This window comes from Mycobacterium gallinarum, from assembly GCF_010726765.1.
Lineage (GTDB): Bacteria > Actinomycetota > Actinomycetes > Mycobacteriales > Mycobacteriaceae > Mycobacterium > Mycobacterium gallinarum.
In genome coordinates this window covers 1192339-1248961 of record NZ_AP022601.1, presented here as the reverse complement: position 1 = coordinate 1248961, position 56623 = coordinate 1192339, and the positions used below count along the sequence as shown (strand labels likewise).

General features: G+C 65.8%; 56 protein-coding genes (2 of these 56 running past the window's edge). 20 read left to right on the top strand and 36 right to left on the bottom strand.

What is annotated here, in order from left to right; genetic code table 11:
• The 5 genes from G6N42_RS06245 to G6N42_RS06225 all read right to left on the bottom strand — a co-directional run.
• Window positions 1-571: the 5' portion of a DUF58 domain-containing protein gene (locus tag G6N42_RS06245; RefSeq protein ID WP_163727500.1), read on the bottom strand. It extends 374 nt beyond the left edge of the window; 571 of the gene's 945 nt are visible here — the first part of the coding sequence; it begins with the start codon at window positions 569-571; its stop codon lies off the left edge, out of view.
• A complete protein-coding gene (gene moxR1, locus G6N42_RS06240; RefSeq protein WP_163727497.1) occupies window positions 568-1731 on the bottom strand; it encodes a chaperone MoxR1 in 1164 nt (387 codons plus the stop codon). The genes G6N42_RS06245 and moxR1 overlap by 4 nt, the downstream gene beginning before the upstream one ends.
• A 175-nt stretch (window positions 1732-1906) precedes the next feature.
• Entirely contained in the window at window positions 1907-2569 is a 663-nt protein-coding gene (ripB, locus tag G6N42_RS06235; RefSeq protein ID WP_174262219.1) for an NlpC/P60 family peptidoglycan endopeptidase RipB, read from the bottom strand.
• Window positions 2570-2622: 53 nt separating this feature from the next.
• A complete protein-coding gene (gene ripA, locus G6N42_RS06230) occupies window positions 2623-4047 on the bottom strand; it encodes an NlpC/P60 family peptidoglycan endopeptidase RipA (RefSeq protein WP_163727495.1) in 1425 nt (474 codons plus the stop codon).
• A 242-nt stretch (window positions 4048-4289) separates the two neighbouring features.
• The gene (locus G6N42_RS06225; RefSeq protein WP_232076092.1) at window positions 4290-4841 is read right to left on the bottom strand and encodes an Rv1476 family membrane protein; all 552 of its coding nucleotides are present in this window, start codon (window positions 4839-4841) and stop codon (window positions 4290-4292) included.
• 173 nt (window positions 4842-5014) lie between these two features.
• On the opposite strand from G6N42_RS06225, the gene G6N42_RS06220 reads away from it, so the two are divergent.
• Window positions 5015-7828 (top strand): aconitate hydratase, encoded by a 2814-nt coding sequence (locus G6N42_RS06220; RefSeq protein ID WP_163727491.1) that lies wholly within the window; start codon window positions 5015-5017, stop codon window positions 7826-7828.
• Between the two features lie 2 nt (window positions 7829-7830).
• Window positions 7831-8412 (top strand): TetR/AcrR family transcriptional regulator, encoded by a 582-nt coding sequence (locus tag G6N42_RS06215; protein ID WP_163727487.1) that lies wholly within the window; start codon window positions 7831-7833, stop codon window positions 8410-8412.
• On the opposite strand, the gene G6N42_RS06210 is transcribed toward G6N42_RS06215, so the two are convergent.
• From G6N42_RS06210 to G6N42_RS06175, 8 genes are all read right to left on the bottom strand, one after another.
• A complete protein-coding gene (locus tag G6N42_RS06210; protein WP_163727484.1) occupies window positions 8403-8600 on the bottom strand; it encodes a helix-turn-helix domain-containing protein in 198 nt (65 codons plus the stop codon). The two genes, G6N42_RS06215 and G6N42_RS06210, sit on opposite strands and share 10 nt — an antisense overlap.
• Before the next feature lie 97 nt (window positions 8601-8697).
• Window positions 8698-10326, bottom strand: coding sequence for an ABC-F family ATP-binding cassette domain-containing protein (locus G6N42_RS06205; RefSeq protein ID WP_163727481.1), 1629 nt, complete (start codon window positions 10324-10326; stop codon window positions 8698-8700).
• Between the two features lie 19 nt (window positions 10327-10345).
• The gene (locus G6N42_RS06200) at window positions 10346-11197 is read right to left on the bottom strand and encodes an enoyl-CoA hydratase (protein WP_174262218.1); all 852 of its coding nucleotides are present in this window, start codon (window positions 11195-11197) and stop codon (window positions 10346-10348) included.
• Between the two features lie 2 nt (window positions 11198-11199).
• Window positions 11200-11565, bottom strand: a complete 366-nt coding sequence (trxA, locus tag G6N42_RS06195) for a thioredoxin (protein WP_083123399.1) — start codon at window positions 11563-11565, stop codon at window positions 11200-11202.
• 45 nt (window positions 11566-11610) lie between these two features.
• Window positions 11611-12252: a hypothetical protein gene (locus G6N42_RS06190; RefSeq protein ID WP_163727476.1), complete on the bottom strand. Its 642-nt coding sequence runs from the start codon at window positions 12250-12252 to the stop codon at window positions 11611-11613.
• A gap of 30 nt (window positions 12253-12282) precedes the next feature.
• Window positions 12283-12828 (bottom strand): hypothetical protein, encoded by a 546-nt coding sequence (locus G6N42_RS06185; protein ID WP_163727473.1) that lies wholly within the window; start codon window positions 12826-12828, stop codon window positions 12283-12285.
• 30 nt (window positions 12829-12858) lie between these two features.
• Window positions 12859-14559: an MOSC and FAD-binding oxidoreductase domain-containing protein gene (locus tag G6N42_RS06180; RefSeq protein ID WP_163737061.1), complete on the bottom strand. Its 1701-nt coding sequence runs from the start codon at window positions 14557-14559 to the stop codon at window positions 12859-12861.
• Between the two features lie 11 nt (window positions 14560-14570).
• Complete coding sequence (locus G6N42_RS06175) at window positions 14571-15083, bottom strand: CGNR zinc finger domain-containing protein (RefSeq protein WP_163727470.1); 513 nt, start codon at window positions 15081-15083, stop codon at window positions 14571-14573.
• Window positions 15084-15169: 86 nt separating this feature from the next.
• Here G6N42_RS06175 and G6N42_RS06170 point away from each other — a divergent pair, with 86 nt between their 5' ends.
• Window positions 15170-16039: an alpha/beta fold hydrolase gene (locus G6N42_RS06170; RefSeq protein WP_163727467.1), complete on the top strand. Its 870-nt coding sequence runs from the start codon at window positions 15170-15172 to the stop codon at window positions 16037-16039.
• 31 nt (window positions 16040-16070) lie between these two features.
• Window positions 16071-16772, top strand: coding sequence for a haloacid dehalogenase type II (locus G6N42_RS06165; protein WP_163737058.1), 702 nt, complete (start codon window positions 16071-16073; stop codon window positions 16770-16772).
• Between the two features lie 6 nt (window positions 16773-16778).
• On the opposite strand, the gene G6N42_RS06160 is transcribed toward G6N42_RS06165, so the two are convergent.
• The 7 genes from G6N42_RS06160 to G6N42_RS06130 are packed head-to-tail and all read right to left on the bottom strand — an operon-like array spanning window position 16779 to window position 22960.
• Entirely contained in the window at window positions 16779-17126 is a 348-nt protein-coding gene (locus G6N42_RS06160; RefSeq protein WP_083123407.1) for a metal-sulfur cluster assembly factor, read from the bottom strand.
• The gene (gene sufU, locus G6N42_RS06155; protein ID WP_163727464.1) at window positions 17104-17604 is read right to left on the bottom strand and encodes a Fe-S cluster assembly sulfur transfer protein SufU; all 501 of its coding nucleotides are present in this window, start codon (window positions 17602-17604) and stop codon (window positions 17104-17106) included. The genes G6N42_RS06160 and sufU overlap by 23 nt, the downstream gene beginning before the upstream one ends.
• Entirely contained in the window at window positions 17601-18872 is a 1272-nt protein-coding gene (locus tag G6N42_RS06150) for a cysteine desulfurase (protein WP_163727461.1), read from the bottom strand. Before G6N42_RS06150 ends, sufU begins: the two co-directional genes overlap by 4 nt.
• A 1-nt stretch (window position 18873) precedes the next feature.
• A complete protein-coding gene (sufC, locus tag G6N42_RS06145; RefSeq protein ID WP_163727458.1) occupies window positions 18874-19641 on the bottom strand; it encodes a Fe-S cluster assembly ATPase SufC in 768 nt (255 codons plus the stop codon).
• A complete protein-coding gene (sufD, locus tag G6N42_RS06140) occupies window positions 19638-20816 on the bottom strand; it encodes a Fe-S cluster assembly protein SufD (RefSeq protein ID WP_163727456.1) in 1179 nt (392 codons plus the stop codon). The genes sufC and sufD overlap by 4 nt, the downstream gene beginning before the upstream one ends.
• Window positions 20817-22244: a Fe-S cluster assembly protein SufB gene (sufB, locus tag G6N42_RS06135; protein ID WP_163727453.1), complete on the bottom strand. Its 1428-nt coding sequence runs from the start codon at window positions 22242-22244 to the stop codon at window positions 20817-20819.
• On the bottom strand, window positions 22241-22960 hold the full coding sequence (locus G6N42_RS06130) for a helix-turn-helix transcriptional regulator (protein ID WP_286201637.1): 720 nt from the start codon (window positions 22958-22960) through the stop codon (window positions 22241-22243). Before G6N42_RS06130 ends, sufB begins: the two co-directional genes overlap by 4 nt.
• 76 nt (window positions 22961-23036) lie before the next feature.
• Between G6N42_RS06130 and G6N42_RS06125 the strand changes: the two genes are divergently transcribed.
• Genes G6N42_RS06125 through G6N42_RS06110 form a run of 4 tightly spaced genes read left to right on the top strand, consistent with a single transcriptional unit; the run spans window position 23037 to window position 27481 of the window.
• Entirely contained in the window at window positions 23037-24044 is a 1008-nt protein-coding gene (locus tag G6N42_RS06125) for an NADP-dependent oxidoreductase (protein WP_163727450.1), read from the top strand.
• Between the two features lie 16 nt (window positions 24045-24060).
• A complete protein-coding gene (gene mptB / locus G6N42_RS06120; RefSeq protein ID WP_163727447.1) occupies window positions 24061-25773 on the top strand; it encodes a polyprenol phosphomannose-dependent alpha 1,6 mannosyltransferase MptB in 1713 nt (570 codons plus the stop codon).
• Window positions 25770-26711, top strand: a complete 942-nt coding sequence (locus G6N42_RS06115) for an ABC transporter ATP-binding protein (protein WP_410506764.1) — start codon at window positions 25770-25772, stop codon at window positions 26709-26711. Before mptB ends, G6N42_RS06115 begins: the two co-directional genes overlap by 4 nt.
• Window positions 26708-27481, top strand: a complete 774-nt coding sequence (locus G6N42_RS06110) for an ABC transporter permease (RefSeq protein WP_163727443.1) — start codon at window positions 26708-26710, stop codon at window positions 27479-27481. The genes G6N42_RS06115 and G6N42_RS06110 overlap by 4 nt, the downstream gene beginning before the upstream one ends.
• On the opposite strand, the gene G6N42_RS06105 is transcribed toward G6N42_RS06110, so the two are convergent.
• Entirely contained in the window at window positions 27395-28081 is a 687-nt protein-coding gene (locus tag G6N42_RS06105) for a hypothetical protein (RefSeq protein ID WP_163727441.1), read from the bottom strand. The genes G6N42_RS06110 and G6N42_RS06105 overlap by 87 nt on opposite strands.
• 85 nt (window positions 28082-28166) lie before the next feature.
• Between G6N42_RS06105 and G6N42_RS06100 the strand changes: the two genes are divergently transcribed.
• A complete protein-coding gene (locus G6N42_RS06100; protein WP_163727438.1) occupies window positions 28167-28739 on the top strand; it encodes a TetR/AcrR family transcriptional regulator in 573 nt (190 codons plus the stop codon).
• Between the two features lie 74 nt (window positions 28740-28813).
• Window positions 28814-29797: a COX15/CtaA family protein gene (locus tag G6N42_RS06095; protein WP_232076489.1), complete on the top strand. Its 984-nt coding sequence runs from the start codon at window positions 28814-28816 to the stop codon at window positions 29795-29797.
• Here the strand turns inward: G6N42_RS06095 and G6N42_RS06090 are convergent.
• Window positions 29693-30631, bottom strand: a complete 939-nt coding sequence (locus G6N42_RS06090) for an ATP-grasp domain-containing protein (RefSeq protein WP_163727432.1) — start codon at window positions 30629-30631, stop codon at window positions 29693-29695. The genes G6N42_RS06095 and G6N42_RS06090 overlap by 105 nt on opposite strands.
• 19 nt (window positions 30632-30650) lie before the next feature.
• Between G6N42_RS06090 and G6N42_RS06085 the strand changes: the two genes are divergently transcribed.
• Window positions 30651-31622: a quinone oxidoreductase family protein gene (locus tag G6N42_RS06085; RefSeq protein ID WP_163727429.1), complete on the top strand. Its 972-nt coding sequence runs from the start codon at window positions 30651-30653 to the stop codon at window positions 31620-31622.
• Here G6N42_RS06085 and G6N42_RS06080 read toward each other — a convergent pair.
• Window positions 31619-32566, bottom strand: coding sequence for a DUF1214 domain-containing protein (locus G6N42_RS06080; protein WP_163727426.1), 948 nt, complete (start codon window positions 32564-32566; stop codon window positions 31619-31621). The two genes, G6N42_RS06085 and G6N42_RS06080, sit on opposite strands and share 4 nt — an antisense overlap.
• A gap of 2 nt (window positions 32567-32568) precedes the next feature.
• Window positions 32569-33501, bottom strand: coding sequence for a heme o synthase (locus G6N42_RS06075; protein ID WP_163727424.1), 933 nt, complete (start codon window positions 33499-33501; stop codon window positions 32569-32571).
• A 178-nt stretch (window positions 33502-33679) separates the two neighbouring features.
• Here G6N42_RS06075 and tkt point away from each other — a divergent pair, with 178 nt between their 5' ends.
• From tkt to pgl, 5 genes are all read left to right on the top strand, one after another.
• The gene (gene tkt, locus G6N42_RS06070; protein WP_163727421.1) at window positions 33680-35773 is read left to right on the top strand and encodes a transketolase; all 2094 of its coding nucleotides are present in this window, start codon (window positions 33680-33682) and stop codon (window positions 35771-35773) included.
• Window positions 35774-35872: 99 nt separating this feature from the next.
• The gene (gene tal / locus G6N42_RS06065) at window positions 35873-37003 is read left to right on the top strand and encodes a transaldolase (RefSeq protein ID WP_163727418.1); all 1131 of its coding nucleotides are present in this window, start codon (window positions 35873-35875) and stop codon (window positions 37001-37003) included.
• A complete protein-coding gene (gene zwf, locus G6N42_RS06060) occupies window positions 37000-38526 on the top strand; it encodes a glucose-6-phosphate dehydrogenase (RefSeq protein ID WP_163727417.1) in 1527 nt (508 codons plus the stop codon). Before tal ends, zwf begins: the two co-directional genes overlap by 4 nt.
• On the top strand, window positions 38526-39437 hold the full coding sequence (gene opcA / locus G6N42_RS06055; protein WP_163737050.1) for a glucose-6-phosphate dehydrogenase assembly protein OpcA: 912 nt from the start codon (window positions 38526-38528) through the stop codon (window positions 39435-39437). Before zwf ends, opcA begins: the two co-directional genes overlap by 1 nt.
• Window positions 39434-40171, top strand: a complete 738-nt coding sequence (gene pgl / locus G6N42_RS06050) for a 6-phosphogluconolactonase (RefSeq protein ID WP_163727414.1) — start codon at window positions 39434-39436, stop codon at window positions 40169-40171. Before opcA ends, pgl begins: the two co-directional genes overlap by 4 nt.
• A 28-nt stretch (window positions 40172-40199) precedes the next feature.
• Here the strand turns inward: pgl and G6N42_RS06045 are convergent, their stop codons facing one another.
• Entirely contained in the window at window positions 40200-40421 is a 222-nt protein-coding gene (locus G6N42_RS06045) for a hypothetical protein (protein ID WP_163727411.1), read from the bottom strand.
• A 493-nt stretch (window positions 40422-40914) separates the two neighbouring features.
• Between G6N42_RS06045 and G6N42_RS06040 the strand changes: the two genes are divergently transcribed.
• Both G6N42_RS06040 and G6N42_RS06035 read left to right on the top strand, forming a co-directional pair.
• A complete protein-coding gene (locus G6N42_RS06040; RefSeq protein WP_163727408.1) occupies window positions 40915-41292 on the top strand; it encodes an ATPase in 378 nt (125 codons plus the stop codon).
• Window positions 41292-42575: a cytochrome P450 family protein gene (locus tag G6N42_RS06035; RefSeq protein WP_163727405.1), complete on the top strand. Its 1284-nt coding sequence runs from the start codon at window positions 41292-41294 to the stop codon at window positions 42573-42575. Before G6N42_RS06040 ends, G6N42_RS06035 begins: the two co-directional genes overlap by 1 nt.
• On the opposite strand, the gene G6N42_RS06030 is transcribed toward G6N42_RS06035, so the two are convergent.
• From G6N42_RS06030 to G6N42_RS06015, 4 genes are read right to left on the bottom strand one after another with little or no spacing between them, the layout of a single operon-like run.
• Window positions 42576-43379, bottom strand: a complete 804-nt coding sequence (locus G6N42_RS06030) for an SDR family NAD(P)-dependent oxidoreductase (protein WP_163727403.1) — start codon at window positions 43377-43379, stop codon at window positions 42576-42578.
• A 13-nt stretch (window positions 43380-43392) separates the two neighbouring features.
• Window positions 43393-44013 carry a TetR/AcrR family transcriptional regulator gene (locus G6N42_RS06025; protein WP_163727400.1) on the bottom strand — a complete coding sequence of 207 codons (621 nt, stop codon included), beginning with the start codon at window positions 44011-44013 and terminating at the stop codon, window positions 43393-43395.
• Entirely contained in the window at window positions 44013-45158 is a 1146-nt protein-coding gene (locus tag G6N42_RS06020; protein WP_163727397.1) for a sulfotransferase family protein, read from the bottom strand. Before G6N42_RS06020 ends, G6N42_RS06025 begins: the two co-directional genes overlap by 1 nt.
• Window positions 45155-46378, bottom strand: coding sequence for a DUF1214 domain-containing protein (locus G6N42_RS06015; RefSeq protein WP_232076091.1), 1224 nt, complete (start codon window positions 46376-46378; stop codon window positions 45155-45157). The genes G6N42_RS06020 and G6N42_RS06015 overlap by 4 nt, the downstream gene beginning before the upstream one ends.
• A gap of 98 nt (window positions 46379-46476) precedes the next feature.
• On the opposite strand from G6N42_RS06015, the gene G6N42_RS06010 reads away from it, so the two are divergent.
• Window positions 46477-46770 (top strand): hypothetical protein, encoded by a 294-nt coding sequence (locus G6N42_RS06010; RefSeq protein ID WP_163727394.1) that lies wholly within the window; start codon window positions 46477-46479, stop codon window positions 46768-46770.
• A gap of 7 nt (window positions 46771-46777) precedes the next feature.
• Here the strand turns inward: G6N42_RS06010 and ppc are convergent, their stop codons facing one another.
• Genes ppc through gap form a run of 5 tightly spaced genes read right to left on the bottom strand, consistent with a single transcriptional unit; the run spans window position 46778 to window position 52946 of the window.
• On the bottom strand, window positions 46778-49567 hold the full coding sequence (gene ppc / locus G6N42_RS06005) for a phosphoenolpyruvate carboxylase (protein WP_163727391.1): 2790 nt from the start codon (window positions 49565-49567) through the stop codon (window positions 46778-46780).
• Window positions 49568-49621: 54 nt separating this feature from the next.
• Window positions 49622-49855, bottom strand: coding sequence for a preprotein translocase subunit SecG (gene secG, locus G6N42_RS06000; RefSeq protein ID WP_083123435.1), 234 nt, complete (start codon window positions 49853-49855; stop codon window positions 49622-49624).
• Window positions 49856-49885: 30 nt separating this feature from the next.
• Window positions 49886-50671, bottom strand: coding sequence for a triose-phosphate isomerase (tpiA, locus tag G6N42_RS05995; RefSeq protein WP_163727388.1), 786 nt, complete (start codon window positions 50669-50671; stop codon window positions 49886-49888).
• Between the two features lie 12 nt (window positions 50672-50683).
• Window positions 50684-51919: a phosphoglycerate kinase gene (locus G6N42_RS05990; protein WP_163727384.1), complete on the bottom strand. Its 1236-nt coding sequence runs from the start codon at window positions 51917-51919 to the stop codon at window positions 50684-50686.
• A 4-nt stretch (window positions 51920-51923) separates the two neighbouring features.
• On the bottom strand, window positions 51924-52946 hold the full coding sequence (gene gap, locus G6N42_RS05985; protein ID WP_163727381.1) for a type I glyceraldehyde-3-phosphate dehydrogenase: 1023 nt from the start codon (window positions 52944-52946) through the stop codon (window positions 51924-51926).
• A 196-nt stretch (window positions 52947-53142) separates the two neighbouring features.
• Between gap and G6N42_RS05980 the strand changes: the two genes are divergently transcribed.
• Complete coding sequence (locus tag G6N42_RS05980) at window positions 53143-53424, top strand: hypothetical protein (RefSeq protein WP_163727378.1); 282 nt, start codon at window positions 53143-53145, stop codon at window positions 53422-53424.
• A gap of 16 nt (window positions 53425-53440) precedes the next feature.
• Here the strand turns inward: G6N42_RS05980 and G6N42_RS05975 are convergent, their stop codons facing one another.
• Together G6N42_RS05975 and G6N42_RS05970 are read right to left on the bottom strand one after the other, a co-directional pair.
• Window positions 53441-54151: an ABC transporter substrate-binding protein gene (locus tag G6N42_RS05975; protein ID WP_163727375.1), complete on the bottom strand. Its 711-nt coding sequence runs from the start codon at window positions 54149-54151 to the stop codon at window positions 53441-53443.
• 88 nt (window positions 54152-54239) lie between these two features.
• Window positions 54240-56623 carry the 3' portion of an adenylate/guanylate cyclase domain-containing protein gene (locus tag G6N42_RS05970; RefSeq protein WP_434059567.1) on the bottom strand. Its footprint extends 262 nt past the window's final position, so the window shows 2384 of its 2646 coding nt (coding positions 263-2646); its start codon lies beyond the right edge, outside the window; its stop codon occupies window positions 54240-54242.

The following is a 56623-nucleotide window of genomic DNA, read 5'->3' as shown; positions in this document are numbered from 1 at the left end:
CGGGCCTGCGCAGCGCGTCGATGGCGGCGGCCAGATCACCGCGGACCCCCGCGGGCGCCTTCGGCATCGTGGCGATCGCGCGCAGCATCTCCTGCTCATGCATGCGGCCCGACAGCGCGGGCACGCGCCGCACGGTGTCGCCGTTGGCGATGATGGCCCCGATCCGGTTGCCGCCACCGCTGTTCAGGAACGTGATCGCGGCGGCCGCGGCGACCGCCAGGTCACGCTTCTCACATCCGACGGTGCCGAAGTCCAGGCTCGCCGAGACGTCGACCACCAGCCAGGTCTCCAACTCGCGGTCGGCGATCATCTGGCGCACGTGCGGATGCGTGGTCCGAGCCGTGACCGACCAGTCCATCCGGCGCACATCGTCACCGGGTTGGTACAGCCGCGACTCGCCGGGTTCCGAACCCGGCCCGGGCAGCAGGCCGAGGTGATCGCCGTGCAACACGCCGTCGAGCTTGCGGCGCACGGTCAATTCGAGCTTACGCAGCGCCGCCGTCAGCGCGGGATCACGGATCTCCCCCCGCTTGAGCGACGGCAGATCGACCCCACGTCGCGAGCTGGTCACCGACCGCTGGCCGCAGCCGCAGCGGCGGGCATGACGGGCGGCACCGAATGACCTTGCTGTGGAATGGCATTCACCTGCGGCAGGCCGACAGTCTGCAGGATCCGGTTGATCACCGTCTCGGAGGAAATCTCGTCGGCCAGTGCGTCGTACGTCAGCACGAGGCGGTGCCGCAGCACATCCGGGATGACCTCGACGACATCCTGTGGAACGACGTAGTCACGTCCGCGCACCAGCGCGAGCGCCCGGGAGGCAGCGATGATGCCGAGCGAGGCACGCGGTGACGCGCCGTAGGCGATCCAGGCCTTCGCGTCGGGCATGCCGAACTTCTCCGGCTCGCGGGTCGCGGTGACGACGCGCACCACATAGTCCACGAGCGCGTGATGCACGAAGTTGTTCGCCGCGACATCCTGCAGACGCAGCAGGTCGCCGGGTCCGAGCACCTGCTTGGGCTCCGGCGGCTTCACGCCCATCCGGTAGATGATCTCGCGCTCTTCCTCAGGCGTCGGGTAGTCGATGTTGAGCTTGAACAGGAACCGGTCGCGCTGCGCCTCGGGGAGCGCATACACGCCCTCCTGCTCGATCGGGTTCTGCGTGGCCATCACCAGGAACGGTGCGGGCAGCGGGAACGTCTTGCCGCCGATCGAGATCTTGCGCTCGGCCATGACCTCGAGCAGCGCGGACTGCACCTTGGCGGGTGCGCGGTTGATCTCGTCGGCGAGCAGGAAGTTGACGACCACCGGGCCGAGCTCGATGTCGAACTCCTCCTTGCCCTGGCGGTAGATGCGGGTACCGACGATGTCGGTCGGCACCAGGTCAGGGGTGAACTGGATGCGTGCGAAGGTGCCGCCCACGACCTTGGCGAAGGTCTCGACCGCCAGCGTCTTCGCGACACCCGGGACACCTTCGAGCAGGACGTGCCCCTTGGCGAGCAGACCGACCAGCATGCGCTCGACGAGCTGGTCCTGGCCGACGATGATCCGCTTGACCTCGAAGATGGCCCGCTCGAGGGTGTGTACCTCTTGTTGGAGGCCCCCGTTGTTTGTCGGCGCCGCGTGCGATCCAGCCTGACCTGGGGGGTAACCCTGCGCAGGGCCCTGCCCGGTCGGGGCCTGTCCAGGGAACCCTCCAGCGCCCTGCGGCGACCCACTCGGTGACGTCATCAACGGTCCTCCCACATCTGTATTCGCCGGTCTTCCGGCCTCTGCGACACCTTGTCCGCCGCACGCTCGTCGTCAACTATTCCAGGCACTCCGGGATCCGTCGACGTTGCCCGGCCCCGTTCGGCCGACATGACCAGCATTGCTAGCAGGAGCTCAGGGTTTGCTCAGCCCCAGCTCAGCTTTCGATAATCCGCGCGACGTACGGCTGCAGACCCGCGGTCCGCACTTGGCTCACCCCAACCCCGCCCGCGGTGCCCCCGGACTCCAGCATCTTGCCGCCGCCGAGATAGATCGCGACGTGCTGGCTGCCGCCGGGCCCCCAGAACAGCAGATCGCCGCGCTTGGCCTGGCTCGTGGGAACCTTGCGACCGGTGTTGTACTGATCGCCCGAATACTTCGGGATGAGCACACCGACGCCGGCGAATGAGAACTGGGTGAAACCCGAGCAGTCGTAGCCGACGATGTTGGCACCGGAGTCGACGCCGGTGCTCGGGCCGGTCGGCTTCCCGCCGCCCCACGAGTACGGGGTGCCGATCTGCGAGCCGCCGCGCCTGATGACGTACTCGATGGCTTGCGGGCCGCGTACCCGACCGGGGGCGACGCCCGCCGTGGGCGGCGGGCCGAACCCGAGCGTGGCCAGGAACTTGCGGCCGAGGTCCATCGTCGCCTCGGTGGCCTGCGCGGTCGCCGCCAGTGATGCGTTGGCGATGGACAGCGGATCGCCCGGTGCGCCCGCGCTGAGGATCTTGGGCAGGGTGGGATCCCATTGGCCGTCGTCGGGTGCTGCGGCGGCGGGCATGGCTGCGCCAATGGCCACGGCAAGTGCCGCGACCATCATCAGAATGCCGCCGAGGAACCGAAAACGCCTGAAGTGCAAAGTAATCCTTTTCGTCACCATTCGATGAGACGGGTTGCGTACGGGGTCATACCGCTGGTGCGGACCGGCGAGACTTTCACGACCGAACCGGTGTAGGGCGCCTCGAGCATCTGACCGTCACCGAGATAGAGGGCGACGTGCTGGCTGGCGTTGGGGCCCCAGAAGAGCATGTCGCCACGCCTGGCCTGTGACGACGGGATCTTGCGGCCCGCGTTGTACTGCGACCCCGAGTAGTGATCGAGCTTGATGCCGACGCCGGCGAACGCGTAGAGCATGAGCCCCGAACAGTCGAATCCGACTGTGCCTGCGCCGGAATCGATGCCAAGGCTCTTGCCTGCGGCATTTCCGCCGCCCCACGAGTAGGGCACGCCGCGCTGTGACATGGCGCGCTGGATGACGTACTCGGTGGCCTGTCGGCCGTACACCCGGGGAATCGCGCCCCCGTTGGTGTAACCGGTCGGCGTGGGCAGCAGACCCAGCTTCTGCAGGAAATTCCGCCCCATCTGCTGGGTGACCTGCGCCGAGGTCGACGCATAACCGAGGATCGTGTTGATGATCGCGATCGGATCGCCGCTGACGAAAGCGCTGGGAATCGCGGGCAGGGTCGGATCCCACCCGGTGGCCCAGTTACCGGTGGCCGCGTTCGCCTGCTGCGGTGCGCTGTCCCAGTTTCCGGCGGGGTTCGACGACGGTCCCGTCGGCGCGGCAACCGGCCGGGCCGGAGCTCCTGCGGCGGGCGCCGACCACTGGCGCGCCTGGTCGAGCTTGGCTTGCGCCGCCTCGCGTTCGGCCGTCAGCTTGTCCAGTTCGGCCTGCTGGGTCCGGAAGGTCTGCTGGGCCTCGGTGAGCGCCGACACCGCGGTCTGCTGGCTGGCCTCTGCGTCGACGAGCGCCTGATCCGCATTCTGCTTCGCCAGCCGCGCCGCCGACTCCTTGTTCACCTGCTCGGTGCGCGCGCGCTGCAGATCGCTGATCACCCGCTGGGTGCTCACCGCCAACGTCTCGCCGGTGGTCGCGGTGTTGAGGATGTCGCTGGGGTCTTTCGCGGTCAGGTACGAGCTCGACGGCCCGTTGACATACGTTGCGACGGCGAAGGTGTCGAAGCGATCCTGCGCCGCTTCGATCGCGGCGTTGGCATCCTTGACGCGCTGCGCGCTGGCGTCGAGTTCGACCTGCGCGGCGGCGGCGGCATCACGTGCGGTCTGCACGTCGAGGATCGCCTTGTTGACGCTTTCCTGCTTCTCCTGGATCGCCGCCCCGAGGTCCTGCAGCTTCTGGTTGACGTTGGCGACGGCAGCGACGAGCGCGCCCACGCTATCCGGGCTGGCGGGCTGCGATCCGGCCAAACCCGGTGTGACAAGCAGCATCCCGACAGTGAGAGGTATGGCGCAGAACCGCGTACAAAGGCGCGAAGCAGAGGCGCTAGGGGTGCGTCTCATGGACAACGTCTCCTATGGCTTACGCGAACGTGCCGACACATTCGTCGATCGCTAATGCACAGAAGCCACGTGAGTCACATCTGCAACATCAGCTACAGACTGCACCGTACGTCACATCTGACGCCAAAGAAACTTTAGTCACAAACTACAAGTTTGTAATTGCGGATAGCGTTATCCGGCTGTGACTTTCAGCCGTACGGAATTTCGCAAAACCCCAGCGACAGGCCGCTTTTCGCGACTCGTTACGTGTTCTGGCGTTTGGCGCGATTTTGCAACATTCGCGTTGCCGCGACAGCGGCGATCACTGCCAGTACCACCACGATCGTGAATGTCGTCCAGGGGAAATGTTGATTGGTCAGTTCGCCGACGAAATTCTTTGCGCCCTGCACCGAACCGCGGCCTTCGGCGACGTCTTGGCCCGCCTCCAGCGTCATCCTGTCGTAGGTCGTGCTGAACGTGCCCGATTCGGTCGGGCTGAGCACCAAGACCGTCGAACCCGGGTACGCCTCCCCCACCTCGGTGGCGATATCGCGCAACGGGGTGTCGATCGGCGGATTGCGATCGACCACGACGATCTTGAGGTCGATCCCCTTCTGCTCGGCCTCGGCGACGACGTCGGCCAGGCCCTCGTTCTCCGGCGTCGGCGCCGCGCTCACACCGGTGTCCTTGATGTCGGCGATCACGAGGTTCATACACTCGTCGACCGGCGTGGTCGCGGGATCCTTTCCGACCGGCCCACAGATGTCGGGCGGGATGTAGGCCGGGAACAACGGCATGACTTGCGGTCCGATCACAGGTGAAACCGTACGTGATGGGTATCCGACCGGGTGGCAGCACGCGCGAGGTGAAGAGAACGTGAAGACTGAACTGTTACCACCCCTGGGGTGGTTTACAGGACAAGCGTACTGTTAGAATCGACAGCGCCGCCGACACAGCCCGTCGCGGCGATATCTAGCCGGGAGTTGATGTGAGCAGCAAAGATTCGGTCAATTCGTTTGGGGCCCGCGACACGCTGAAGGTCGGAGACCAGAGCTACGAGATCTACCGCCTGGACGCGGTGCCCGGTACCGAGAAACTTCCCTACAGCCTGAAGGTGCTCGCCGAAAATCTGCTGCGCACCGAGGACGGCGCCAACATCACCAAAGACCACATCGAGGCGATCGCGAAGTGGGACCCGTCGGCCGATCCGAGCGTGGAGATCCAGTTCACCCCCGCCCGGGTGATCATGCAGGACTTCACGGGTGTGCCCTGCATCGTCGACCTCGCCACCATGCGCGAGGCCGTTGGCGAGCTCGGCGGTGACCCGGACCAGGTCAACCCGCTCGCGCCGGCCGACCTGGTGATCGACCACTCCGTGATCGCAGACCTGTTCGGTACCGCCAACGCCTTCGAGCGCAACGTCGAGATCGAATACCAGCGCAACGGCGAGCGCTACCAGTTCCTGCGCTGGGGCCAGGGCGCGTTCAACGACTTCAAGGTCGTGCCGCCGGGTACCGGCATCGTGCACCAGGTCAACATCGAGTACCTGGCCAGCGTCGTGATGGAACGCAATGGGGTTGCCTACCCGGACACCTGCGTGGGCACCGACTCGCACACCACGATGGAGAACGGGCTTGGCGTGCTGGGCTGGGGCGTCGGCGGTATCGAGGCCGAGGCGGCCATGCTGGGCCAACCGGTGTCGATGCTGATCCCGCGGGTCGTCGGCTTCAAGCTCTCCGGCGAGCGCAAGGCCGGCGTCACCGCCACCGACGTCGTGCTCACCGTCACCGAGATGCTGCGCAAGCACGGTGTCGTCGGAAAGTTCGTCGAGTTCTACGGCGAAGGGGTCGCCGAGGTACCGCTGGCCAACCGGGCGACGCTGGGCAACATGAGCCCCGAATTCGGCTCCACCGCAGCGATTTTCCCGATCGACGACGTGACGATCGACTACCTGCGGATGACCGGGCGCAGCGAACAGCAGCTGGCCTTGGTCGAGGCGTACGCCAAACAACAGGGCCTGTGGCACGATCCGTCACGCGAACCCAAGTTCTCGGAGTACATCGAGCTCGACCTCGGCGACGTCGTCGCGTCGATCGCCGGACCGAAGCGCCCGCAGGACCGCATTGCGCTCTCCGACGCGAAGACCGCCTTCCGCAAGGACATCCACAACTACGTGGGAGGCACTGCGGAGAACCCGGTTCCGCACACCAACGTCGACGAGGTCGTCGAGGAGTCGTTCCCGGCCAGTGACCCGGCGTCGCTCTCGTTCGCCGATGAAGACGCCGTCGTACCGTCGGCCGCGACCGGCTCCAACGGCCGGCCGAGCAATCCCGTCGAGGTCAAGAACTCCGAACGCGGCGACTGCATCGTCGATCACGGCGCTGTGGTGATCGCGGCGATCACCTCGTGCACCAACACCTCCAACCCCGAGGTCATGCTGGGTGCCGCGCTGCTGGCCAAGAACGCGGTGGACAAGGGCCTGACGTCCAAGCCGTGGGTGAAGACCACGATGGCGCCGGGTTCTCAGGTCGTCACCGACTACTACAACAAAGCCGGTCTGTGGCCGTATCTGGAGAAGCTCGGCTTCTTCCTCGTCGGTTACGGCTGCACGACGTGCATCGGCAACTCCGGACCGCTGCCGGACGACATCAGCAAGGCCATCAACGACGCCGACCTGTCCGTCGCGGCGGTCCTGTCCGGCAACCGCAACTTCGAGGGCCGGATCAATCCCGACGTCAAGATGAACTACCTGGCTTCGCCGCCGCTGGTCATCGCGTATGCGCTGGCAGGCACGATGGACTTCGACTTCGAGTCCGAAGCGCTCGGCAAGGACGAGGCCGGCAACGACGTCTTCCTCAAAGACATCTGGCCGTCGCAGAAGGACATCGACGACACGATCGCCAGCGCGATCAACACTGAGATGTTCGTCCAGAACTACGCCGACGTGTTCAAGGGTGACGAGCGCTGGCGCAACCTGCCCACGCCGAGCGGCAACACCTTCGAGTGGGATGACAAGTCGACGTATGTGCGCAAACCACCGTACTTCGACGGCATGCCCGCCCAGCCCGAACCGGTGACCGACATCCAAGGCGCCAGAGTGCTGGCGCTGCTTGGTGATTCGGTGACCACCGACCACATCTCGCCCGCCGGCAGCATCAAGCCGGGAACGCCTGCGGCGCAGTATCTGGATTCGCACGGCGTCGAGAAGGCCGATTACAACTCCTACGGTTCGCGGCGCGGCAATCACGAGGTGATGATCCGCGGCACGTTCGCCAACATCCGGCTGCGTAATCAGCTGCTGGACGACGTATCCGGCGGATACACCCGCGATTTCACCAACGGCGGCGAGCAGGCGTTCATCTATGACGCCGCGCAGAACTACGCCGAAAAGGGCATCCCGCTGGTCGTGCTGGGCGGCAAGGAATACGGGTCGGGTAGCTCGCGCGACTGGGCTGCCAAGGGCACCAGCCTGCTCGGCGTGCGCGCGGTGATCACCGAATCGTTCGAGCGCATCCACCGCAGCAACCTGATCGGCATGGGCGTCATCCCGCTGCAGTTCCCTGAAGGTGAATCGGCGGCGTCACTGAAGCTCGACGGCACCGAGACCTTCGACATCACCGGTATCGAGGCGCTCAACGACGGAGGCAAGACGCCGAAGACGGTGAAGGTGACGGCCAAGAAAGAGGACGGCAAGACCGTCGAGTTCGACGCGGTGGTGCGCATCGACACCCCCGGCGAGGCGGACTACTACCGCAACGGCGGCATCCTGCAATACGTGCTGCGCAACATGCTGCGGTCGTAAGCATGCCCCGGGTCACCGAGAACCATTTGGCGGCGCGCCGCCGTCAGATACTCGACGGTGCCCGGCGGTGTTTCGCGGAGTACGGATACGACAAGGCAACTGTGCGGCGGCTCGAGCAGACGATCGGGCTGTCGCGCGGCGCCATCTTCCACCACTTCCGCGACAAGGACACGTTGTTCTTCGAGTTAGCGCGCGAGGACGCCGAACGCATGGCCGACGTCGCGTCGCGCGAGGGTCTCGTTCAGGTGATGCGGGACATGTTGGCGGCCCCGGAGCAGTTCGACTGGTTGGCGACGCGGCTCGAGATCGCGCGCAAGCTGCGCAACGACCCGGAGTTTCATCGGGGTTGGATGGAGCGGTCCGCCGAGCTTTCGGCGGCCACTACTGCGCGGCTGCGCCGCCAGAAACAGGCCGGCAGGCTTCGCGATGACGTGCCGAGCGCAGTGCTGCAGACGTACCTGGATCTGGTGCTCGACGGCCTCGTTGCCCGGCTCGCTTCGGGTGATGATCCCGAAAAGCTCAGTGGCGTACTGGACCTGGTCGAAGCTTCATTGCGCCAGGCTCAGCCAGGCGGTCAGCCGTAGTGCCTGCGGCTGCGATGGTTGGGACCGCCGCGGCTGCGCATCGTGGTTCCCGATTCACGCAACATGCTGTGTATCGACCCGTACGAGCGACCCGTCGACGCGACCAGCGTCCGGATGCTCGCACCGCCTTCGTAAGCGCTCTTCAATTCGGTGAGCAATTCGTCTCTGGCCTTGCTCGGTTTCTTCATCGGCACCTCCCCGCGCGATTGATCCCCCGACGAGTACCCAGCCTAGGAACCGCTTACACAAGCGGATGAGGTTTCGGCGAAACAGTTTGCCGACGGCTCAGGCGAGCTCGATGAGATCCCGATAGTCGTTCGACCAGAAGTCTTCGGTGCCGTCCGGCAGTAGCACCACGCGTTGCGGATTCAGTGCCTCGGCGGCCCCCGGATCGTGCGTAACCAGTACCACCGCACCGACATAGCTTCGCAATGCGTCGAGCACCTGCTCGCGCGAAGCGGGATCGAGATTGTTGGTCGGCTCGTCAAGCAACAGCACGTTCGCCGTCGACGCGACGAGCCCGGCCAGCGCCAGCCTGGTCTTCTCGCCACCGGACAGCGTCCCCGCGGGTTGTTCGAGCTGCGGACCGCTGAACATGAACGCGCCCAACAGACCCCGCAGATCCTGTTCGCCGGTGTCGGGTGCGGCGTGGCGGATGTTCTCCCACACCGTGGCACGGTCATCGAGCGTGTCGTGTTCCTGGGCGAAGTAGCCGAGCCTCAGTCCATGCCCGGGTTCCAGCGTTCCCGCGTCGGCGGTTTCAGCCCCTGCCAGTATCCGCAGCAGTGTGGTCTTGCCCGCGCCGTTGAGTCCGAGCACCACGACGCGCGATCCGCGGTCGATCGCAAGATCCACCCCGGTGAACACCTCGAGCGACCCGTAGTTCTTCGTCAGGCCTTTGGCGACCAGTGGCACGCGGCCGCACGACGCCGGCGTCGGGAACTTGATCCGCGCCACCTTGTCGGCCACTCGCTCCTCGTCCAGCGCCGCCATCATCCGGTCCGCTCGGCGCAGCATATTCTGTGCCGCAACGGCTTTGGTGGCCTTGGCCCCCATCTTCGCGGCCTGCGTCCGCAGCGCACTGGCCTTGCGTTCGGCATTGGCGCGTTCGCGGCGGCGACGCTGCTCGTCGGTGGCGCGCGCGTCGAGGTACTTCTGCCAGCCCATGTTGTAGACGTCGGCCTCGCCACGCACCGCGTCGAGGAACCAGACGCGGTTGACCACGTCGGCGAGCAGGTCGACATTGTGGCTGATGACGATGAGGCCGCCCTTGTGCTGCTGGAGGAATTCCCGCAGCCAGCCCACGGAGTCGGCGTCGAGGTGGTTGGTCGGCTCGTCGAGTAAGAGCGTCGTCGACGAACCGGCACCGGATTCGGATGCGGCGAACAGGATTCGTGCGAGTTCCACTCGACGACGCTGGCCACCGGACAGGGTCCGCAGTGGCTGGGTCAGAACACGTTCCGCCAAGCCGAGACTCGCGCAGATTCGGCCTGCCTCGCTTTCGGCGGCGTAACCGCCGAGCGCGGCGAACCGCTCCTCGAGCTGGCCGTAACGGCGGACCGCCTTGTCGCGCGCGTCGTCGTCGGCGACCTCGGCCATCAACGCCTGCTGCTTCTCCAGATCCGCGAGCAGCGAATCAAGGCCACGCGCCGACAGCACGCGATCCCGGGCCAAGACGTCGAGGTCACCCTCCCTGGGATCCTGCGGCAGATATCCGACGTCACCCGCGCGGGTGATCGTGCCCGCGTAGGGCTCGCCCTCCCCTGCCAGAATCCGCATGGTGGTGGTCTTGCCCGCGCCGTTTCGTCCGACCAAACCGATCCGGTCGCCGGGCTGCACCCGTAGCGCGGCACCTTCAGTGGAGAGCAGCGTGCGCGCGCCGGCGCGGACCTCCAGGTCCGTTGCGGTGATCACGCTGCACTCTCCTCAGTTCCTACTTGTCGTCGGTGAAGACCGGGGCCCGCTTCTCCGCGCGCGCTGCAACCGCTTCCTCGAAATTGGCGGTGAGCAGTCGGACGAAGAGTTGTCCCAGGCCTTCGGCCTGCATATGTGCCTCTAGGCTACCGGCGTCAAGTCCACTCCAAAGCGTGCGCTTGGTCAATTCGATTCCCGGCCGGGAGAACGACGCGATGCGCTCGCCGATTTCGTAGCAGACGTCGAGCAGGTCCGCGTCGGGTACGGCCTGCGACACCAGCCCGATGCGCTGGGCTTCATCGGCGTCCACGTCGCGGCCGGTCAGCATCAGCTCGAATGCCCGAGAGGTGCCGATCGCACGGGGCAGCAGATACGACAGCCCGAGTTCGCTTGCCGTCAGCCCGTTGTTGATCCCCGCAGCGCGAAAGTATGCGCCAGCTGCGGCAACACGGATGTCGCAGGCCAGAGCCAGGCACAGTCCCCCGCCGATCGCGGCGCCGTTGACCGCGGCGATGACCGGCTGGTGCATCTTGCGCAGCGCGAGGATCACGTCGTCGAGCACCTCCATGGACCGCAGCGCAAAGCTGGGACGGGTCAGCCCGTCGATGTGAGGTACGGAGCCCGCCGACTTGTGATCGGCACCCGAGGAGAATCCACGACCGGCACCTGTGAGCACGATCACGCGCACCGAGTTGTCGTAGGTGAGCTCGTCGAGGACCGCCTTGAGCGGGACCATGACGTCGAACGCCATGGAATTCATTCGCTCGGGACGGTTCAGCGTCACCAACGCCACATGCGGGCGCGGCCGGTCGACGAGGACGAAGTTTTGCTCTGGGTGCTCGGTCACGGACTGCACGCTATCGCGTGCAATCGTTACTCGGGCTGACCGTTCTCCTGAGCGGCCATCGCCGCGTCGACGTCGAAGTCCTTCACCTTCTGAACCAGGTCCTCGAGTGCGGCCGGTGGCAGCGCTCCTGCCTGGTTGAAGACCAGCTTGCCCTTCTTGAACACCATCAGGGTCGGGATCGAGCGGATGTCGGCAGCGGCGGCGAGCTCCTGCTCCGCCTCGGTGTCGACCTTCGCGAAGACGACGTCGGGGTGCTGCTCCGAGGACGCGGCGAACGTCGGAGCAAACGCCTTACACGGCCCGCACCACGACGCCCAGAAATCGACCAACACGATGTCGTTGTCCGTAATGGTCTCGTTGAATTGTTCGGCGGTGATGTCTTTGGTAGCCACGTTTCTCCTAACGTCAGGCTCAGACCGTCTGTTCCCAGTATGTGGTCATGACGAAACCGCCGATAGTTCACGACGACCGCGTTCGAAGAAATCGGCGATGCGGCTGGTCAGCCCATCGACGTCGATGGTGTGGTCAAGAGGGTAGATGGCGCCGAACGACGCGTTCCAGAATTCCCCGGCGGGCACCGACGGCGGGCCGACGTACGCGTAGGGCATCGGATGCTGCTCGTCGCCGGCCGATACGCCGTAGTCGACTTCGTCCTGGGTCACCGCCACGTCGAAGTGTTCGGGCCACAGCACCGGATGACATTCGGGCAGAAAAGTCTTCAATGCGTACCCACCCGCATAGTGGCTGCGGTTGACCCATTCGGCAGCATGCGCGTCCAGCCTCAGATCGGCGTCTGGCGCCAGCGCATCGACGAGCGTGTAGACGCCCTCGGGTGGACCGGCGACGATGCCGGCGGCCTCGGCTATCAAACTCATCGGGCCCTCCAACGGGACCGCATCGTTCGGCAGGACCAGTTCGGTGCCGTGCACCGCGACCGGGATCGTCACCGCGGCGAAGCCGTCCGGGCGCACGGCGAGCCGAATCGTGCCCGCCGATCGGTACTGCGGTCCGGCGATCAGACTTTCGGCCACCCCGCGCAGCTGGCGCCGCGTCCTGACATAGTTCGCCTCGAAGCTCACATTGACTGGGTTACCAGATAGGGCTCGGCGTTACAGAGACTTTCGGGCCAATGCCGCGGCTGTGTCGGCGTTGGCCAACAGCTGCGCCTGGCGCTTCGGCAGCCAGAACACCTCGACTCCAAGGGCCACCAGATAAATGGCCGACGCGATGAGATTGCGCCACGAACCGTAAACGGCATCCCACGCCGCCGTCGCCACCGCCACGGCGAGGACGACGATGAGCACCCAGCGCAACCAGCGAGCCGTCTCCGCGGCCTCGTGCAGCCCGCGGGCGTAGTCCACGACCGGCTGGGCCAGGCGATCGTCATCGAGCGGCTGCCCCATTCGGACCGCCCGTGCCACCGCGACGCGCTCCTCGCCGGTGAGGTCTTTGGCACCCGGCCAGTACCGCGCCATGCGGCGGGCCATCCAGACGCCGTAGAACGTGCCGACGACGACGAGCACGATCACACCAGAAATCCAGAACCCCGAATCGAGCCACGCCAGCACACCGACACAGAGCCCGACGACGCCGCCGGTCGTCAGCGCGCGAAGCGCGAACCCACCCCGCCACACCACCGCTGGAATAGTGACCACGCGACACAGTCTGACCGAACAGCGGACGGCTCACAGGTCCAATACGACGCCCAACGACGGTTTCGCCGAACAGATCAGCACGGTCCCCTCCTCGGGCAACTCCAGCGGCGGCTGCGGGTAGGCGACGGTCCCGTCCACCAACGGCGTGACGCAGATGTGGCACACACCGCTGCGGCAGGAGAAGCGCGTCGGGACGTCGCAAGCCTCGGCGAGTTCGAGAATGCTGGCGTAGTCGTCCGACCAGTTGGCGGTGATCCCGCTGCGCGCGAACGACACTGCCGGCCCGGTGCCCTGCGGGCCGTCGGGCAGATGCGGTGTCCGCTGTGGCGCATCGATGATGCCGGGGTTGATCGGCGGCAGCGCGCCGAAGAGCTCGGAGTGGATGCGGGATTCGTCAATCCCGGCGCCCGCGAGCGCATCACGCATGTCGGCCATGAACTGTCCTGGCCCGCAGAGATACGCGATCGCGTCGCGGGGCAGACCGAGCGCTTCGACTGCCGCCATACGCGGCCTGCCGCCCTCGGCGGTGTAGAAAACCCGCTGCCGCGCGTTGGGCAGCGAGCCGATGAGTTCGCCGACTTCGCCGCCGAATGCCAGGCTCTGCGCGTCGCGGGTGATGTGGAGCCACCAGATGTCTCGCTCGCTGCGCTGCGCGGCCAACGCGTGCAGCATTGCGAGCACCGGGGTGATGCCGATACCCGCCGACACGAACACGACCGGATCGGTCTCGTCGCCCAGATAGAAGTCACCACGTGGAGCGGCCGCCTCGACCACGGCCCCTGGGCTGAGGTTGTCGTGGATCCAGGTGCTCACCCGGCCCCGTTCCTCGCGCTTCACGCTGATCCGGTACCGGACGCCGGTGCTCGACAGCGAGTAGCTGCGCAGTGGTGCGGGGTCGCCCGCCGGGACGCGTAGCGTCAGGAACTGTCCGGGCCGCGCGGTGGGCAGCGCCGCGCCATCGGCGGTTTCGAGCTCGATCGAAAGGACCGACGGGCTTTCGCGGCGCGTTTCGACCACCCGCAGTGCGCGGAATCCGGGCCAACCGGGTTCGACTCCGATCGCCGGCGACGTTGCGCCGCAGGGACTGTCGTGCGCGGCCAGCAGCTCGGCGAAAGACTGCTGCCACCCGGGGCTCAGCGCGGGGATGTCCACCGCCTTGCGGAGCATGTCGACGTCGCGGTCGGGCAGATACAGCAACGCGTCGACGTCGGCGACGCTCAGTGCGTGGCGTCCGCGCCGTGTCCGCACGATCTCGTCGCCCGAGGCGACGCGACCTTCTTCGATGACGCGGAAGTAGAACCCCGGGCGGTGATGGGCGACAAGGAGATTGGGCATCTCGGGCTCGCCGAGTCGAATACCGACGCGAAAGCACGTCACGCGCGGCTGAGTGACCTCGAACTCGGCCTCCCCGATGCGATACCTGTCCCCGATGCACACCTCGTCGTCGCTGAGACCGGTGATCGTGAAGTTCTCACCGAACGTGCCCGGCTCGAGGTCGTCACGGCCGAAATGGCGCTGCCAGTGCTCATACGACTCCGTTTGGTACACCATGACGGCGCGTTGTTCGCCGCCGTGACCGTTGAGGTCGCCCTGACCGTCGCCGTCGATATTGAGGCGCCGCACCATCACCGGGCCCCGCACCGGCTTCTTGTAGATGCCGGTGTGGACGGTCTTCCCCCGCCACGGCACGTCGGCGGGCATCCCGACGTTGAGGGACACCAGGGTGGGCACCACGGGGCCGTTCATACCTCGGCCGTCCGCGCGCGACGGTAGTGCCTGCGGGCTTTCATCCGGTTGCCGCAGATGGCCATCGAACACCATCTGGCGGTGTTGGGCTTGCTGCGGTCGATGAGGAACAACCGGCATTCATCGTTCGCACAGGGACGCAACCGGCCCGGGCTGGAGATCCGCAGCGCGTCCCAGGCCAGGACCGCACGCGCCGCGCCGGTAGCACCGTCCACCCGCCAGTCCAAACCGTCGTCACCTGCGACCGGCCGCAGGCGGACGTCGTCGACAAAGCGCTTGAGCGCCTTGGGGCCGGTCTGGCCGCGCACCACCTCCTGCAGGGCCGACCGTGCCTGCCGCAGTGCCGCCAGCTCCGTCTTGGTGTCCGCGACGTCGTGGGCACGCATCCAGACTTTGGCCTCTGCCGAATCGGCGAGGCCGTCATGCACGGCGCCGTCGATCACAGGCGTTGTGTTGAGCAGATCGAGCAGAAACCCCTCGTCCGGCGGGGCCACCACCACCAGATCCATATCTAACCTCCAAATTAATATTGACAGGTTACATCGGAACGAGTAGGCATGTCACTAACTGGTAAAAATACTCAAAGGAGTTAGTCATGGGAGTTCAGGTCCACCACCGCTACGCCACCGTCGATGACCATCGGTTGTTCTACCGCGAAGCGGGTTCGCAGGATGCGCCGACGCTCGTCCTGCTGCACGGCTTCCCTACCAGTTCGTTCATGTTCCGCGACCTCATCCCCCGGCTCGCCGACCGCTACCACGTGATCGCGCCCGACCACCTCGGCTTCGGACTCTCCGACGCGCCGGCCGTCGACGAATTCGACTACACCTTCGACGCGCTGACCGATCTCACAGAAGGACTGCTTGCCGAACTGGGCGTGACCCGATATGCCATCTACGTCCAGGATTACGGTGCGCCCATCGGGTGGCGCCTGGCGCTGCGGCGCCCGCAGGCGATCACCGCAATCGTCACGCAAAACGGCAACGGCTACGACGAGGGTTTCGTCGAGAGCTTCTGGACCGCGGTCTGGGACTACCAGCGCGACCAGAACCCCGACACCGAGGCCGGAGTGCGGAGCGCGCTGAGTGTCGAGGGAATCAAATGGCAGTACCTGACCGGCGTCGACGACGAATCGCTCGTCAGTCCCGACACCTGGATCCACGATGTGGCTCTGGTGAGCCGGCCGGGCAACGACCAGATCCAGCTCGCGCTGTTCCGCGACTACGCGACCAATGCGCCTATGTATCCGGCGCTGCACGACTACCTGCGCACGAGCAAGGTGCCGGTGCTCGCCGTCTGGGGTCAGGCCGACCCGATCTTCGGGCCCGACGGCGCCCGCGCGTTTGGAAAGGACGCGCACGACGCCGAGATCCACCTCCTCGAGGGCGGCCACTTCCTGCTCGAAACCGCTGCCGAAGAAGTCGCCGACCTCATGCGTTTCTTCCTGCAGCGAATCGCCGCGTAGACAATCAAAAGGAAGGAACGCGGTAATGGCAATGAATGATCGTCCCGCTGTGCTGATCTTCGATGTCAACGAGACGCTGATCGACATCGAGTCGCTGGCGCCGAACTTCGAGCGGATGTTCGGCGACCGCGGCGTGCTGCGCGAGTGGTTCAACCAGCTTGTCCTGTACTCGATGACGGCCACGCTGTCCGGCAACTACGTCGACTTCTTCGCTCTCGGACAAGCTGTGCTGCGGATGATCGGCGGCTGTCGCCAGACGTCGATCACCGAGAGTGATCTCGAGGACCTCGCGTACGGCATGCGCACGATGCCCGCCCACCCGGATGTCGCCGACGGCCTGACAACTCTGCGTGCACAGGGTTATCGGCTTGTCACGCTGACCAATTCGCCGCCGAAGCCCGGTGTGCCGACACCCTTGGACAGCGCAGGCCTTGCCCAGTTCTTCGAACGGCAGTTCAGTGTCGACACCTGGCGCATGTTCAAGCCCTCTCTAGGGCTCTACACCGGGGTAGCCAACGAGCTCGAGGTGGAGCCGTCGGACTGCATGATGGTCGCCGCTCACGTGTGGGACACCATCGGTGCACAATCGGCGGGGTTCAGCGGCGCGCTGCTCACCCGCCCCGGTAACGCTCCACTGCCCGCTCCGGAGTTACCTCAGCCCGACATCGTCGTCGCGGACGTGCGGGAGCTCGCCCAGCGACTGGGGCCGACCGGATCGATGGTCACGGCCTGACGTCGGTCAGACGGTAAAGCCCAACGCGCGAAGCTGTTCGCGGCCATCCTCGGTGATCTTGTCCGGTCCCCACGGCGGATTCCACACCCAGTTGATCTTGATCTCCTTGACCAGACCGCTGCCGACCAGTGCGGTACGCGACTGGTCCTCGATCACGTCGGTCAGCGGGCAGGCCGCCGACGTCAGCGTCATGTCGATCAACGCGACGTCGCCCTGCTCGCCCTTCTCGACGTTCAAGCCGTAGACAAGACCGAGGTCGACGACGTTGATCCCGAGCTCCGGATCGACGACGTCGCGCATCGCCTCTTCCAGGTCGGCGAGCATTTCCTCGCTAGGCACTGCGGTGTCGCTCATCTGAAATCTCCTCAATCATTGGAGCTAACACTCCGCTCGATGCGCTCGCCTCCGCGAGCGCGGCCTTGAAGGCCATCCAACCCAGCAGCGCGCATTTCACCCGCGCCGGGTACTTCGAGACACCCGCGAACGCGATGCCGTCTCCGATCACATCCTCGTCGCCCTCGACCGCGCCGCGCGACGAAATCATCTCGGTGAACGCCGCGACCGTCTTCAGCGCCGTACCGATGTCCTGCCCGATCACCTGATCGGTGAGCACCGACGTCGAGGCCTGGCTGATCGAACAACCCTGCCCGTCATACGAGATATCGGAGACCTGCTCGCCGTCGTCGGACAGCGTCACGCGCAGCGTCACCTCGTCCCCGCACGTCGGGTTCACCTGATAGGACTCCGCGTTGTACGGCTCGCGCAATCCCCGATGATGCGGGTGCTTGTAGTGATCGAGGATCACTTCCTGATACATCTGCTCGAGTCTCACGCGAAGAACTCCACCGCCCGCTTGACGCCGGCGACCAGGCGGTCGACCTCGTCGTGAGTGTTGTAGACGGCGAAGGACGCCCGCGCGGTCGCCGCGATGCCGAACCGGCGATGCAACGGCCACGCACAGTGGTGTCCGACGCGCACCGCGACGCCCTCGTCGTCGAGCACCTGACCGACGTCGTGGGCGTGCACGCCGTCGAGTACGAACGACACCGGAGAGCCGCGATGCCCCATGGTCGTCGGTCCGATGATGCGCACGCCATCGACGGAGGCCAGCCCGTTCAGCGTCGCGGCCACCAATTCGGCTTCGTGCGCCTCGACGGCAGGCATTCCGATCTCGGTCAGATACCGTGCGGCCGCGGCAAGTCCGACGACCTGGGATGTCATCGGTGTCCCGGCCTCGAAGCGCTGTGGTGCGGGCGCGTAGGTGGTGGTCTCCATCGTCACCGTCTCGATCATCGAGCCGCCGGTGATGAACGGGGGCAGCTGTTCGAGCACCTCACGCCTGCCATAGAGCACGCCGATACCGTTGGGCCCCAGCATTTTGTGCCCGGAGAAGGCCGCGAAGTCGACGTCGAGTCCATGGAAGTCGACCGGCTGGTGCGGCACCGACTGGCAGGCGTCCAGCACCGTCAGCGCGCCAACCGCGTTGGCCCGCGCCACCAGTTCGGCCACGGGGGCCACTGCGCCAGTGACGTTCGAATGATGGCTGAACGCAACCAGTTTCACGCGCTCGTCGAGCTCCAGCGAATCGAGGTCGATCCGCCCATCGTCGGTGACGCCGTACCAGCGCAGCGTGGCACCGGTACGTCTTGCCAGCTCCTGCCACGGGATCAGGTTCGCGTGGTGCTCTAGCTCGGTGGTGACGATGACATCGCCGGGGCCGATCGCTCTGGGGAATCGATCGTCACCGACCGCATAGGACACCAGGTTGATGGCTTCGGTGGCGTTCTTCGTGAACACCAGCTCGTCGGTGTCGGCGCCGACGAAGGCCGCGACGTCGGCGCGGCCGTTCTCGTAGGCGTCAGTGGACTCCTCCATCAGCTGGTGCGCCCCGCGGTGGACCGCGCCGTTGGATGTGGTCAAGAAGTCACGCTCGGCGTCGAGAACCTGCAGCGGCCGTTGCGAGGTGGCGCCGGAATCGAGGTACGCCAACTGGTTTCCGCTGCGCATGACGCGAGCAAGGATCGGGAAGTCCGCCCTGATCCGCGCGACGTCCAGGTTGAGATCGAGGGCCTGCGCCGACTTCTCGACCGACGTGGTCATGTCAGGCTCCGACCGCCTGGGTAAAGCGCTCGTATCCGTTGGCGTCGAGTTCGTCGGCCAGCTCGGGACCACCGGATTCGACGATGCGGCCGCCCACGAACACGTGCACGAACTGAGGCTGGATGTAGCGCAGGATGCGGGTGTAGTGCGTGATGAGCAGCAGCCCTCCGTCAGCCGCTTCGGCGTACCGGTTCACACCTTCGCTGACGACCCGCAGTGCGTCGACATCCAAACCGGAGTCCGTCTCGTCGAGGATCGCGATCTTGGGCTTGAGCAGTTCCAGCTGCAGAATCTCGTGGCGCTTCTTCTCACCGCCGGAAAAGCCTTCGTTGACACTGCGTTCGGAGAACGACGGGTCGATGTCGAGGCCCTCCATGGCGCTCTTGACCTCTTTGACCCAGTGCCGCAGCTTGGGTGCCTCACCACGCACGGCGGTGGCGGCGGTGCGAAGGAAGTTCGACATCGACACCCCGGGCACCTCGACGGGGTACTGCATGGCGAGAAACAGGCCGGCGCGGGCGCGTTCGTCGATGCTCATCTCGAGCACATCCTGACCGTCCAGCGTGATCGAGCCGGACGTCACGGTGTACTTCGGATGACCCGCGACGGCGTACGACAGCGTCGACTTGCCGGACCCGTTGGGGCCCATCAGCGCGTGGGTCTCCCCCGAGTTCACGGTGAGCGTGACGCCTTTCAGGATCGGGATATCGGTCCCGTCTTCCTTGGAGACGACGCTGACGTGCAGGTCCTTGATTTCCAGTGTGGTCATGAGGTGGCTGTCCTCGATTCGGTGATCTCTAGTTCGTGTTCGATGGCCTCGGTGAGGCGTTCTCGCACTGCGGGGACGGCGATCTTCTGAATGAGCTCGCCGAAGAAGCCCCGGACGACAAGACGCCTGGCCTGGTCTTCGGGGATACCGCGTGCCTGCAGGTAAAACAGCTGCTCGTCGTCGAAACGTCCGGTGGCACTGGCGTGCCCGGCGCCGGCGATCTCGCCGGTTTCGATTTCGAGGTTGGGCACCGAGTCGGCGCGGGCGCCGTCGGTGAGCACGAGGTTGCGGTTGGTCTCGAACGTGTCGGTGCCCGTCGCCGCGGCCCGGATCAGCACGTCGCCGACCCACACGGTGTGCGCATCGGGTTTCGTGGAGTCCGGATCACCTTGCAGCGCACCCTTGTACGTGACGTGTGAGCGGCAGTTGGGCTGGGCGTGGTCGACGAGCAGACGGGATTCGAAGTGCTGGCCATCGTCGGCGAAGTACAGGCCGAGCAGCTCGGCGTCGCCGCCCGGCGCACAGAACTTGGTCCGCGCGGTGAGCCGCACCAGGTCGCCGCCCAGGGTGACCGCGACGTGCCGCAGCACCGCATCCTTGCCCAGCGCAGCGTGATGGCTGCTGACGTGAACGGCGTCGTCGGCCCAGTCAGCGATCGAGACGACGGTCAGACGCGCTGCGTCCTCGACGACGAATTCGACGTTGTCGGCGTAGGTTCCGCTGCCACGATGATCGATGACGACCACGGCTTCGCCGAGCTCGCCCACCCGCACCTGCAGGTGACCGTAGGCCGTCGCACCCTCGCCCGGGCCGGTGATGCCGATTTCGATGGGCTGTTCGCAGACGACGTTCCTCGGGACGGTCACCAGGGTCGCGCTGTTGAACGACGAGAACGCTTGGGCGGCAACTCGATCAGCGGGCACGCCGCCCTGGCCGAGGCGCTCGTCGCCGCGGCGCACCGTTTCCACGGTGACGCCTGCGCATTCGGACACCTCGATACTTGCCGCGCCGGTGGCTACAGCGGATCCGTCGTGCAGACCGCGTAGGCGCTTGAGCGGGGTGAAGCGCCAGATCTCGTCGCGGCCGCCGGGCACCTCGAAGGCGTCGACGTCGAACGACGTGAACAACTCCCCTTTGTTGGCGCCCTCGACCGCATTGGTGAGGTTCTGAGTCATCTAGCCGACCGCGCCTTCCATCTGCAGCTCGATCAGACGGTTCAGCTCGAGCGCATACTCCATCGGGAGTTCCTTCGCGATGGGCTCGACGAAGCCGCGAACGACCATCGCCATCGCCTCGTCCTCGGTCATCCCGCGGCTCATCAGATAGAACAGCTGATCCTCGCTGACCTTCGACACCGTGGCCTCGTGGCCCATCGTGACGTCGTCCTCGCGGATGTCGACATACGGATAGGTGTCACTGCGGCTGATGGTGTCGACAAGCAGCGCATCGCATTTCACGCTGGACCGCGAGCCGTGCGCACCCTTGTTGACCTGAACCAGGCCACGATAGGACGCGCGACCGCCGCCGCGCGCGACGGACTTCGACACGATGTTGCTCGAGGTGTTCGGCGCCAGGTGAAGCATCTTCGCGCCGGTGTCCTGATGCTGACCCTCGCCCGCGAACGCCACCGAGAGCACCTCGCCCTTGGCGTGCTCGCCGGTCATCCACACGGCGGGGTACTTCATCGTGACCTTCGAGCCGATGTTGCCGTCGACCCACTCCATCGTGGCGCCGGCCTCGGCGCGCGCCCGCTTGGTGACGAGGTTGTAGACGTTGTTCGACCAGTTCTGAATGGTTGTGTAACGGCAACGGCCACCGGGCTTCACGATGATCTCGACGACGGCCGAGTGCAAGGAGTCGCTCTTGTAGATCGGTGCCGTACACCCCTCGACGTAATGCACGTAGGCGTCTTCGTCGACGATGATCAGCGTCCGCTCGAACTGGCCCATGTTCTCGGTGTTGATCCGGAAGTAGGCCTGCAGCGGAATGTCGACGTGCACGCCCTTCGGCACGTAGATGAACGAACCGCCCGACCACACCGCGGTGTTCAAAGCGGAGAACTTGTTGTCTCCGGCGGGGATGACGGTGCCGAAGTACTGCTTGAAAAGCTCCGGATGCTCTTTCAGAGCGGTGTCGGTGTCGAGGAAGATGACGCCCTGGGCCTCTAGATCCTCACGGATGGAGTGATAGACGACCTCCGACTCGTACTGCGCGGCGACACCGGACACCAGGCGCTGCTTCTCCGCCTCGGGGATGCCGAGCTTGTCGTAGGTGTTCCTGATGTCCTCGGGCAGGTCATCCCACGTGGCGGCCTGCTTCTCGCTGGACCGCACGAAGTACTTGATGTTGTCGAAGTAGATGCCCTCGAGGTTGGACCCCCAGTTCGGCATCGGCTTCTTGTCGAACGTGCGCAGCGCCTTCAGCCGCATCTCGAGCATCCACTCGGGCTCGCTCTTCTTGGCGGAGATGTCGCGCACCACTGCCTCGGACAGCCCGCGCTGGGCGCTGGCGCCCGCGACGTCGGAATCCGCCCAGCCATAGCCGTATCGACCCAGCGACTCAATGGTCTGCTCCTGGGTCAGGGCCTCGGGGGTGGTCGTCATGTCGACGCTCCTAGCTTGCTCGTGGTGGTGGCTTCGGCTCGGGCTGTGTGCCGAAGGGTGTTGGTCTCGGTGAGCGGGACGTGCGTCGTGCACGCGCAGTCGCCGTTGACGATCGTGGCGAGCCTCTGTACGTGCGTGCCCAGGATCTCGGCAAACGCCTCTCGCTCGGTTTCGCACAATTCCGGGAATTCCTCGGCGACATGCGATACCGGGCAGTGATGCTGGCAGAGCTCGATCCCGTGCAGCGGAGCGCTCACCTCTGTGGCGGTGGCAGCGTACCCGGCCTCGGTCAGTGCTCCCGCTACACGCTCGACGACCGATTCAACGTCATCGGGTCCCTCGGTTACTCCCGACAGGATGGTGTCGATACGGCGGCGGGCGAAGGTCCGCACGGCTTCGTCGCCACCGATCTCGCGTAGCTGGCGCATGGCTGCGGCCGCCAGGTCGTCATAGGCGTGACCCATCTTGGCGCGTCCGGCCGCCGTCAGCCGGTAGCGCTTGGCGGGACGTCCCCGCCCGCTGTGTTGCCAGGCCGCTGCCGCGCTGGACTGCGCATCTCCGGCGTCCATCAGTGCGTCGAGATGTCTGCGCACGCCCGCGGCCGAGATTCCGAGCTGTTCGCCTATCTCACCTGCGGTGACGGGTCCGGCCTCCAGCAGATGCCGGACGATGGCGCCACGGGTGTGGCGATCAGTTCCGTCCGGGCCGAATTTCACAACACCATTGTGACGGAATTCGGAAACCCGGTCTAGCAAGGCCACCCTTACGTGAGCCCCGTCATACGATCGCCGGGTGAGCGAAACGAACCGACGACTCGTCCTGGCCACCCGTCCCTCCGGCCTCGTCGATGAGAGCACCGTGCGGATGGAGCCGGAACCGGCACCCGAACCCGCCGAGGGCGAGGCCCTGGTGAAGGTCCGATATCTGTCCATCGACCCCACGATTCGCACGTGGATGGACGACGTGCCCAGCTACCTGCCGCCGATCCAGATCGGCGAGGTCATCCGCAGCGGCGGCGTCGGTGAGGTCATCGAGAGCCGGACCGATGCGTATCAGCCCGGCCAACTGCTGTTCGGCATGACCGGATGGCAGGACTACGTGATCGCGGATGGGGGTGAGAAGGCGATGACCGTGCTGCCGGACGGCGTGCCACCCGGAATCGCCATCGGCATCCTCGGCGTCACCGGGATGACCGCCTACTTCGGCATCACCGACGTCGGGCGGATCAAAGAGGGCGACGTCGTGGTGGTCTCCGGCGCCGCGGGCGCCACCGGCTCGGCGGCTGGACAGATCGCGAAGATCAAGGGTGCGAAGAAGGTCGTCGGGATCGCGGGCGGACCCGAGAAGTGCGCCCACATCGTCGACGACCTCGGCTTCGACGAGGCGATCGACTACAAGTCCGAGAACGTCGCCGCGCGTCTTCACGACGCCTGCCCCGACGGCATCGACCTCTACTTCGACAACGTCGGCGGGTCGATACTCAACGACTGTCTCGCGAATCTGGCGCTGCGCGGCCGCGTCGTGCTGTGCGGCGCGATCTCCACCTACAACGACGACGGCCCGCCGGTGGGTCCGAGCAACTATCTGACCCTGCTCGTGCGCCGCGGACGCATGGAAGGCTTCATCATCCTCGACTACCTCGACCGCTTCCCCGCCGCGCAGCTGGAGATGGCGGGCTGGATCGCCGAAGGCAAGATCAAGTCGTCCGAGCACGTCGTCGAGGGCCTCGAGAAGGCACCCGACGCACTGAACCTGTTGTTCAACGGTGGAAACACCGGCAAGGTGATCGTCGCGCTCTAACGATTACGCTGCACTGATGGCCGCGCGCCCCGGCTCCCTCAGCTCGTCGATTGCCAGATGGCACGCCGACGAGCGCGCCGTGGGCTCACCACTCAACGACACCGAAGTCATCGCGATGCGCCGGACGCGCCTGTTCGGCGCGACCGGCACGGTACTGATGGCGATCGGGGCGCTGGGTGTCGGCGCCCGGCCTGTGGTGCAGGATCCGACGTTCGGGGTTCGCTTACTCAACCTCCCGTCGCGGATTCAGACGGTCTCGCTGACCATGACGACCACCGGCGCGGTGATGATGGCGCTCGCGTGGTTGATGCTCGGACGCTTCGCCCTCGGCAATCGCCGCATGTCCCGCAGCCAACTGGACCGCACGCTGCTGCTGTGGGTGCTGCCCCTGCTCATCGCGCCGCCGATGTACAGCCGCGACGTCTACTCCTATCTGGCGCAGAGCGAGATCGCCGTCAAAGGCCTTGATCCGTACCGCGTCGGTCCCGCGCCCGGTCTCGGGCTGGATCACGTCTTCACGCTGTCGGTACCGAACATGTGGCGGGAGACCCCGGCGCCGTACGGACCGCTGTTTCTGTGGATCGGTGAGGGGATATCGCGTATCACCGGTGAGAACATCGTGGCCGCGGTGCTCTGTCATCGACTGGTGGTGCTACTGGGTGTGGGCCTGATCGTCTGGGCCACACCACGTTTGGCGCGGCGGTGCGGTGTGGCCGAGGTGAGTGCGCTGTGGCTAGGCGCGGCCAACCCGCTGCTGATCATGCATCTGGTCGCAGGCATCCACAACGAGGCGTTGATGCTGGGCCTGATGCTCGCGGGCACCGAGTTCGCGTTGCGTGGCATCGATGCCGCCCGGCCGTTGATCCCGAAACCACTGGCCTGGCCCCAGGGCCCGGACGCCTGGGCACACTGGCGGCCGTCGTTGATGCTCCTGATCGGCGTGGTGCTGATCACGATGTCCTCACAGGTCAAGCTGCCGTCGCTGCTCGCGCTCGGCTTCGTCGCCATGGCGCTGGCGTGCCGATGGGGCGGCACCTTCAAGGCGTTCGTCCTCGCCGGCGGATCGCTCACCGCGGTGTCGGTGGCGGTGATGGCGCTGATCGGCTGGGCCAGCGGCCTCGGGTTCGGCTGGCTGTTCACGCTGGGCACCGCGAACGTCGTGCGTAGCTGGATGTCCCTGCCGACGTTGGCCGCGCTGGGCACCGGACAGGTCGGGATTCTGCTCGGGCTCGGCGACCACACCACCGCGATCCTCGGCCTGACCCGTGCCATCGGTGTCAGCATCATCGCGGTGCTGGTGACGTGGCTGCTGCTGGCCGTGCTCCGCGGGCGGCTGCACCCGGTCGGCGGACTCGGTGTCGCACTCGGTCTGACGGTGCTGCTGTTCCCGGTGGTCCAGCCCTGGTACGTGCTCTGGGCAGTCATTCCGCTCGCCGCATGGGCCACCCGCCCCGCGTTCCGCACGACGACGATCGTGGTCACGTTGGTGGTGGGCATCTTCGGCCCGACGGCCAACGGCGACCGCTTCACCTTGTTCCAAATCCTGCTGGCCGTCGTGGCGAGCACGGTCATCGCGCTGCTGCTCATGGCGCTGACCTACAACCATCTGCCGTGGCGAAGGGTCCCCGGCGAGAACACCACCGACGACGGCGCCCAGCCCGCTGCCGAGAAGTCTCCGCTACCGCCGATCCCACCGGTGAAGCCCGACGCCTACGCTGAATCCCCGTGACCCACCCAGGATCAGGGGCTTCCTCGGTCCCCGTGCGTCTGCGCGGGGTCACCAAGCGGTATGGGTCGACGACGGCGGTGGCAGGTCTCGACCTCGACGTCAAGACCGCCGAGGTGCTCGCGCTGCTCGGCCCCAACGGTGCGGGCAAGACCACGACGGTCGAGATGTGCGAGGGCTTCATCAAGCCCGACTCGGGCACGATCGAGATCCTCGGACTGGATCCGTTCGGCGATAACGCCGCTGTCCGCGAACGGATCGGCGTGATGCTGCAGGGCGGCGGCGCGTATCCCGCGGCGCGGGCGGGCGAAATGCTGGACCTCGTCGCCTCCTACACCTCGAACCCACTGGACCCGAAGTGGTTGATGGACACGCTGGGCCTGACGGAGTCGGCGCGCACCACCTACCGCAGGCTCTCGGGAGGCCAGCAGCAGCGGCTGGCGCTCGCGTGCGCCGTGGTGGGCAGGCCCGAGCTGGTGTTCCTCGACGAGCCGACCGCGGGCATGGATGCGCACGCCCGAATCGTGGTGTGGGAGTTGATCGATGGACTGCGCCGCGACGGCGTGACCGTCGTGCTGACCACCCATCAGCTGACCGAAGCCGAGGAACTGGCCGACCGCATCGTCATCATCGATCACGGTGTCGCGGTGGCCAGCGGAACGCCCGAGGAGCTCATGCGCAGCGGTGCCGAGAACCAATTGCGGTTCCGCGCACCACGAATGCTCGACCTGTCACTGTTGATATCGGCGCTTCCCGAGACCTACAAGGCGACCGAGACGGCGCCAGGCGAATACCTCGTCGAGGGCGACATCGACCCCCAGGTGCTGGCCACCGTGACCGCGTGGTGCGCACGGGTCAACGTGCTGGCCACCGATATGCGGGTGGAGCAACGCAGTCTCGAGGACGTATTCCTCGACTTGACCGGGCGGGAGTTGCGATGACGAATCGCTTTGCGCCAGGCACTTTCACGCCGGACCCGCATTCGGCCACGGTGCAGAAGATGCTGACCGCGCAGTTCGGCCTCGAGCTGAAGCTTCTGCTGCGCAACGGTGAGCAGCTGTTGTTGACCATGTTCATCCCGATCACCTTGCTGGTGGGCCTGACGTTGCTGCCGTTCGGTTCGTTCGGCGACAACCGTGCGGCGACGTTCGTTCCCGCGATCATGGCGCTCGCGGTGATCTCCACGGCCTTCACCGGACAGGCCATCGCCGTCGCGTTCGACCGTCGCTATGGCGCCTTGAAACGCCTTGGCGCAACCGCGCTGCCGGTCTGGGGCATCATCGCGGGCAAATCCCTTGCGGTGGTCGCCGTGGTGTTCCTTCAGGCAATTGTGCTGGGCACCATAGGCTTTGCGCTGGGATGGCGTCCGCCGATCGCCGGTCTGGCATTGGGAGCGGTGATCATCGCACTGGGCACGGCGGGTTTCGCCGCGCTCGGCCTGCTGCTGGGCGGGACGCTGCGCGCCGAGATCGTGCTGGCGGTGGCGAACCTGCTGTGGTTTGTGTTCGCCGGCCTTGGCGCACTGACGGTCGAGAGCGACATGGTGCCCACCGCGCTGGCGTGGATCGCTCGGCTCACGCCGTCCGGAGCGCTGACCGAGGCGCTGTCGCAGGCGATGACGCCGTCAATTGACTGGTTCGGCCTCGCGGTACTCGCGGTGTGGGGTGCCGTTGCGGCCCTGTGCGCCCTGCGCTGGTTCCGCTTCACCTGACGTCTCCAGTTGCGGTAGCAGGTATTCCAGCTGCCCGACTTCCTCGATGTTGTGCCTGACCCAGGCGTGCACCTTGTCTTCGGGGAAGCGCCGGCGTACGACGTGGTTGACCGCGGCCAGCAGTGCAGACCGCACGCCGAGGTCCATCACCGTGACGTAGTGCGCGCCATCGGCGCCCGCCGACCACGTGTGCTCGAGCTGGAAGACCGGGATTCCGGCAATCCGCTTGACCAACCGGATACCGGTCTGGTCGAGTTTCTCGACGCGGGCGATCTCGTCGATCTGGTATTCGGGCCTGCCGCCGAACGCCTCGACCATGCGAAACCGCGCGCCTTCGGCCGCACCCCCACCTGCCGCCTGCCGCGCGAGTTCCCAGTTGATGTGGTCGATCGGATGCCATGCGAGGTAGCGGTCGATGACCGCACCGCCGTAGGAGATCGTGCCGTCGAGATGGGTGAACCAGTCGAGCAGCATCGCCGGGGTGACTCCGGTCAGCGGCTGATGATCGATCGTGATGCGGCGCCGGCCATGCGGATGATTACTGCATTGCACCGTCGCGGTGTCGACGGATCGCAACGGATAGAGCACCGGACGAGCCATGATCTTCCTCCAAGATACGGTAGCGTTTCTTACACCAGGCTAGGCTGTTGTCGTAAGATACGCAAGCGTTTCTTTGGGAGGTGTGATGCGGCGGCGTCGCGGCGACGAACTGGACACGGCCATCCGGGCAGCCGTCCTGGCGCTGCTCGCGGAACACGGGCCCGCGGGGGTGACCATGGAGGCCGTCGCCGCCGCTGCGCGGACCAGCAAGCCGGTGCTGTACCGGCGGTGGACGGACCGCGGCGCGTTGTTGCGCGACACCTTGCTGCGCATCGCGACCGCGGCAATCCCCCACGAGGACACCGGCAGCTACCGCAGCGACATGCTCGCGATCCTGCGCGGGTGGGCGGCGTTGTTCACCGGGCCGGAGTCCACCGTGCTGCGTGCCGCCGTCGCCGCGGCGGCCCACGATCCAGAGTTGACGTCGGCGTTTCGGCAGGACGTCATCGGGTGGCGCAAGGCAGAGATGGCCGCCCTGCTGGCCCGCGGCATAGAACGTGGCGACGTGCGGCCCGACGTGCCCGTCGAGATCGCCCGTGAGCTCGGGCAGAGCGTGCTGTGGCATCGCCTGTTGATCACCGGAGACCCGATCGATGACGACCTCGTCGTGCAGCTGGTCGACGAGGTCCTGGTGCCGTTCGTCGCGCCGCGCGGATAAGCAGCCCTACTACAGCGTGTAGTTAGTACTGCTCTACCATCGAGTCCGTGCCCGTCGGACGAATCTTCCTGCGACTGGTCGACCTTCTGCCGTTGCCGAGCCTGCGGGTCCAGCGCGCCATCGCCGCCGCCGTCATCCTGACCCAGGGCGGTATCGCGGTGACCGGCGCCATCGTCCGCGTCACCGCCTCGGGCCTCGGCTGCCCGACCTGGCCGCAGTGCTTCCCCGGCAGCTTCACCCCGATCCCGCACCCCGAGGTCGCGGGCATCCATCAGGCCGTTGAGTTCGGCAACCGGATGATCACCTTCCTGGTGGTACTCACCGCGGCGTTGGCGGTCCTGGCTGTCACGCGTGCCCGCAGGCGCCGCGAGGTCCTGATCTACGCGTGGCTGATGCCGGCGTCGACGGTTGTTCAGGCCGTGATCGGTGGCATCACGGTGCTGACCGGCCTGCTGTGGTGGACGGTCGCCATTCACCTCCTGGCGTCGATGACCATGGTCTGGGTCTCGGTGCTGCTCTTCGTGAAGATCGGCGAGCCCGACGGCGGCGCGGTACGGCACCGCGTTCCGAAACCGTTGCGCCAGTTGACCGTCCTGAGCGCCGTCGCGCTGGCGACCGTGCTCGTCACGGGGACGCTGGTCACCGGTGCCGGCCCGCACGCCGGCGACAAGAGCATCACCCAGCCGGTGCCGCGGCTTGAACTGGAAATCGTCACCCTGGTGCAGCTGCACGCAACGTTGTTGGTGGCTTACCTGTCACTGTTGGTGGCTTTGGTGTTCGGGCTGCGCGCGGTCAACGCAGCACGACCGGTCGTCAGGCGACTCGCCGTGCTGCTGGTTCTCGTGGCTGCGCAAGCTCTTGTCGGGCGCGTGCAATACGCCCTCGGTATCCCCGCCGCTCTGGTGGCGCTGCACGTCGCCGGTGCGGCCACATGCACGGCGGCCACCGCCGCGCTATGGGCGTCGATGCGAGAGCGGGCCGAGCCCGAGGCGCTCGAGGGTGTCCTCGACCCCGACGGCGAAGTCGCGTTGCCTGCCGCTCCGGGTAGCGGCGTCTAGCTGCCGCCACCCCAGCGACGGTTCGACGAGTTCGAGCTCCAGCAGTTGCGGATCGTCTGGTCCACCGATCACATCGACCCGCGCGTACAGCAGCTCGGCCGCGTGGATGCCAAGGCGCGCGGCCGCCGCCGACAGTGCAGCGTGCCCGACGTCCCACAGCTCGAAGTCCGGCTCGGCCGGGGTCAGCGACTCCTCGGCGTACGTGCCCGAGTCGTCGAACGCGGGCTGACTTCCCGGCGACGGCAGGATCGGCCCCTTGGTGAACGCATGCGACTGGCGGCCGCTCAGGAAGACCAGGGCCGTCTCGCCGTTTTCGACACGCCGGTCGTAGGGCTGCACCAAAGCCGTCCGGCCGTCGTCGTGCAGCGACGCGATGTGACGACGGGCCGCTTGAGTATCGCGGAACCGTTGTGCGCCAACAGATCCCGCGCCAACAGCAGGTTTGACGACGATTTCGCCCCTCGGCAGCTGCACCCGCTCGCCCGGGGCGATGAACGTGCTCGGGATGACGGGCACACCGGCCTCGGCGAGGTCGGCCAGATATGTCTTGTCGGTGTTCCACGAGACCACTGCGGGAGGGTTGACGAGGTTGCGGACTTTCGTCGTCCATTCGAGGAACTCGTCGAGCCGCTCGATGTAGTCCCACGTCGCCCGCAGAATCACCAGGTCAGCCTCCAGCGTGTCGGGATCGTCCCAGGGCAGCCAGCGGGCGTGCAGTCCTCGCCGGCGCAGCGCCGCAACGAGTTCGTCATCGTCACCGTCGCCCTCGGGTAACGCCTGGCAGCCGGCCAGCACGATGCGCGGATGGAAGACGTCGGGGCGGGCCAGCTTCATATCAAGGCAGGATAGAAGGATGTACGCCATCGAAGTCGCCGAGACCGGCGGACCAGAAGTGCTGACCTACGCCAAGAAGCCGCAGCCGACCCCCGGGCCCGGCGAAGTGTTGATCAAAGCCGAAGCGATCGGCGTGAACTTCCTCGACACGTATTTCCGCTCGGGGCTGTATCCGCGGGAGCTGCCGTTCATCCTCGGCAACGAGGTGTGCGGCACCGTCGAAGCCGTCGGCGAGGAGGTCGCGGCGCTGGCGGTCGGCGACCGCGTTGTCACCGCCCAGGCCAACGGCGCCTATGCCGAATACGCCTTGGCGACAGCCGATTTCTGCGCCTACGTGCCGGACGGCGTCGGCGCCGACGTGGCCGCGGCCGCCCTGCTCAAGGGGATGACCGCGCACTACCTGATCAAGTCGACGTATCCCGTGCAGCAGGGTGATGCCATTCTGGTGCACGCCGGCGCAGGAGGCGTGGGGCTGATCCTGACGCAGTGGGCCACCAGCATGGCCGCCCGCGTGATCACCACGGTGTCCACGCCGGAGAAGGCGGAACTGTCGCGGCAGGCGGGCGCCGTCGAGGTCCTCGACTACCCAGACGATGCCGCGGAGTTCGGCGCCAAGATCAAAGACCTCACCGACGGCGGCGTCGCCGTGGTGTACGACGGCGTCGGCGCCGACACCTTCGATGCCAGCATCGCCAGCCTTGCCGTCCGCGGCACGCTGGCGCTGTTCGGGGCGTCCAGCGGGCCGGTGCCACCCTTCGATCCGCAGCGGCTCAACGCCGCCGGCTCACTGTTCCTGACCCGACCGACGCTCGTGCACTACACCCGCACGCCCGATGAGTTCGCTTGGCGCGCTGGAGAATTGCTCGATGCCATCGCCAGCGGCACGATCAACGTCACGGTCAGCGAGCGCTACCGCCTCGAGGACGCCCAACAGGCGCACCGCGACCTGCAGGGCCGCAAGACGGTCGGCTCCGTCGTGCTGATCCCCTAGGCCGGCTCCGCGGCCGGGAACGTCCAGGACCCGTCGAGGATCTCCTGGCGCGGCCGGTACAGCCGCACCAGGTAGTTCCAGCCGGGCGTGATCGGCAGGCAGTTGGCTGCGGACCCGTCGCACCCGCCGAACTGGATGTGCACCGCGCCGTCGGCATTCCTGGCTGCGGTGATGTTGTTCAGCGAATAGGCGTTCTGCTCGTTGGGGGTGAAGTAGCCGTCGGCGTTGTAGACGGTGATCGACCAGAAACCGTCGACAGGAACATCGGACACCGTGAGCCGGTGGACGGTGGCGCCGTCGTTGTGCGGCGGCGTGACCGTGAGGTACAGCGCCTCCTTCTCGGGGTTTCCGCCCCACGCGGCTGCCGACCCGATCAACCGTCGCACGGGGTCGGTGTCCGCTTCGGTGCCGAACATGCGCTTGCTGTCGGGCAGCGTCGCGAACAGCGCGACGAGCGCATCTCGAACCTGCTTCTGGCTCACCGGATCCCAGTCCGGGACCTCGAAGCGACCCCGGTCGGTCTGCTCGGCCGTGATCGCGTCCTGCAGTGCGTGAACCTGGTCCATATCGGCGGGCTCGTTCGGATCGACGAGGGTTCGTACCGCCAGCATCACGTAACGAGTGCCGATCTGTTCGCGGGTGTACTTGCGCCTGCCCGATGTGTAGCGCACCTCAGGCACATAGTGGTCCTCGGTGATCACCTGAAGCGACATGAACCGCCCGCCGGAGTCCGGCATGGTGACGGTCAGGTCTGAAGCGTCGAGGTCGAACACCCCCACCGAGTAGAGGGTGTCGCGGTTTTGGCGCACCACCAGCTGGTCGTCGATCTCGCCGAGGCCGCGGAAGTGAAGGAACGCGCCGAAGCCGTCGCCGTTGGCGATGTTGCCGAAGTAGAGATCGGTCTCCGCGCGGATGAAGTTGTCCGGGGAGACGTGTGTGGGCACTCTCAGACTGTAAACAGCGTTGGTAGCGCCAGTGCCGAATCGACCGCCAGCGCGAGGAACACCACCGCCAGGTAGTTGTTCGACTGCAGGAACAGCCGCAGCGGCTTGACCGGCTCACCGCGACGCACACCGCCGTAGAGCTGATGCGCCATCACCAGGAACCACGCACCGGCCAGGATGGCGACGGCCGCGTACAGCCACCCGGTGGCCAGTGCGAGCGCGAGCGTGGCCGCGACCGTCAGCCAGGTGTAGATCAGAATCTGCTTGGTCACCTGTTGCTCGGTGGCCACCACGGGCAGCATCGGCACGCCAGCCGCCGCGTAATCCTCCTTGTAGCGCATCGCCAACGCCCAGGTGTGCGGCGGCGTCCAGAAGAAGATGATCGCGAACATGACCAGCGCCGGCCATTGGATGGTTCCGGTGACCGCCGACCAGCCGATCATCACCGGCATGCAGCCGGCCGCGCCGCCCCAGACCACGTTCTGCGTCGTGCGGCGCTTGAGCAGCAGCGTGTAGACGAGCACGTAGAACGCGATCGTCGCACCGGCGAGATGGGCCGACAACATGTTGGTCGTCCACCACAGCCAGAAGAACGAGCCGACGGACAGCGCAAGGCCGAAGACCAGCGCATGGCTGCGCGGCACGGTGTCGCGGGCGAGCGGCCTGCGCTCGGTGCGCTTCATCTTCTTGTCGATGTCGGCGTCCGCCACGCAGTTCAACGTGTTGGCGCCCGCGGCCGCCAGCAAGCCGCCCACCAGCGTGTTCAGGATCAGCAGCGGATCGACGGTCCCGCGGTCGGCCAGCAGCATGGCCGGGATCGTGGTGACCAGGAGCAGCTCGATGACGCGCGGTTTCGTCAGCGCGAGGTAGCCCAACAGCGTGGTGCGCACTCGGCCGTGCGTCCCGACGGGGAGCTGGCTCTCGCGAATGTCCACGCAGTAACTCCTTGAAATAGCTGCAGCGCGCGCGGCGTCTACTACAGAGGATGGTAGACCGCTGCTCAATGGCCGCCTAATCGTCCCCCAAGCGGCCTGCAAGGGATGACGCTCCCGCACTAGGGTGTTTGAAGAGGCAGCTTTGCCGAGCTCACCCGTCGACCAGGAGAGGGCGCCTGTGACCACGCTCGAAGAGATTTCCACCCTTACCCGTCCCCATCACCCCGACGATTGGGCCGACGTGGACTCGGTGGCGGTCGACACCGTTCGGGTGCTGGCCGCCGACGCGGTGCAGAAGGTGGGCAACGGGCACCCCGGAACCGCGATGAGCCTGGCGCCGCTGGCGTACACCCTCTTCCAGCGCCAGATGCGCCACGACCCCAGCGACGTGCACTGGCTCGGCCGCGATCGCTTCGTGCTGTCCTGCGGACATTCCAGCCTCACGCTGTACATCCAGCTGTACCTCGGCGGCTTCGGCCTGGAGCTGTCCGACATCGAGTCGCTGCGGACGTGGAAATCCAAGACGCCCGGCCATCCCGAGTTCCGCCACACCAAAGGCGTGGAGATCACGACCGGACCCCTGGGTCAGGGCCTGGCGTCGGCGGTCGGCATGGCGATGGCATCGCGCTACGAGCGCGGCCTGTTCGACCCCGACCCGGCGTGGGGTGAGAGCCCGTTCGACCACTACATCTACGTCATCGCCTCCGACGGTGACATCGAGGAGGGCGTCACCAGCGAGGCGTCCTCGCTGGCGGGCACCCAGCAGCTCGGCAACCTCATCGTGTTCTACGACCACAATCAGATCTCCATCGAGCACGACACGAATATCGCCCTCTCCGAAGATGTTCCGGCCCGCTACCGCGCTTACGGCTGGCATGTTCAGGAGGTCGAGGGCGGTGAGAACGTCGTCGGTATCGAGCAGGCCATCGAAGAGGCGAAGAAGGTCACCGACAAGCCGTCGTTCATCTCGGTCCGCACGATCATCGGCTACCCCGCGCCCACCAAGATGAACACCGGTGGTGTGCACGGCTCGGCGCTGGGCGAGGAAGAGGTCGCGGCCACCAAGAAGGTGCTGGGCTTCGACCCGGACAAGACCTTCGAGGTGCGCCCCGAGGTCATCGAGCACACCCGCAAGCTGGTGGAGCGCGGCAAGGAAGCCCACGAGAAGTGGCAGCCGACCTTCGACGCCTGGGCCGAGCGTGAACCCGAGCGCAAGAAGCTGCTGGATCGGCTGACCGCCGAGGAGCTGCCCGAGGGCTGGGATGCGGACCTGACATATTGGGAGCCCGGCTCCAAGGCCGTCGCCACCCGCGCGGCCTTCGGCCAGGTGCTCAATGACGTGGCACCGAAGCTGCCGGAGCTGTGGGGCGGCTCGGCCGATCTCGCGGGTAGCAACAACACCACCATCAAGGGCGTCAAATCCTTTGGGCCACCCTCGATCTCGACCGAGGACTTCACCGCGGACTGGTACGGCCGGGTGCTGCACTTCGGTATTCGTGAGCACGCGATGGGATCGATTCTGTCGGGCATCGTGCTGCACGGTCCGACCCGTGCGTTCGGTGGAACGTTCCTGCAGTTCTCCGATTACATGCGCCCCGCGGTCCGGCTGGCGTCGTTGATGGACATCGACACCATCTATATCTGGACCCACGACTCCATCGGTCTGGGCGAGGACGGACCCACCCATCAGCCGATCGAACATCTCGCGGCGCTGCGGGCGATCCCGAACCTCTCGGTGGTGCGGCCCGGCGATCCGAACGAGACGGCCTATGCGTGGCGCAGCATCCTGGCTCGCGGTAACGGCAGCGGTCCCGTCGGTTTCATCCTCACGCGTCAGGGCATCCCAGTACTGGAGGGCACCAGCGCCGAGGGTGTGGCGAAAGGTGGTTACGTCCTCGGCGGCGGGAACCCCGCCGACGACGCCGACGTGATCATCATCGGCACCGGTTCGGAGCTGCAGCTCGCAGTGGAAGCCAAGAAAATCTTGGCCGAAAAGGACATCACGGCATACGTCGTGTCGATGCCGTGCGTCGAGTGGTTCGAATCGCAGCCGAAGGAGTACCGCGATTCGGTACTCCCTCCGACGGTCTCGGCGCGAGTGGCGGTCGAGGCGGCCGTCGCGCAGAGCTGGTACAAGCTGGTCGGTGACACCGGCGAGATCGTCTCGATCGAGCACTACGGCGAATCGGCCGACGACAAGACGCTGTTCCGCGAGTTCGGTTTCACCCCAGAGGCCGTCGCGGCTGCCGCGGAGCGATCCATAGACAACTGACCGTTCAACGGTCGAAGACAACTGACCGTTCAACGGTCGAAGACAACTGACCGCTCAACGGTCGAAGACAACTAGAACTCAACGAGAAGGGCATCAATCATGACGCAGAACCCGAATTTGGCCGCCCTGAGCGCCGCCGGCGTCTCGGTTTGGCTCGACGACCTCTCGCGTGAGCGGCTGCAGACCGGCAACCTGCAGGAGCTCATCGACACCAAGTCGGTCGTCGGGGTCACCACCAACCCCTCGATCTTCCAAGCGGCACTGTCGAAGGGCGAAGCCTACGACGGTCAGGTCAAGGAGTTGGCCGAGCGCGGTGCGGACGTCGACGCGACGATTCGCACCGTCACGACCGACGACGTACGCAACGCGTGCGACGTGCTGGCCAAGCAGTACGAGCTGTCCAACGGTGTCGACGGTCGCGTGTCGATCGAGGTGGATCCGCGCCTCGCGCACGACACCGACAAGACGATCCTGCAGGCCATCGAGCTGTGGAAGATCGTCGACCGGCCCAACCTGCTGATCAAGATTCCGGCCACCGAAGCCGGCATTCCAGCCATCGCCTCCGTTCTCGCCGAAGGCATTTCGGTGAACGTCACGCTGATTTTCTCCGTCGAGCGCCACCGTCTGGTGATGGACGCCTACCTCCAGGGCCTGGAGAAAGCCAAGGACGCGGGCCACGACATCTCCAAGATCCACTCGGTTGCATCGTTCTTCGTGTCCCGGGTGGACACCGAGATCGACAAGCGTCTCGAGAAGATCGGCTCGGACGAAGCGTTAGAGCTGCGCGGTAAGGCCGGGGTGGCCAACGCCCATCTGGCGTATGCCGCCTATGAAGAAGTCTTCGTCGGCGGCTCGCGTTTCGAGGCGCTGAAGGCCGACGGCGCACGCGTGCAGCGACCGCTGTGGGCCTCGACCGGCGTGAAGAATCCCGACTACTCCGACACCCTCTATGTCACCGAGTTGGTCGCCCCCAACACGGTGAACACCATGCCGGAGAAGACGATGGACGCCGTGGCTGACCACGGCGTGATCACCGGTGACACCGTCACCGGCAAGGCCGACGAGGCACAGGGAGTGTTCGACAAGCTGGCTGCGGTCGGTATCGATCTTCCGGATGTGTTCAGATTGCTCGAGGACGAGGGCGTCGAGAAGTTCGAGAAGTCCTGGCAGGAGTTGCTCGACGCCACGCAGGAACAGCTCGACAGCAACAAGCCATCAGCCAAGAAATGAGCCAATGGCGTAATCCGCTGCGCGACAAGCGCGACAAGCGGATGCCCCACATCGCGGGACCGTGTGCCGTCGTCATCTTCGGCGTCACGGGCGACCTGGCGCGCAAGAAGGTGATGCCGGCGATCTATGACCTGGCCAACCGTGGACTGCTGCCCGCCAACTTTGCGCTCGTGGGCTTCGCCCGGCGTGATTGGTCGGACGAGGATTTCGCGAAACTGGTATTCGACTCCGTCAAAGATCACGCTCGCACAACGTTTCGTCAGGAGGTCTGGGATCGGCTCGCCGAGGGAATCCGCTTCGTGCAGGGCACCTTTGACGACGACAAGGGTTACCAGCGGTTGGCCGAGTCACTCGACAAGCTCGATGCCGAGCGCGGGACCGGCGGCAATCACGCGTTCTACCTGTCGATTCCGCCCAACGCGTTCCCGGTCGTGTGCGAACAGCTGAAGAAATCGGGGCTCGCGAACAAGCCGGAGGGTTCCTGGAGCCGGGTGGTCATCGAGAAGCCGTTCGGCCATGACCTGCAGAGCGCGCGGGAGCTCAATAGCGTGGTGAACAGCATCTTCCCCGAGGAGTCGGTGTTCCGCATCGACCATTACCTCGGCAAGGAGACGGTGCAGAACATCCTGGCACTGCGCTTCGCCAACGAATTGTACGAACCGATCTGGAACAACAACTACGTCGACAGCGTCCAGATCACGATGGCCGAGGACATCGGTCTCGGTGGCCGTGGCGGTTACTACGACGGTGTCGGCGCGGCCCGCGACGTCATCCAGAATCATCTGCTGCAACTGATGGCGCTTACGGCCATGGAGGAGCCGGTCAACTTCGGGCCGGGTGACCTCCAGGCGGAGAAGATCAAGGTGCTTTCGGCCACCCAGGTGATGCAGCCGCTGGATCAGACCACCGCACGCGGTCAGTACGCCGCGGGTTGGCAGGGCAGTTCGAAGGTCGTCGGGTTGCTCGAGGAGGAGGGGTTCTCCAAGGACTCGACCACCGAGACCTACGCGGCGATAGCCCTGGAGATCGACACCCGCCGCTGGGCGGGTGTCCCATTCTTCCTGCGCACCGGAAAGCGCTTGGGCCGCAGGGTCACCGAGATCGCACTGATCTTCAAGAGGGCACCCCACCTGCCGTTCGACAAGACGATGACCGAGGAACTCGGCCAGAACGCTTTAGTGATCCGGGTGCAGCCGGACGAGGGCATCACCACGCGGTTCGGCTCCAAGGTTCCCGGCAGCGCCATGGAAGTCCGCGACGTGAACATGGACTTCTCCTACGGCTCGGCATTCGCCGAGGACTCCCCCGAGGCCTATGAGCGGTTGATCCTCGACGTGCTGCTCGGTGAACCGTCGTTGTTCCCGGTCAACCGCGAGGTCGAATTCTCCTGGGAGATCCTCGATCCCGTGCTGGAGTACTGGGCGTCACACGGCAAGCCGCAGGCCTATGAGTCCGGCACCTGGGGGCCGGAGTCGGCCGACGAGATGATGCACCGCATGGGCCGGGAATGGAGGCGCCCGTAATGATCGTCGACCTGCCCAACACGAACACCAACGACATCAACAAGAAGATCACCGGCCTTCGCGAAGAGGGTGGCGCGATCACGTTGAGCCGGGTGCTCACGCTCGTCATCTCGCTGCACACCGATGATCTGCTCGAGGATTCGATCGAGGCGGCAAACTTTGCGAGCCGTGAGCACCCGTGCCGGGTGATCGTGGTGGTGGCCGGCGATCGGGACGCCACCGAGCCCCGACTGGATGCGCAGCTGCGGGTCGGCGCCGACGCCGGAGCCGGCGAAGTGGTCGCGCTGCATCTGCACGGCGAGATGGCCGACCACGCCAGCAGTGTGGTGCTGCCCTTCTTGCTGCCCGACACCCCGGTGGTGGCGTGGTGGCCGGCCGGTGGGCCTGACGATCCGTCGCAAGACCCCCTTGGACAGTTGGCGATACGGCGAATCACCAATGCGACGGATTGCGCCGATCCGATGGCGGCGATCAAGGGTCGCCTGGCCGGCTACAGCTCGGGTGACACCGATCTGGCGTGGGCCCGCATCACCTACTGGCGTGCGCTGCTGACGGCCGCGCTCGATCAGCCCCCGTTCGAGCCCGTCACCTCGGCGGTGGTGTCCGGACTTCGCGACGAACCCTCCCTCGACGTCCTCGCGGGTTGGCTGGCCACCAGGATCGACGGCCCCGTGACGCGGGAGATCGGCGAATTGAAGGTCGAGCTGATCCGCAGCAGCGAGACCATCACGCTGCGACGGCCGCAGACCGGTGTGACGGCGACGATCAGCAGGACCGCGAAACCGGACTCGCTGATCCCGTTGGCCCGCAGGGAAGCCAAGGAGTGCCTGGCCGAGGACCTGCGCAGGCTCGACGCCGACGAGATCTACCACGAGGCGCTGAAGGGAATCGAGAAGGTGCAGTACGTATGAGCACTGTCGTCGAGAAGTATCCGGACACAGACGCTTTGGTGGCGGCCGCCGGTGACCGGCTGGTGGGTGCGATCACCGACGCGATCAGCCGGCGGGGCCGTGCCCTGATCGTGCTGACCGGCGGTGGCACCGGCACCGGGCTGTTGAAGCGGGTTCGCGAACAGGCCGACGAAATCGACTGGTCGAAGGTGCATCTGTTCTGGGGCGACGATCGGTTCGTGCCCGCCGACGACGACGAGCGCAACGAGAAGCAGGCACGCGAGGCACTGATCGATCACGTCGACATCCCCGCCGCGAATGTGCATGCGATGGCGCCCAGCGGTGCAGCGTTCGGAGACGACCTCGACGCAGCCGCGTCGGCGTATGAGCGAGTGCTGGCCGAGAACGCCGACGAAGGTCAGCGCGAACCCGACTTCGACGTCCACCTGCTGGGGATGGGCGGTGAGGGGCATGTCAACTCACTGTTCCCGGATACGCCCGCGGTGAAGGAGACCAGCCGGTTGGTATTGGGCGTGACCGACTCCCCCAAACCGCCTCCGCGACGAATCACGTTGACGCTGCCCGCCGTTCAACGGTCTCGTGAGGTGTGGCTGGTGGTATCCGGCGAGGCGAAGGCCGACGCGGTTGCCGCGGCAATCGGGGGCGCCAGCCCCGTCGATGTACCGTCCGCCGGTGCGGTCGGTCGGGAGGCGACGGTATGGCTGCTCGACGAGGGTGCGGCGTCGAAGCTCTAGCGGGGTCGGCGGGCGCTACTCACCGAGTTCAAGCCTTCTCTTCCGCCGACAGATTCGGGGGTGGTGGAGGCGGGGGTGGGGGCGGCTTTTTCTTGCCGAGGGTCTCGGTTGAGCTCGAGGACGCCGCGTAGGTGTCGGCGTCAGAGCCAGGCTCGGCAAAGGCGGGTGCCGCCGAGGCGAGCACCGCGATGGCGGTTCCCGCCAGAAGCGCGACTGCGCGTCGACGGAGGGTGCTAGATGTTGGCGTCATACAAGAAGTGTCGTGATGTCGGCGTCGTCGCGTAACCGCCGGCGAGTCAGATTTGCACCCCAACAAGACAGGGTTTCCTATCCGCTGGGCAAGCGATCTGACTTCGGCCGAAGCATCGCGTAACGAAGCCATTCGACGCCGAAGCAGTGGCGCAACGACCCCCATCCGGCTGAGCGGGACGGAGCCGTCAAAGCGAGTGACGGCGAGCCTGATTCGCCTGAAGTGCGAATCCGCGGTTCCGGCGCGCCGCCTGACATGGCACCGCGCAGTTGCGGCATTCACCAGGCGCGCCTGCCGATAGTTCGATCACCGTCGCCATCTCGAAACCCCGCCTCATAGTCGGCGGTCTGCCTCATCGGATCCGTTGCGATTGTTCTGCGCCACGAATCACCGGCACATTGACGGGACGGCGTATCCCCTCCACACATCGTCACATCTGGATCAGACGACCACTCCGCCTCGGTGGTTCCGCGTCTGTGATCAAATGGCCCTCATGGTGGACAAAGGTGGCAGCAAACCAGCACCACGGAGTGGCCGGGAACGGATCCAGAAGCTGGCGCAGGCCGCGCTCAATGCCGACGTCACGGTCGAGCAGGTCGACACCATCCTCGAGGGGTTGAGCGAGACCCTCGTCGACCTCAACAACTCGACCGGCAACCTCGACGCCACGTTGGAACGCTTCAACGACACGATCAACCAGATCAACGAGCTCGCCCCGCGCCTCATCGCGGTGGTGGACCGCATGGAAGGCATCGTCGCCCGCGTCGAGCGCATCGTCGACATCGGCGAATCCGTCATATCGCCGCTCGCCGCCACCGAACAGGTATTCCGCGGCGCGGTCGACAGGGTGCGCAAGACCACCGGCCTCTAGTGTCGGCGAAGCTCCCCGTTCCGCAGCCTCCGCTCGCCGAGGGAGTCGGCCTGCCGTGGGACGTGTCGGTCGACGACGCCGTCGCCGCCATCGCCGCCGCGCGCGCCCGACATGGCGACACCTTCACGGTGCGCAGCGGCAACGACAACTACCTGTTCACGTTCTCCCCCGCCGGCGTCGAATCTTTTTACGGCTTACCCGAAGACAAGGCCAGCAAGGGTGTCGCCGACTACCTGATGCTGCGTCGCAAGCTTCCCGACGAAATCTTCGACGGGCGGCGGGTACTCCCGACCTCGTTGTTCCGCCGCGACGACGTCGCCTCGTACCTCGCGAACCTCGACCACGCCCTGACCCAGACCGTTGCTGAGCTCGGATCCGAAGGCACCGTGGACCTATTCGACCTCACCCGCCGCCTCGGACACCGCATGGGTCTGGCCTCCTGGGCGGGACCTGGTTGCGCAGAGGGACCTTCATTCGAGCGGTTGGTCCGCGCCTTCGAAACCCTGGACGGTTCCGACGCGTTCGTTCATCCCGAGGCGATGGCGGCCGTGGCGGCGTCCGGCAAGCGCGCCGAGCGTGCCGCGCTCGACGACGTCGTCGCTGTCATCGGAAACCTGGCGACATCAACGGATTCCGATGACGACGACCTGTTCGGTCGCATCGAGCGCGCCTGGGCGTCGGAACCCGACGACGTCCGGCTGCGCGGCATCGCGCTCGATGTGGCCCTCATTCACATCGCCTCGATGTCGAACCTGATGGCCGCACTGGGCTGGGCGCTCGCGGACCTGCTCGTACACCCGGCACAGGCTCAGCGCGTCTTCGACGGCGACCAGGATTTCGCGCAGCACTGCGCGCTGGAGAGCACCCGGCTGGCGCAGCGTTCCATCATGTCCCGAGCCGTCCTGGCTCCCGTCGACCTCGACACCGGCGACCAGACGTACCGCGTCCCCGCCGGCTGGACCATTGCCACCCTGCTGCCGCTGCTCAACACCTCGGCCGCGCCGGGTCTGGACACGTGGGACCCCGCGCGCTGGAACCGGTACCGCCTCGTCGACGCGGCGTCGTTGCCGTCGCCGATGCTGGTCACCGCGTTCGGACACGGCAAGCACTCGTGCCCCGCCCAGCCGTTTTCGCTCGCGGCGATGACAACGGCGATGATCCGTCTGTTGAGCACCTACGACATGACGCCATCGTGGCCGAGCTACCCACGTCCGGTACCGGCCCAGATCGGCGGGATCGCACGATCCGCCGATCCCTGCCCGGTGCGCTACGTCAGCCGATGATCAGACGAAATCGGAACCACCGTCGACGTTGACGGTGGCCCCGGTGACATAGCCGTTGCGCCGTGATGCGAGATAGACCGTGATCGACGCAATCTCCTCGGGTAAGCCTGCCCTGCCGAGATCGCACGGCTGGTGAAAGTTGTTGTCGATCCACGTCATCACGTCGGTGGGATCGTTGGCATCGAGTCCGTCCGCGGCCAGGATGTCCTTCAGCACCTCGGTGAAACTCGCCGTGACGATGGTGCCCGGGCACACACAATTGACCAGGATTCCGTCCTTGGCAAGGCTTTTCGACAGGTTCTTGGTGACGCTGCTCAGTGCGGCCTTCGATGCGGTGTAGGCGACGATCCGCGGGTTCTGCCGCTGTATCGAATGCGCCGACAGCGTCACGATCCGGCCCCATTCGGCGGCCCGCAACATCGGCAGCGCGGCCCGGATCGACCGCACCCCCGACATCGTGCCCAGCGCGAACGTCTCCTCCCACTGCGCGTCGTCCATGTCCTCGAAGTAGCCGTCACCCGGCCCGATCGTGTGAACCAGGCTGTTGAGCCGGCCCCACCGCTGGGCGACGGACTCGAAGCCCGCGGAGATCGACGACGCGTCCGCCATGTCGACGCTGATCCCGACGGCATCCGGTGCGCCCGCGTCGCGAAGAATCGACACCGCGTCATCCAGCGCGTCGGCTCCCCGGGCCATCACCGCGACTCTGGCGCCCTCTTCGGCGAACGTCGTCGCGATCGCCAGGCCCATACCCTTGCTGCCGCCCGTCACGACCGCCGTCGACCCCGTCAAACCCAGGTCCATCGAGTCACCTTCCTCACTGCGTCACACCGATTCCGCGCAGGCAGAACCGGAAAATCTGTTCGCGCACCGCATGCTGATCGCAATCGCCGGTCGCCCATTGGCGTTCGGTGCTCGCCCAGATCGCCCCCTGGATCGACAATGCGTCGGCTGCCGGATCAATTCCGGGGAAAAGACCTGCGGCCTTGCCCTTCTCGAGCTGCTCGATGAGCGGCTTCAATATCTCGCCGTAGGCGTCACTGACCAACTCGGGCGCCGCGAACATCTGCGACTGCGCCTCCAGCGACATTTTCCGCAAATCGGACCGGATCCGTTCGTTGAACGCGAGGTCCAACCGGCCATCGATCCACGCCACCACCGCGTCAACGGGGTCCGACGCTCCCGCCATCTTCCGCTTGAGCCTGCGCATCTCGATCTGCGCCATCTGCAGGAACACCGCCGACACCAAGGCGTCCTTCGAGTCGAAGTGCCGATAGAACGCACGTGTGCTCAGCGCGGCACGGTCGAGCACGCGGGCCACGTTGACAGCCGCGATGCCCCCTTCGCGCACGATCTCCGCGGCGGCGTTGACGAGCGCATCCCGCACACCCGGATCGGGATCCAGCTTCTTGCGCCGTCGCTTGACTACCGCATCCATCAGGCCGTCGCGTCGTAGGTCGCTAGATAGTCGGCGAACGATTCGTGCACCTGTTCGCGTGTCAGTCCGTAGTCGGCGAGGTCGTAGGCGTGCTCACCTCGCGAACCGGGTTGGTGCCCGTCCGCCCATTCCCGGACGCGGTCGCGCGCCTCGTCGGTGAAGGTCAGGCCCAGCCGACCATAGCTGTCAGCCAGCGTGCCGAGCGGGTCGCTGTTCAATTCGGCGAACGAGACATCGACGAACCGGTTGTCTCCGAGCCGCTTTCGGAAGTCCATCGCGCGTCTGACGCCCTCGGTCCAACATTGCAGCTGTTCGGCTCCCAGCTCGTGCGCGTCGTCACGATCACTGCTCCAACTGCGCACGTACTGGATCAGGCTGCACACCGATGCCAGCACCTTCGCCGGATCGCGATGACTCCACAGGAAACTCGCGTTCGGATACGCCTCGACCAGCGCATCGAGGGAGAACATGTGCACCGGCGTCTTGAGATGCCACAGCGTCGGCGGACAGTGCCACTGCAGTAGCTTGAGCACCTGCCGGTGGAACGTATATGTCTCGCGCATGTCGCACTGCATCAGCCACGCCAGATACCCGGGCACCCGCACCACCCCGTCGAAATGGAAAGTGCGGAAACTCATCCCCATCAAGTCCTGGCATTCGGTCGCGGCCTGCGGCTCCGAGTTCATCATCGTCCGCATGCGCGGAAACATGCTGTCCATCATGGCGATTCCCTCAGCCGCCTGCGCAATCCGCGGATCGTCATGCTGGGTGGCCGCCTCTGGGGGAGGTGTGCATGCCTGCGACTCCCACATCCGCAACGACCTGAACTGCGGATCGCTGGCCACCAGTTGGCTCAAAGCCGTCGTGCCGGTGCGCGGCAACCCGATCACGAACACCGGTCCGCCGATGACCTCGTCGTCGATCTCGGGGTGCTGCTTGTACGTGTCGACGATCCGTAACCTCTGAATGAGGGCGTTGCTGATCGTGGCGTGCTGGATAATCGCGCCCATCTCGTTGAGATCGGCTTCGTTGTTCAGCGCATCGACGGTCCGCTCCAGGCCCTCGCGATAGTAGGTCGAGCCGAAATCGTCGAGGCCGGTGGCTGTTCGCGCGCCGTCTTCCAGGTCGTCCACGGTGAACGTCATGCGGAGAACCTCTCGTGAACCGCGCGCCGGCGCGCCGCGACGATCGCCGACCGCTCCTCGGGACTGACCCTAGCGGTGTCAGTGGGCAACGATCCCGAAATGTCGGCGACCTTGACCACCCGTACGTTCGGCGTGGGCGCGGTCACGGTCCGCACGCAGCGCAGGATCATCGCGCCATTGCTATGCCCCGCAGTGTCAAGCCAATTCGCGACGCCTGGATCCTGCGAGCTGACGACGACGCGGAGGATCCCGTCGGAGTCGATATTCGCTTGATGCGCGTTGAGGCTGGACTGATGCCGGCCGTAGTGGATGGTCTCCCACCACTGGTTACCGACCGAATAGCTCCAGTACACGCCCTCGGGTGGCTCGACCTCCAGGATCAAGGCCTCATCCGGTTCGAGCTCGTAACGCCCGATGACGGGGCGGTTCTCGGCCGCGGCGCCCATGCTGGATCGATCGATCGGCGGCATGAACCCGTTGACCGGCGAGCCCGCGTTGAAGTCGAGGAAGAACTTGAGGTTGTCGAAGACGAACTCGCCCAGCGCGTAGATCTGCCGTGAGACGGCGACATCGGCCGCGACCACCCGATCCTTCGATGCGACCCCGGCGCCGATGCGCTCGATCTGCAAGACCGATGGCTGTTCCTTGTCCCAATCGTAGAAGAAGTGCCGCACCACCAGGGTGGGATGGTCGCCGTCGAGACGCATCCAATTGCCGTCGTGCTCGTCGGCGGACAGCATGACTTCGAACTCGCCATCCGCGTCGACCTCGAGGTCATCCACCAAAGTGTTGGCGGTGGATGCGATTCCGTTCATGGTCTGCAGACCGACATAGCGCGCGGTCCCCCGGTTGCCGAAGAGCCGATACGTCTCGCCTTCCCGCAGCGTCGCCCGTAGGTAGAGACAGTCCGGGCACTCCATGCCCCAGGTCAGAATGTCGTCAGTACTGGTGCGACTCACCGCCAGCACCGGATCGGGGTCGACCCGCAGCGCCTCGTCAACACCGACGGCCAGCAGGACCATCAGATGCCGCATTCCCGACGCGTAATCGACGCGGTTGCGGTTGACGTCGCTGGATGCGACGAGTTCACCGGCCGCACCGAGCCGATTCAGCAAGTGTGCCCACGCCTGCGGAAGGTCACCCACGCCACCGTCCTGCCCGGTCAGTGCCGCCTCGGCGATCGAGAACGGTAGCCAGGCCATTGGGTTCGCGTCGCTCACACGTACCTCCAGTTTGCTTAATTGAAAACATGGTTTTCAGTTAAGAGCCCACTGACTGTGACATCTCGAAGTCGGGGTGTCAACGATAGGATCGCCGAATGTTCCGTATAGACGGCATCAACGGCGAGAGCATCGTGGTCGACGGCAACTGGGTCGAGAAGCTGCGGACGAACACGTCGCGCGGCCGCAACCCGGCCGACAAGTACGCCGGAACCGACATCAAGGAGTTCACCCGCCGCAAGAAGATCTTCGGCGGTGAGAAAGAAGAACTGCTGCAGGTGATCGTCAACGTGGGCACGTTCTACTCACTGACGGTCCCCGCCGAGCGGCGGGCCGAGGTCGACGCGCTGATCGCCGCGCTCGAGAAGGCGCGCGACAGCGCCAACTCGTAGCGGGGTCCTAGCCGCTGTTGCGCAGTGCGGTCGCCAGTCCACTCATCGTGAGCAGGATGCCACGCTGGACGAGTTCGTCGTCGTCACCAGAACGGTAGCGGCGCAACAGTTCCACCTGAAGGTGGTTCAGCGGCTCGAGGTACGGAAACCGGTTGAACACCGATCGCGCCAAGGCCGGGTTGTCGGCGAGCAGGTCGTCCTGGCCGGTGATCAGCTTGTGCATCTGGATGGTGCGGGTGTACTCGGCGACGATCTTGTCGAACACCCGCGACCGCAACTGCTCGTCGGCCACCAATTCCGAGTAACGCGCCGCCAGACCCATGTCCGCCTTCGCAAGGACCTGCGCCATATTGGACAACACCGTCCGGAAGAACGGCCAGCGACGGTACAGGTCCTGCAGAACCTCCAACCGTCCGTCGCCCTCGTTGATCCATCCCTCGAACGCGGTTCCAGTGCCATACCAGCCCGGCAGCATCACCCGCGATTGGCTCCAGGCCAGCACCCACGGAATCGCGCGCAGATCCGAGATGGCCGTGGTGGGCTTGCGTGACGTCGGCCTGCTGCCGATGTTGAGCGCACCGATCTCGCTCACCGGCGTGGACTCCTTGAAGTACTCGACGAAACCCGTTGTGTCATACACCAATTCGGAGTACGACCGCTGGGCGCGGGCGGCCAGTTCGTCGAGGACGTCGTAGGCGGGACCGGCGGCGTCGCCGAGACCCTCGATGTCGAGGAGAGTGGCCTCCAGTGTCGCGGCCAACAGGGTCTCCAGGTTGCGATGCGCAATCTGCGGTTCGGCGTACTTGGCGGCGATCACCTCACCCTGCTCGGTGATCCGCAGCGATCCGTTGACCGCGCCGGGCGGCTGCGCCCGGATGGCGTCGTAACTGGGTCCGCCACCGCGCCCCACGGTGCCGCCGCGTCCGTGGAACAACCGCAACCGCATTCCCGTCTTGCGTGCGGACTCCACCAGATCGAGCTCGGCGCGATACAGCGCCCAGTTGGCTGCGAGGTATCCGCCGTCTTTGTTCGAGTCCGAATAGCCGAGCATCACCTCCTGGCTGTCACCACGCACCGACACGATGGCGCGGTACACCGGAAGTTCCAGCGCCTGTTCGAGAATCGACGAGCCGCGCTGTAGGTCGTCGATGGTCTCGAACAACGGGACAATCCCGACGGGTGCATAGGCGTCGGGTCCCGAAACATCGAGTAAACCAACCTCTTTGAGCAGGACCGCAGCTTCGAGCATGTCGGACACCGACTGGCACATCGAGATGATGTAGTTCGGCACGGCCTGCGGCCCGAATACCTTGACGGCGCGAGCCGCCGCCGCGACGATGTCGAGCTCCTTGCGCGCCAGCTCGGAGAGCTCGGCACCGTCGCCGATGAGCGGGCGCCGCGTGGCGACCTCTGCCGCAAGCAGTTCTACGCGCTCGGGTTCGGGCAGCGAACGATAGTCGGAGTGAACGCCCGCCCACTCGAGCAGCTCGGCGATGACTTCCTCGTGCACATCAGAGTTCTGCCGCATGTCCAGCCCGGACAGGTGAAACCCGAAGACGTGCACGGCTTCCCGCAACCGGGCCAACCGATCGTCTGCCAGTACGGCGCTGCCGTTCATCCGCAATGACTCGTCGACGATGTCGAGGTCGGCCAAGAGTTCAGCGGGGGTTTCGTAGGGGTCCAGCCCGAGGTCGAGTTCGTGTTCGGGCTGGCGGCCGAGGATCTCGAAAGCCGTCGACGTCAACCGAGCATGGATGACGCGCAGCGCCCGGCGATACGGTTCGTCCAGCCGGGCGGGCTCATGACACTGATCGGCGAGTGTCTCGAGCGCCTCGCTGACCTTGACCAGCCGCGCCGACATCGACAATTCCTCTTCGAGCGCGGTGATCTCGGTGAAGTAATGCTCCAGCGCCGTATAGGCGGCACTGCTGGTCGCCAGACGCACGACCTCTGCGGTGACGTACGGATTGCCGTCGCGATCGCCGCCGATCCACGATCCGGGACGCAGGAAGGGCTGGCTCAGCAGATCGCTGTCGGGCCAGCGGGCCCTTAAGGCGTTACGCACTTCGGCGTTGACCTGCGGGACGACCTCGAAAAACGCCGCGGGGTAATACCGCAGCCCGGTTTCGATCTCGTCCTGAATCTTCAACCGGGACAACCGGATCAGCGCCGTCTGCCACAGCGTGAGGATGTTGCGGCGCAGCTCACGCTCGATATCACGGCCGTCGTCGGTGTGCTCATGGCCGTTCAATCGCAGCCGCATCAACTGCGTGATGCGGTGTTGCGTGTCGAAAATCGTGCGCCGCCGGGTCTCGGTGGGATGCGCGGTGATCACGGGCGAGACCAGCGCTCCGGCCAGCGCATCGGTGACCGCCGCCGAATCCAGTCCGGCCAGGTCCAGTTTGGCGTATGTCGCCGCCAGGCTGCTGTCCTGCGGCGGTTCTCCGGCGGCGACGTGGATGACGCGTCGACGCTCGCGGTGGATGTCCTCGGCGACGTTGGCCAGCAGGGCGAAGTGGGTGAACGCGCGGATCACCGGAATGGCCTGGTGAATATCGATGCCGTCGAACATGGAGCTCAGCTCGGCGCGGTCGATCTCCGAGCGCCGCACTCGGAACGACTCCACGCGGGCGCGTTCGACGAGGTCGAAGACGTCCTCGCCGTTCTGCTCATGGATGGTCTCACCGAGAATCGCACCCAACAATCGGATGTCTTCGCGCATCGGCTCGGTGGCCTCCCGGCCCACTTTGGTGCGCTGCACCGACCCGATGGGTTCTAGTCCGCCGACGTCTGCCATTCCCCCAGTATCAGCGCGGTGCCAACCGAGCGCATGACGAGCCCCAGCGCGGGACTAGCTGTACTTGATCTGCAGCGCGACGCCGACGATCGACACCACCCAGATGCCGACGACGAAGTACGTCAGCCGGTCCAGGTTCTTCTCCACGACCGTCGAGCCGGACAGGCTGGACTGGACGCCGCCGCCGAACAGGGTCGACAGGCCGCCGCCCTTGGCGCGGTGCAGCAACACGAGAAGCACCACGAGCAAGCTGGTGACGATCAGCGTGATCTGCAGAGCTAAAACCATGGCCGACAGCCTACAGGCCGAAAAGGGCCGCTACGGCAAGGGCCCACCAGCAGCGATGGCCGAAAGCGTGGCGAACTGCTCGCCGTCGAGCGACGCCCCACCGACCAGCGCACCGTCGACGTCCTCCTGTGCGACGATCTCGCCGACGTTCTTGGCGTTCACCGATCCGCCGTACAGGATGCGCACACCCGCGGCGAGCTGTGGGGACGACAGCTTGCTCAACTCGTCGCGGATGGCCTTGCAGACCTCCTGGGCGTCGGCGGCGCTGGCCACCCGGCCGGTGCCGATCGCCCACACCGGCTCGTAGGCGATGACGGCCTGGCCGATCTGCTCTGCTGTGAGACCCGCCACTGAGCCGCGCAGCGATTCGGTGTTGTATTCGACGTGGTTGCCGGCCTCACGGACCTCGAGCTGTTCGCCGATGCAGATGATCGGGGTGATGCCGTGCTTGAACGCGGCGGCTGCCTTGGCAGCGACCAGCGCATCGTCCTCGTGGTGGTAGGTCCGGCGCTCAGAGTGCCCGACGACGACGTAGGTGCAGCCCAGCTTCGCCAGGAAGGCGCCGCTGATCTCGCCTGTGTAGGCCCCTGAATCGTGCTGGGACAGGTCCTGCGCACCGTAGGTGAGGCGCAGCTTGTCGCCGTCGACGAGCGTCTGCACGCTGCGCAAATCGGTGAACGGCGGAATCACCGCGACGTCGACCTTGTCGAAGTACTTGTCCGGCAGCGAGAACGCGATCTTCTGGACCAGCGCTATGGCCTCGAAGTGGTTGAGGTTCATCTTCCAGTTGCCGGCGATCAGCGGCGTACGGCTCATGTCTACGGCCTTTCAGTCGTCGAGCACTTCGATACCCGGGAGCGTCTTGCCCTCAAGGTATTCCAGCGACGCCCCGCCACCGGTCGAAATGTGGGAGAAGCCGTCTTCGGGCAGCCCGAGTTGGCGGACCGCCGCGGCGGAGTCGCCACCGCCCACCACACTGAACGCGCCCTTGCGCGTCGCCCCCACGATCGCCTCGGCGACGCCCTTGGTGCCCGCGGCGAACGCCGGGAACTCGAAGACGCCCATCGGCCCGTTCCAGAAGATGGTCTTGGCGTTCGACAACAACGTGGTGAAGCGCTGTACCGAGCCGGGTCCGATGTCCAGGCCCATCTTGCCGTCCGGAATCTGGTCGGCCGCGACGATCTCCGACGGAGAATCCGCCTTGAACTCGTCGGCTACGACGATGTCGACCGGCACGTGGATCACGTCGCCGTAGTCCTCGAGCAGCTGGCGGCAGGTATCGATCATGCCTTCTTCGAGCAGCGACTTACCCACCGAAACGCCTTGTGACGCAAGGAATGTGAAGCACATACCACCGCCGATGACGATGCTGTCCGCTTTGGTCGCCAGGTTCTCGATGACCGCGAGTTTGTCCGACACCTTCGAGCCGCCGAGCACCACCGCGTACGGCCGCTCGGTCGAGCTGGTCAGCTGTTCGAGCACCTTGATCTCGGTGGCCACCAGCGTGCCCGCGTAATGCGGCAGCAGCGTCGCGACGTCGTACACCGAGGCCTGCTTGCGGTGCACGACACCGAAGCCGTCGGAGACGAACGCACCGGGCGACCCGTCTGCGCCGCTGACGAGTTCGGCGAGCTGCCGTGCGAGCGCACCCCGCTCGTTGTCGTCCTTGCTGGTCTCGCGTGGGTCGAACCGAATGTTCTCCAGCAACAGGATGTCGCCGTCGGTCAGTCCCTCCGCGCGGGCCAGCGCGTCCGTGCCGACTACATCCCCGGCCAGCTGGACGTGCCTACCGAGCTGCTCCCCCAGCGCCTTGGCAACGGGTGCGAGCGAGAACTCCGGCGTCGGACCGTCTTTCGGCCTGCCGAGGTGCGCAGTGACGACGACCTTGGCGCCGGCCTCGGCCAGCGCCCGCAGCGTGGGCACCGACGCGGTGATGCGACCCGGGTCGGCGATGTTGCCGTCGTCGTCGAGGGGGACGTTCAGGTCGGAGCGGACGAGCACGCCCCGGCCCGAAACCCCTTCTGCCAGTAGGTCGGAGAGGATCTTGATAGAAGACTCCGCCATTGCGCTAGAGCGACTTGCCGACCAGTGCGACCAGGTCGACGAGGCGGTTGGAGTAACCCCACTCGTTGTCGTACCAGGACACGGTCTTGGCCTGATTGTCGATCACCTTGGTCAGGCCGGCGTCGAAGATCGAACTGTGCGGGTCGGTGACGATGTCGCTGGACACGATCGGCGCGTCGTAGTACTTCAGGATCCCCTTGAGCGGACCGTCAGCGGCGGCCTTGAACGCCGCGTTGATCTCTTCGGCAGTGGCCGACTTCTTCAGCTCCGCGGTGAGGTCGGTCGCCGAGCCCGTGGGGATCGGCACCCGCAGGGCGTAGCCGTCGAGCTTGCCCTTCAGTTCGGGCAGCACCAGGCCGATGGCCTTCGCGGCGCCGGTCGAGGTGGGCACGATGTTCAGCGCGGCGGCGCGGGCGCGGCGCAGATCCTTGTGCGGGCCGTCCTGCAGGTTCTGGTCCTGGGTGTAGGCGTGGATCGTGGTCATCAGGCCCTTGACGATGCCGAACTCGTCGTTGAGCACCTTGGCCAGCGGCCCGAGGCAGTTCGTGGTGCAGGACGCGTTGGAGATGATGTTCTGGCTGCCGTCGTACTTGTCGTCGTTGACCCCGAGCACGATGGTGATGTCCTCATCACTGGCGGGTGCGGAGATGATGACCTTCTTGGCGCCGGCATCGAGGTGGCCCTGCGCCTTGGCGCGGGCGGTGAAGATGCCGGTCGACTCGACCACGACATCGACACCCAGGTCACCCCAGGGCAGCGCGGCCGGCCCTTCCTTGACCTCCAGGGCCTTGATCTTGGTGCTGCCGATCACGATGGTGTCCTCACCCTCGAGGCTGATCTCCTCGGGGTAGCGACCCAGGATCGAATCGAACTTCAGCAGGTGCGCCAGGCTCGCGTTGTCGGTGAGGTCGTTGACCGCGATGATCTCGACGTCGGTGCTCTTACCCTCAGCCTTCTGCGCCGCCAAGGCCCGATAGAAGTTGCGCCCGATACGGCCGAACCCGTTAACGCCAACCCGGATGGTCACCTGAATCTCCCTTTTTCGCCCTGATACTCAACGGCCAGCCTAGTGGTGTGATTGGCGCCACGCGCGGCCTGGTCAGATTGGTGACGTCGGGCAACGATGCTGGTGACCTAGGTCCCTGCCGTTCGGCACGGGTCGCGGTGATCATGGCCATATCGCCTGCACGACGACAGGCGGAAACCGCGCCGAAGGTAGGCACATGACGGCGACCGAGGGAATTCCCGGCGGCGACACACAGGTGTTGACGCAACCCGTTCAAAACACCCACGCCCGGATGCGCCAAGCGCACTTGGTCGCCGCCGCGCGGCATCGATGTGAAGCCAAAGCACACGATCAGGCCGTGCGGACACACCGCGCCGCCGCAGCGGCGGGTATCGGCGACGTTGCCACGCACCGCCGAGCGGTGCGGGTGTATGAGGCCGCCCGTGACGAGCACCTCCGCGCCGCCGCGTTGGCGGAGCGGATGGCGGGCGACCCATAGCCGGTCGCCATCGTCCTCAATGCACCGCCAGGTTCTGGTCGGCGTAGGGATTGCCCAGCCATTTCCCGCGGATGCGCTGCAGTGTGCCGTCCTCCTCCAACTCGGCCTGCGCGACGGTGAGGCGGCCGAGGAGCGTCTGATCACCGAGCGCGACGGCGATGGCGATGTTCTCGACCGAGATGCCACGTTGCACGACTTCGACGCCGGGTATCGGCTTGACGAGCTCGTTGAGCACGGGCGCGAGCTTCATGAACGCGTCGCATTCACCGGTCGTCAGGTCGGCCAGCGCCGAGCGGATCGAGCCGTAGTCGTAGACGCGGACGGCGGCGGCCTTGCCCTGGGCGACCAAACGCTCGGCGATGGGTTGGCTGGTGTTGCCCTGTTGTACGCCGATGGTCAGGCCCTCGAGGTCGTCGATGGAGGTGACGTGCGGCAGTCTTCTGATGTCGACGGCCAGCGACTGCCCGGAGATCAGGTATGGCGGGAGGAACTGCGCCTTCTTCTCGCGGTCCGGGGTGACCGTCGTTCCCGCGGTGACGCAGTCGTACCTGGCGCCGAGTCCGTCGAAGATCCCGTTGAAGTCGACCCCCTCGTAGGCGATGAATTCGACTGTCGCTCCGATCTTCTCGGCAATGGCCGCCATCAGGTCGATGTCTAGCCCGGTGTCGTCCGGCATGCCGTTGAACGGCGGATCGGGAAAGGCCGCACCGACTCTCAGGGTTTCCATGCCGTCACATCCTCCAACTTCCGCCGAACGTGGGTTACCCGCACGCTCCGCGCTTCGAACACGTGCGTCAATCCCACACTCGGCCCACTCATGTTGAACGCTCGAGTGTGGTTCGCAACTCCTCGATCTTTTCGAGGGCGTAGGTGGCGATGGCCGCGGTGGTCATGGACGCGCCTTGACGCGCTAGCGCTTCATACGTGTCGTCGCCGAGCACACTGCGCAGGCGTGTGAGGGTGCTGCGGAACTCTGGAAAGACCACTGCGGTCAGCTCGCTATCCGCGAAACCGGCAATGACGGCCGCATGGTCATGGAGTTGCAGCCGATCCAATATGTTCGCGAGGATCGCGAGTGGGCTCCGAAGCGCAACGATGGCCCCCGAACTGTGATTGATGCGAATCCCCAGCTTCAAATGGTTGAGCGCAGCGACCATGTCGCCTTGGGATGCCTCCAGCCGTCCGATGTTGTTGGCCAGGTACGCCTCATTGGAACGGGCACCGCTTTCGTGTGCGATGACCAACCCGCGCCGCATGCCCTCGAGCGCGGCCTCCGGATCCGCCTCGCGGAAGGCGATGCCGTACGCCAGTAGCGCGAAGGACAGCGCGTAGGGGTTACCGCTGGCCTCGGCGACATCGACGACATCGGGCGCTGCGGCGATCGCCTCATCGACACGACCGGCCAGCGCAAGTGCAAGGACCCGATTCGCCCTGACAATGCCGATCGAGTCCTCGTTGTGCTCGAGATAGGTGTCGTACCAGTTGATGCCACTGTCGACGTCACCAAGAGATACGTACAGGCCACCGAACAAGCCATCCGAACTGAAGGGCACCGCGCGGTGCTCGGACCGCATCGCAATACTGCCGGCATCTGCGTACGCAAGCGCATCCTCGAAACGGCCAGTCAACCAGCAGAGCGCGGCAACGACATACAAGCCCACCAGACGGGGATGGGCAGCGGTGCGCGCGGAGTCTATGAGTTCTTCCGCCCACGCGATGGGCTCTTGATTCTCCAAGGGGTAGGCCAAGATTCCCAGGAAGGTGACGATGGTGGCGGCCGTGTCGAGGTCACCGGTATCGGCTGCCCACCGAAAAGCCGAACGCAGATTGCCCAATTCGGTCATGTACCAGACGTAGGCCTCCCGCTGGCGTGGGCTGTTCCACAGTTCCAGAATGGCGGCTTCGCGACCGGCGAAGTGGCGTGCGTGTGCGTCACGCGCCCGCGCGACGTCGCCGCGGCCCGCGAGCTGTTCGTCGGCGAACTCACGGATCGTCTCGAGCATTGAGAAGCGCGTCCGTCCCGACGAATGTTCGGCCACGATCAGGGATTTGCGCACCAACGCGTCAAGCAGATCCACGATCACGTACCGATCAGCATCCGGTCGTCCCGCTACGGCACACGCGGCGTCGAGATCAAAACCACCGGCGAACACCGAACACCATTCCAGTAGCCGCTTCTCGGGGTCGTCCAGCAAGTTATAGGACCACGCCACCGCGTGGCGCAACGTCTGATGGCGCCCCAGAGCACGCCTGGATCCGACGAGGAGTTTGAGGCGGTGATCGAGATGGTCCCGAACCTCCACCGCAGTCATCGAAGACATGCGCGACGCGGCCAGTTCGATGGCCAACGGAATGCCGTCAAGCCGTCGGCAAATCTCCGCGACAGCATCGGTGTCATCGAGCATTGCCCCTGGCGCCACCCGGTGGGCTCGTTCGCTGAACAGCTCCACGGCTGCGTCGAGATCCAGCGAGCGCACGGGCCATACCTGTTCGACAGCAAGAGCGAGCCCCTCGCGGCTGGTCGCAATGATTCTCACGCTATCGGCGGACCCGAGTATGGCTTCGGCGAGATCCGCGGTCGCGTCGAGCAGGTGTTCACAGTTGTCGAACAGCAGAAGGCGGGACCGGCCCTCGAGCGCGGCAGCTATCGACTCGGTCATGGACAGACCAGGCTGCTGCGTGATGCCGAGAACGCCGGCCACCGCATCCGGCACCGCCTTCTCATCGGTGACGGCGGCCAGTTCGAAATACCAGACCCCGTCGGGAAACCGATCGGACACGCACGCGGCGGCCTCCACCGCTAATCGGGTCTTCCCGACCCCACCGACGCCGGTGAGCGTGACCATCGGCCGAGACTCCAGCGCCGCAACGATTTCGGCGAGGTCGGCATCGCGGCCGACGAAAGCGGTCGACGACCGCGGAAGATTTCCAGGAGTCGGATCGACCGTTCGCAGAGGTGGGAAATCTGTGCGCAATCCGAGGCACTGAACCTGAAACACGTTGAGGGGATTGGGGACGTCGCGCAGTTGTCGTCGTCCCAGATCGGACAACTCCACTCCGCTCAGGAGGCCTGCGGTCGATTCGGCGACCAAGATCTGACCGCCGTGGCCAGCAGCCATCAGCCGCGCTGCGCGATTGAGCACCGTCCCGAAATAGTCGTCATCACGTAACTCGGCTTCCCCGGTAGCGATCCCCATCC

What these genes read in the sequence shown, in the direction of transcription:
- moxR1 (WP_163727497.1), bottom strand. Translation starts at nt 1,731, where the DNA reads ATGACGTCACCGAGTGGGTCGCCGCAGGGCGCTGGAGGGTTCCCTGGA.
- ripB (WP_174262219.1), bottom strand. Translation starts at nt 2,569, where the DNA reads ATGATGGTCGCGGCACTTGCCGTGGCCATTGGCGCAGCCATGCCCGCC.
- ripA (WP_163727495.1), bottom strand. Translation starts at nt 4,047, where the DNA reads ATGAGACGCACCCCTAGCGCCTCTGCTTCGCGCCTTTGTACGCGGTTC.
- G6N42_RS06215 (WP_163727487.1), top strand. Translation starts at nt 7,831, where the DNA reads ATGCCCCGGGTCACCGAGAACCATTTGGCGGCGCGCCGCCGTCAGATA.
- G6N42_RS06210 (WP_163727484.1), bottom strand. Translation starts at nt 8,600, where the DNA reads ATGAAGAAACCGAGCAAGGCCAGAGACGAATTGCTCACCGAATTGAAG.
- G6N42_RS06175 (WP_163727470.1), bottom strand. Translation starts at nt 15,083, where the DNA reads ATGGATCTGGTGGTGGTGGCCCCGCCGGACGAGGGGTTTCTGCTCGAT.
- G6N42_RS06170 (WP_163727467.1), top strand. Translation starts at nt 15,170, where the DNA reads ATGGGAGTTCAGGTCCACCACCGCTACGCCACCGTCGATGACCATCGG.
- G6N42_RS06165 (WP_163737058.1), top strand. Translation starts at nt 16,071, where the DNA reads ATGAATGATCGTCCCGCTGTGCTGATCTTCGATGTCAACGAGACGCTG.
- G6N42_RS06160 (WP_083123407.1), bottom strand. Translation starts at nt 17,126, where the DNA reads ATGAGCGACACCGCAGTGCCTAGCGAGGAAATGCTCGCCGACCTGGAA.
- G6N42_RS06150 (WP_163727461.1), bottom strand. Translation starts at nt 18,872, where the DNA reads ATGACCACGTCGGTCGAGAAGTCGGCGCAGGCCCTCGATCTCAACCTG.
- sufC (WP_163727458.1), bottom strand. Translation starts at nt 19,641, where the DNA reads ATGACCACACTGGAAATCAAGGACCTGCACGTCAGCGTCGTCTCCAAG.
- sufD (WP_163727456.1), bottom strand. Translation starts at nt 20,816, where the DNA reads ATGACTCAGAACCTCACCAATGCGGTCGAGGGCGCCAACAAAGGGGAG.
- sufB (WP_163727453.1), bottom strand. Translation starts at nt 22,244, where the DNA reads ATGACGACCACCCCCGAGGCCCTGACCCAGGAGCAGACCATTGAGTCG.
- mptB (WP_163727447.1), top strand. Translation starts at nt 24,061, where the DNA reads ATGGCCGCGCGCCCCGGCTCCCTCAGCTCGTCGATTGCCAGATGGCAC.
- G6N42_RS06110 (WP_163727443.1), top strand. Translation starts at nt 26,708, where the DNA reads ATGACGAATCGCTTTGCGCCAGGCACTTTCACGCCGGACCCGCATTCG.
- G6N42_RS06105 (WP_163727441.1), bottom strand. Translation starts at nt 28,081, where the DNA reads ATGGCTCGTCCGGTGCTCTATCCGTTGCGATCCGTCGACACCGCGACG.
- G6N42_RS06100 (WP_163727438.1), top strand. Translation starts at nt 28,167, where the DNA reads ATGCGGCGGCGTCGCGGCGACGAACTGGACACGGCCATCCGGGCAGCC.
- G6N42_RS06090 (WP_163727432.1), bottom strand. Translation starts at nt 30,631, where the DNA reads ATGAAGCTGGCCCGCCCCGACGTCTTCCATCCGCGCATCGTGCTGGCC.
- G6N42_RS06085 (WP_163727429.1), top strand. Translation starts at nt 30,651, where the DNA reads ATGTACGCCATCGAAGTCGCCGAGACCGGCGGACCAGAAGTGCTGACC.
- tal (WP_163727418.1), top strand. Translation starts at nt 35,873, where the DNA reads ATGACGCAGAACCCGAATTTGGCCGCCCTGAGCGCCGCCGGCGTCTCG.
- zwf (WP_163727417.1), top strand. Translation starts at nt 37,000, where the DNA reads ATGAGCCAATGGCGTAATCCGCTGCGCGACAAGCGCGACAAGCGGATG.
- opcA (WP_163737050.1), top strand. Translation starts at nt 38,526, where the DNA reads ATGATCGTCGACCTGCCCAACACGAACACCAACGACATCAACAAGAAG.
- pgl (WP_163727414.1), top strand. Translation starts at nt 39,434, where the DNA reads ATGAGCACTGTCGTCGAGAAGTATCCGGACACAGACGCTTTGGTGGCG.
- G6N42_RS06045 (WP_163727411.1), bottom strand. Translation starts at nt 40,421, where the DNA reads ATGACGCCAACATCTAGCACCCTCCGTCGACGCGCAGTCGCGCTTCTG.
- G6N42_RS06040 (WP_163727408.1), top strand. Translation starts at nt 40,915, where the DNA reads ATGGTGGACAAAGGTGGCAGCAAACCAGCACCACGGAGTGGCCGGGAA.
- G6N42_RS06030 (WP_163727403.1), bottom strand. Translation starts at nt 43,379, where the DNA reads ATGGACCTGGGTTTGACGGGGTCGACGGCGGTCGTGACGGGCGGCAGC.
- G6N42_RS06025 (WP_163727400.1), bottom strand. Translation starts at nt 44,013, where the DNA reads ATGGATGCGGTAGTCAAGCGACGGCGCAAGAAGCTGGATCCCGATCCG.
- G6N42_RS06020 (WP_163727397.1), bottom strand. Translation starts at nt 45,158, where the DNA reads ATGACGTTCACCGTGGACGACCTGGAAGACGGCGCGCGAACAGCCACC.
- G6N42_RS06010 (WP_163727394.1), top strand. Translation starts at nt 46,477, where the DNA reads ATGTTCCGTATAGACGGCATCAACGGCGAGAGCATCGTGGTCGACGGC.
- ppc (WP_163727391.1), bottom strand. Translation starts at nt 49,567, where the DNA reads ATGGCAGACGTCGGCGGACTAGAACCCATCGGGTCGGTGCAGCGCACC.
- secG (WP_083123435.1), bottom strand. Translation starts at nt 49,855, where the DNA reads ATGGTTTTAGCTCTGCAGATCACGCTGATCGTCACCAGCTTGCTCGTG.
- tpiA (WP_163727388.1), bottom strand. Translation starts at nt 50,671, where the DNA reads ATGAGCCGTACGCCGCTGATCGCCGGCAACTGGAAGATGAACCTCAAC.
- G6N42_RS05990 (WP_163727384.1), bottom strand. Translation starts at nt 51,919, where the DNA reads ATGGCGGAGTCTTCTATCAAGATCCTCTCCGACCTACTGGCAGAAGGG.
- G6N42_RS05980 (WP_163727378.1), top strand. Translation starts at nt 53,143, where the DNA reads ATGACGGCGACCGAGGGAATTCCCGGCGGCGACACACAGGTGTTGACG.
- G6N42_RS05975 (WP_163727375.1), bottom strand. Translation starts at nt 54,151, where the DNA reads ATGGAAACCCTGAGAGTCGGTGCGGCCTTTCCCGATCCGCCGTTCAAC.